The sequence below is a fragment of the Nitrosospira briensis genome (genome assembly GCF_900115125.1).
Classification (GTDB): Bacteria; Pseudomonadota; Gammaproteobacteria; order Burkholderiales; family Nitrosomonadaceae; genus Nitrosospira; species Nitrosospira briensis_A.
Genome location: NZ_FOVJ01000011.1, coordinates 1 through 54,264, shown reverse-complemented (window position 1 = coordinate 54,264; position 54,264 = coordinate 1). Strand labels below are relative to the sequence as shown.

Sequence of the window (54,264 nt, the reverse complement as noted above, 5' to 3'; positions counted from 1 at the left end):
ACCGCTGGTACCACCAATATTGTTCCTACCAGTACTTTACATACCCACAACCCCGTAAAGACTATCCCTGTAGATTCACCAAGTCAAGCAGTTTGTCAGAGCATAGGATGGAGCAATTTCCATGCCAAAAGATATACCTTACGGGGCTATTCGGTATTCCCGAAAATCGCATTTCTTTAACTCATTGACCTATTACTTATTCCGCAGGAAAAATTGCCAGATTGAGTCCGTCTTGCTGGAGACGTCATATCGATTTCCGACGGTTTGGAGTGATAGCTGGGACAGCCGCTTTGGAGAATTATCTGCCCTCGCCGTGCCGCTATTTCATCATGTCATTGATTGCAGTTCACCAATTTGTCTTGTTTGAATATACTGGTGGTCTTGATTGAGGATCAACTTTAATCGAACAAAGCGGTAAAATTTGGCAGGAAATGCCTTTACGAAAACCATCGCCCGCAAATCCGGTGCCCATAAGTCTACCTGCCGGGCCAATTTATCGTGGCCGTTTCGCTCCATCTCCGACTGGACCGCTGCACTTCGGCTCTCTTGTCGCTGCGGTAGGAAGCTATCTGGAGGCGAGATCGAACCATGGGGAATGGCTGGTCAGGATCGAGAATCTCGATCCCCTGCGTGAAGTGCCGGGCGCCTCAAGAGTAATCCTGAAAACGCTTGATGCGCTGGGAATGGAATGGGATGGCGAGGTAATCTACCAAAACCAGCGGTACAACGCGTATCAGACTCCGCTCGCCATACTTGAAAGGCAGAACCTGGTTTATCGCTGCACTTGCAGCCGTAAAGAAATCGCCGATTCCGCACACAGAGGAATAGATGGTGCCGTTTATCCCGGCACTTGCCGAGGGCGCTCCTCCTCCGAGGGGTATTCAGGAGCATGGCGGTTAAAAACCGATAACACGTTGATTGAATTTAACGATGCGTTTCAGGGTCCGGTTCGTCAGCACCTGGAAAATGATAGTGGCGATTTCGTGTTGCGCCGGGCCGACGGCATCTATGCGTATCAATTAGCAGTGGTGGTGGATGATGCCGAGCAAGGAGTGAGCCATGTGGTACGGGGAGAAGATCTGCTGAACTCCACACCTCGCCAGATATACCTTCAGCGGCTGCTGCATTACCCGACCCCATCCTATTTCCATCTTCCCGTGGTGGTGAACGCCCAGGGTGAGAAACTCAGCAAGCAGAACTACGCTGCACCTGTCAATGCTTCTGATGCGGTGCCTCAATTGACGAGCGCAATACGTTTTCTGGGTCAAGACCCACCTGCCGAATTGAGGGAAAGCGATATCACTTCATTCTGGAAGTGGGCAACAAAGAATTGGAAGCCCTGGATGATTCCTCGGACAAAGGTGATGAAAACGTCCTGACAGCGCGAGCTTCGTACGAAAATGCGGGCTCATCCGAAACATTCATGCTACGCTGCTCCCCCATTACTAATCCAGTTAAGATGAGGGCGGGAAGCGTCATATTGCCACCAGAAGCCTGACGAGCGAAGAAGCCTCTACTGAGATCTCTAAAGGGATACTTATGATCGGCGGGATGCCAGATTCAACCTGTATTACGAAGGAGAAAACGTGCCCTTTCTGCCATTTTACCTACCCAGACATAAGCAACTCAAAATCGTTATCGTGGGTGGCGGTTACGCGGGCGTCGCGGCATTGGTAACGCTGTTACGCCACATGCCGGAAGCCCGCATCACGATAGTCGATCCAAGATCACATCACCTCAAGATCACGCATTTACACGAAACCTTCCGGTATCCGCTGGATGACTTCCTGATATCGTTTTCTACCCTGAAAAATCGTTTTGGCTGTCGTCATATACGTGCCGAGCCGTCGCTGGACGACTACACGCTCTGGCAGTGCCAGAATGACAAGTTTCTAACCGTCAATGATGAAATTCTGGAATTTGACTATCTTCTAATGGCGTCAGGCTCACCCATAGCCCAAATTGCGAAGCAAAAAAATATTTTTGATCTTGAAGATTTCATGACCACCGCGGGTTCGGATCTGCTGAGCCGTGTCCTGGATGCCTGCAACAAAAGCGAGCGGGTGATCTCGGTAATAGGTGGGGGCGCCACCGGTATTCAATTTCTTTTTGAAATTGCTTATTTTCTCCGCCGTCAGAAAATTGATGCCAAATTGCGGTTGGTTCACGGAGAAGACCGCGTTCTTAAACAATTTCCCGAGGGTTTCTCGGCCTATGCCCAAACACGCATGGCTGATCTCGATATTGATTTCTACCCTAATACGCGTTATCGGAGCCAGGAAGCAGGTAATATCCTGTTGGAAGAAGGTGAAACGCACGCTCAGTTCAGCTTGCCTTCCGCGATCTCATTCCTGTTCCTGGGTAGAAAACCTGGCGCGCTACGTTCCGCCAATGCTTTCGGGCAGGTGATGGTAGAGCGGAAGCCTTTACAGAATATCTTTACCGCTGGCGACTGCTCTATTTATGATTCTTCCGGTTCCAATACCATGACAGCGCAATCCGCTGTGCGTAAGGGAATGTTGGCGGCGAGAAATATTTTGCGGCACTCGGGCGCAATCAAATTGCTTGAGCCCTACTTTCATCGCGATTTAGGCTATGTCGTCAGTCTTGGGCCTGCAGATGCAGTAGGCTGGCTTGCATTGGAAGGTAATGTAGTTGGAGGGATGCCTGCACTGCTGATCAAGGAACTGGTGGAGGCTCAATATGATTTATTGCTAACGGGAATTGATACTTATCTGGTTTGAATTTCCTGAGCAACGTTATGCTCGGGAGCGTCTTGCCAAGTAGTTCAAGTAGCAATCGCAGTCGGCATGTTTTTGAGGAAGATTTCAACGTCTTGGCAGAATGGATGAAACAATCATCCCCTGCCGAAACCATCTTTCAATTACGTATTCATAAAATTCCTGATTTCTCAGTGCAACGCATACAGCCGCCAATGCTTTTCCTTTCTCGGTCAGGAGGACGTGACCGAGATCAAGGCAATTTTTTGCTTCCCGCAGGAACTGTATTTTTGTCGGCTTGCGAAAATAAAACAAGCGAGTATGTTTACCGAATTTTCCTTTGACATATCCGGTTGCGTCAAACGATACCAGGCCAAGTGCCTCCAGGCGTCTTAAAGCTGCAAGGTCTATGCCGTGCTTTGCATAAACGGGGTGTTCCACGTCATAGATCAACGGCAGCGGTTCACCCTGAACCCATACAAACTGACAGAGAGATTCAAAAAGCGCAACGTCTTCCTCATCGGGAAGAACCTTGTCAATCTCCTTATCTGGCATATTTGGAGTGAAAATCAACTCGCATTCTTTCAGATTCAAATCCTGGTTATCTCGGAGCATACGTCCAGGCGCAGAGTTCACTCCTTATTTATATTTACGACCTCGACGCGAAAGCTCTTGATCCAGTTCTTCCAGAAAACTTATATTTTTCTTTCGCTGCTTCTCACCCCTATACCAGGAAAAGCAGGCAAGAACCCCAAGTACGATCAAGAGTCCATTCGATACATTTGGTCCACCGAAGAAAATGTCGGTAAGCCCGGAGAGAAATGCAAAAGCCCCCATATACCCTGTCCAGTTCAAGAACTTGTTTCCCCACGTAGGCTCCTCTCGTTGGTCGCGCCATGATTGAAGCTTCTCGCGAACCGAAACAAGTTCGTTGTCAGTCCAATTTGTTAAATCCATCCAAATGACCCCATCTCAACCAAAAGGAATATTACCCGGTACCGCTTGACGTTGATTATAATCTTATCAGGCATAAAAAAGCCGGGTTAACCCGGCTCTTTTTAATCCCGCGATTCGCAAGTACTTAAGTATCAGCTTTGCCGGCTCCAGCCGCAACCGCCTGTTCGGGACGATCCATTAACTCGACCAGCGCCATGGGCGCGTTATCCCCCTTTCGAAAGCCGAATTTAAGAATACGCAAGTAACCGCCATTTCGCGACTGATAACGGGGACCGAGCTCGGCAAACAACTTGCCGACCATATCGCGGTCGCGCAATCGATCAAAGGCTAACCGTCTATTCGCAAGCGAAGGCTTTTTGCCTAACGTTATCATTGGCTCAATTACACGACGCAACTCCTTTGCTTTCGGCAGCGTAGTTTTAATAACCTCGTGCCGCAATAGAGAATTCGTCATATTACGCAGCATTGCCAGCCGATGGCTGCTTGTGCGATTCAGTTTCCTTAATCCATTATGGTGCCGCATGACTTGTTTCCTTTTTACCTTTATCAAGATTGGAAGGCGGCCAGCTTTCCAGTTTCATGCCCAGAGTCAACCCACGTGAGGCCAGTACTTCCTTGATTTCGTTTAACGACTTCCTGCCCAGGTTCGGGGTTTTCAGCAGCTCGGTTTCAGTACGCTGAATCAAGTCACCAATATAGTAAATGTTCTCCGCCTTCAGGCAATTGGCAGAACGTACAGTAAGTTCAAGATCATCCACTGGCCGCAATAAAACCGGATCAATCTGAGGCAATTTCGGCTGTTCAACCGGTAAAGGCGTACCCTTGAGGTCAGCAAATACGGAAAGCTGCTCCACCAATACCTTCGCCGCATAACGAATCGCTTCCTCTGGATCGACGACTCCATTGGTTTCAATATCCATAATCAACTTGTCCAGGTCGGTACGCTGTTCAACCCGGGCGCTTTCCACCGCATAGCTTACACGCCTAACGGGACTGAAGGACGCATCCAGCAAAATGCTGCCGATGGTACGAGCCTCGTTTGCCAGTTGCCGCACTGTTCCAGGAACATAACCACGCCCCAGCTCTACCTTAATTTGCATATCCAGCTTACCGCCTGCGGTAAGGTGCGCCACTACGTGATCCGGATTGATGATCTCCACATCGTGGCCGGCTTCGATATCACTCGCGGTGACCGTCCCTTCGCCTTTCTTTTTGAGGATCAGAGTAGCCTCGGTACGGTTATGCAGTTTCAGAACAATGCCCTTGAGATTAAGCAGGATATCGACAACATCCTCCTGCACGCCGTCCAGAGCCGAATATTCATGCACCACCCCGCTAATCTGAACTTCAGTCGGGGCGAATCCGGGCATTGACGATAGCAGAATCCGACGCAACGCGTTTCCCAAAGTGTGCCCGTAGCCGCGTTCAAACGGTTCCATGGTAATCTTGGCGTGTAGCGGGGAAATATTCTGCACGTCGATAATGCGCGGCGTAAGAAAAGTGTTGCTTGGCATAGCCTGATCCTTTTGCGGAGAGCTTGGCAGTTGATTACTTGGAATACAGCTCAATGACTAATGATTCATTGATACTCGAGGGCAAATCGGACCTTTCCGGCTTAACCTTGAAGGTGCCTTTCATCGCTTTGACATCCACCTCTATCCACTCCGGAAATGTCCTCTGCTCGGCAGCTTCAACCGCGGCTTTTATCCGCAGGTGGTTTTTAGCTTTTTCGGTCACCTCTATTACATCCCCCGGCTTGACCTGATAGGAAGGAATATTGACTCTACGCCCATTTACCATGACTGCGTTATGACGTACGATCTGGCGCGCTTCTGAACGCGATGCGCCAAAACCCATACGATATGAAACGGTATCCAGGCGGCATTCCAGCAATTGAAGCAAATTCTCACCCGTCACGCCTCGCTGCCTGTCAGCCAACTCGTAGTTATTGCGGAACTGACGCTCCAATATCCCGTATATCCGGCGCAGCTTCTGCTTCTCGCGGAGCTGTACTCCATAATCGGATAGACGCGCGCTCTTTTGACCATGTTGACCGGGAGCATAATTGCGCCGCTCAATCGCGCACTTGTCGGTGAAACACTTTTCGCCTTTCAGGAACAACTTCTCTCCCTCGCGTCGACACTGGCGACATTTGGGGTCAAGATTTCTAGCCACTATCTACTCCTTAAATACGGCGTTTCTTCGGAGGACGGCAGCCGTTATGTGGAACTGGCGTCACATCCGAAATACTGGTGATTTTAAAACCCGCTGCGTTCAATGCACGCACTGCGGATTCACGCCCCGGACCGGGACCTTTGATACGCACCTCCAAATTCTTTACACCGCATTCCTGCGCAACCTTGCTGGCTTGCTCAGCCGCAACCTGGGCAGCAAAGGGAGTGCTCTTTCGCGATCCCTTGAAACCGGCGCCTCCGGAGGTCGCCCACGACAGGGCATTACCCTGACGGTCTGTAATGGTCACGATCGTGTTATTGAATGAGGCGTGAACATGCGCAATACCTTCCGCCACGTTCTTCTTGACTTTCTTGCGTACCCGTGTGGCTGCTTTTACCATATCGAATTATCCCTTTTTACTACCGCTCGGTTAGCTTGAATAACAGTTATCTTGCGGCCTTTCCGCTTGAGGCCCGAACGGCCTTGCGGGGACCTTTACGTGTCCTGGCATTTGTACGGGTTCGTTGACCCCGTACCGGCAGGCCGCGACGGTGGCGCAATCCACGGTAGCAACCAAGATCCATCAAACGTTTAATATTCATTGATACTTCACGCCGCAAATCGCCTTCAACCGCAAACTTCGCGACGTTATCCCGCAGCATGTCCATCTGAACATCAGTTACATCTTTGATCTTCGTCGATGGACCGATTCCAGACGCTGCACAAATTTCACGCGCGCGGGTGCGTCCGATGCCGTAAATCGATGTCAATGCAATTTCGGCATGCTGATGATTTGGGATATTTACTCCAGCGATACGGGCCATACAGTTTTCCCAGAAAATTTTTGAATTATAACATCGAAAGCAAGGCTTATCCGATTACCCCTGGCGCTGCTTGTGTCTCGGATCGGTACAAATTACCCGCACGACTCGATTGCGTCTGATAATTTTGCAATTACGGCAGATTTTTTTTACTGAGGCCAACACTTTCATGAATGCTCCTTTCCAACTATTTGGCGCGAAATGTAATCCGCGCTCTGCTTAAATCGTAAGGCGTCAAGTCCACGGTTACCTTATCGCCCGGTAGTATCCGAATATAATGCATCCGCATCTTACCCGAAATATGCCCCAGAACTACGTGCCCGTTTTCCAGCTTGACCCGGAACGTTGCGTTCGGCAACGTTTCCAGTATCTCGCCTTGCATCTGTATCGTCTCTTCCTTTGTCATCCTGTCCCTGGTTGCACTATCTCGCCGGCAATCCGCCACCGCCCTTGAAGTTGGTTTTCTTCAATAGGCTCTCGTATTGGTGAGACATGATATATGCCTGTACCTGCGCCATGAAGTCCATCGTCACTACGACAATAATAAGCAGGGAAGTTCCTCCAAAGTAAAAAGGCACATTCCATTTCAAAATCAGAAACTCCGGTAGCAAGCACACGAGCGTTACGTAAATTGCTCCCGCCAATGTAAGCCTTAACATGATCCGTTCGATATACCGTGCAGTCTGCTCGCCCGGACGGATCCCGGGGATGAATGCTCCGCTTTTTTTCAGATTTTCGGCGGTCTCCCTGGGGTTGAATACCAGCGCTGTATAGAAGAAGCAGAAAAATATGATCATTGCCGCATACATGATGACGTAGATCGGCTGACCCGGAGATAGCGCACCGCTGATATCCTTGAGCCAGCTCATTGATTCACCCGTGGCAAACCATCCGGCAAGCGTGGCCGGAAACAATATAATGCTGGAAGCAAAGATCGGCGGAATCACGCCAGACATATTCAGTTTCAGCGGCAAATGGGAACTTTGCCCGCCATAAACCTTCCGCCCAACCTGGCGCTTGGCATAATTTACCAATATCTTGCGCTGGCCACGTTCCACGAAGACCACAAAGGCCGTTACCGCCGTCGCCGCCACGAAGATTCCCAACGCCACCAGAAAATGCATCGCGCCTGTTCGAACCAGCTCGAGCGTTCCCCCTATTGCACTGGGGAGACCGGCCGCAATGCCGGCAAAAATGATCAGCGATATGCCATTGCCTATGCCACGTTCCGTAATCTGCTCCCCTAGCCACATGAGGAATATCGTTCCTGTAACGAGCGTTATAACGGTCGTCAACAGGAACATCGGTCCGGGTTCAATCACCAGTCCCGCCTGAGCCTGCAACGCGATCGAAATACCATAGCCTTGCACGAGCGCCAATCCCAGCGTGCCATATCGGGTGTACTGGGTAATCTTCCTGCGTCCAGATTCGCCTTCCTTTTTCAGCGCCTCCAGGGTCGGGAACGCAACGGTTCCCAGTTGCATGATGATCGAGGCGGAAATATAGGGCATGATCCCCAGAGCAAAAATCGAAAAGCGGGAAAGCGCGCCCCCGGAAAACATGTTGAACATGCCAAGAATGCCTCCCTGCTGCGACTCGAACAAGTCTTTAAGCACGACGGGGTCAATACCGGGCACCGGAACATGCGCGCCGATGCGATAGACAACCAACGCGAGCAGCAGAAACCATAACCGGCGTTTCAAGTCACCGAGTTTCCCGGAAAGTCCCCGCAAAGATTCGCTAGCGGCCAATATATGTCCTCTTGAGCTTATTCAACACTACCGCCAACAGCTTCAATTGCGGCTTTCGCGCCTTTTGTTACCGCGATTCCCTGCAATTTTACCGCCCGCTCGATCTTTCCCGAAAGTATTACCTTCGCCGCCATGGCTGACCCGGGAACAATGCCTGCCTGCTTCAATATAAGGATATCAATAGCGTCACCAGGCAGTCCCGCCAGAGCTGACAGCCGCACTTCGGCAATGTCTTTTCGAGTCAGGGAAATAAAGCCGCGCTTGGGCAAACGGCGCTGCAAGGGCATCTGGCCACCCTCGAAGCCAACCTTGTGAAAGCCACCCGAACGGGATTTTTGCCCCTTGTGACCTCGCCCTGCAGTCTTCCCGATCCCGGAGCCAATGCCTCGGCCCACGCGCCGCTTGGAGTGCTTGGCGCCAGCCGCAGGTTTAATGGAATTCAGCCGCATCTACGCCTCACTTTTAACGAGGTAATAAATATTGTTGATCATACCTCGCACCGCCGGAGTATCTTCCAGCTCCACGCTGCTGTTAATCCCGCGGAGTCCCAGACCACGCGCGGTTGCTCGATGTGACCTTTTCGTGCCGATCAGGCTCTTTATCAAGGTAACCTTGATTTTCTTTTCATTCATGGTCATTTAGCCAGCCCCATGATTTCTTCGACGCTCTTGCCACGCTTCGCTGCGATCTCCGACGGCGTATTCATTGTTTGCAAACCGTGCAAGGTCGCACGCACGACATTATATGGATTGGTGGAACCGATACATTTCGCAAGGATGTTGTGCACGCCCATCACCTCAAATATTGCCCGCATCGGACCGCCGGCAATAATACCAGTCCCCTCGGATGCAGGTTGCATATATACCGTCGCGGCGCCATGTTTTCCTATAACCGGGTGGTGTAGCGTGCCGTTCTTGAGATTTACCTTGATCATCTTGCGACGCGCTTCATCCATTGCTTTTTGTACCGCAACCGGCACTTCGCGGGACTTTCCCTTGCCCATGCCAACGCCACCGTCTCCGTTCCCGACCACTGTCAAGGCAGCGAAACCAAGAATGCGTCCCCCCTTGACTACTTTGGTAACGCGATTGATCGCTACCATTTTTTCCTTGAGCCCGTCACCTCGATCATCACCCTGGGGTACCTTCCCCTGCATCCGTCCCTGCATCTTAGCCATTATCTTTCCTCACTTAGAATTTGAGGCCGTGCTCACGGGCAGCTTCGGCCAACGCCTTCACGCGCCCATGATATTTAAAGCCTGAACGGTCAAATGCAACTATCTCTATACCCAGGCCTCGTGCCTTCTCCGCAACCCTTTTGCCTACAGCCGCCGCCGCATCTATGGTGCCTCCGTTTGGCAGATCTTTCCGCAACTCCGGTTCCAGGGTAGATGCGCTGGTCAAAACCCTGGCACCAGTGCCATCTATCAGTTGTGCATAAATATGAGAATTGCTGCGATGCACCGCCAAACGCACCACCTTTAACTCGACTATCTTCGCGCGAGTTCGACGAGCACGGCGCAGACGGGATTCTGTTGGATTTGGCATATCTACCCTAATTATTTTTTCTTGGTTTCTTTCATGACGATTACTTCGTCGGCGTAACGCACGCCCTTGCCTTTATAGGGCTCCGGCTTGCGATATGCGCGTATGTCCGCTGCCACCTGGCCAACTTGCTGCTTATCCATTCCCTTGATAATGACTTCCGTTTGAGTGGGCGTTTCCACCCTAACGCCCTCGGGCATTTTATGAGTGACGGGATGTGAAAATCCCAAGGTCAGGTTCAGAACATCACTTGCAGCCTGGGCGCGATAGCCCACGCCCACCAAGGTCAATTTTTTTTCGAAACCGCTGGTTACCCCTTTGACCATATTGGCCAGCAGCGCGCGGGTAGTCCCGGACATCGCGTTTGCCTGCTTGGAGTCGTTGGAAGCTTTCACCAGCAAAGTTTCGCCGTCGCGCTCAATAGCAATATCGGAAACAAGATTATGCCGCAACGTGCCCAACGGTCCTTTTACCGACACCTCCGAAGGTGACAGGATCACTTCGACGTTTGCCGGAACTGGCACAGGATTTTTACCCACTCGAGACATTTTCTATACCCTTAGGCCACTATGCACAACACTTCACCGCCAACGCCACTGGCGCGGGCTTTACGTTCGGTCATTACACCCTTTGATGTTGATACTATCGCCACGCCAAGACCGTTCATTACACTAGGGAGTTTGTCACTGGCTTTGTAAATTCGTAATCCAGGACGGCTTACACGTTCGATTTTCTCGATTACCGGACGTCCGGCGTAATATTTCAGGTTGATGTTGAGCACCGGTTTGCCGTCAGCTTCATGAACCGCAAAATCCTCGACGTACCCTTCATCCTTAAGTACTTGTGCGATGGCTGCTTTAAGCTTGGAGGCAGGCATTACAACAGATGCTTTCTCCGAACGCTGCGCATTACGAATTCGCGTCAACATATCAGCAATGGGGTCACTCATGCTCATCTAGGGGCACCTCTAGAAATCCGATTTCCGTAATAGCCATATACACAATCTCTGAATAATTTACATAGATCATCTCGGGCCTGCTCTTTTGAAATGACTGAGTCTCGCCGGACATCTTGTTTGCTCGCACCCGCAAAGTCCACTTCTCGCCTCTACCAGCTTGCCTTGATCATGCCGGGAATTTCTCCACTCATGGCGATATCGCGAAGCTTGCCGCGTCCCAGACCGAACTTGCTGTAAACGCCACGAGGACGGCCAGTCAATGAGCAGCGATTACGCAATCGAACCGGACTGGAGTTGCGCGGCAACATCTGTAGCTTTATTCTGGCAGAATGACGGTCCTCATCGCTCATATTGGCGTCATTAATAATGACCAATAGTTCAGCGCGCCGTGCAGCATACTTCTTCACCGTTTCGCGGCGCTTCAGGTCCCGGTTGATTACAGCGACTTTAGCCATGCTACTCTCAGTTTTTGAATGGAAATTTGAACGCCGCCAACAATGCCTTGGCTTCCGCGTCGGTTTTCGCGGTGGTAGTAATAGTGATATTCATTCCCCGTAGTGCGTCGATCTTGTCGTACTCTATTTCCGGAAAAATAATCTGCTCCTTTACGCCCATATTATAATTGCCGCGCCCGTCAAAGGCCCTGCCCGAAATGCCGCGAAAATCGCGAATACGCGGTATTGCCACGCTTACCAGCCGATCAAGAAACTCGTACATACGAATACGACGCAATGTCACCATACAGCCCACTGGATAGCCATCCCGAACCTTGAAAGTGGCGATGGATTTTCGTGCCCTGGTCACCACAGGTTTCTGACCCGCGATCTTTTGCATGTCATTTACGGCGTTGTCCATGATTTTCTTGTCAGCGACCGCCTCGCCCACCCCCATGTTAAGAGTAATTTTCTCAATGCGCGGCACTTCCATTACAGATTTGTAACCGAATTGCTCCATCAGCTTTTTTACTACGTCGCTGCGGTAATATTCTTGTAAACGAGCCATATATCTTTATCTTCCCTTTACCTTTTCAGGCATCAAGCAGTTCGCCGCTCGACTTGAAATAACGGACCTTGCCTTTCCCTTCAAGAGTTTTAAAACCTATCCGGTCTGCTTTTTGTGTTATAGGGTTATAAATCGCCACATTTGAAACCTGGATGGGATTTTCCATCTCGACGATTCCACCCGGCGCACCCTTATTCGGATTCGGCCGCTGGTGTTTCTTGACTTTGTTGGCTCCCTCGATCAACACCAGATCGGTGCTAACCATGCGCAACACGGTGCCGCGCTTACCCTTGTCCTTGCCGGTGATGATGATCACATCATCCCCCTTCTTTATTTTTCGCATATTTCGCTCCTTATCCCGTGCTTACAGAACTTCTGGCGCAAGCGAAACGATTTTCATGAAGCGCGCGTTACGTAATTCACGCGTAACCGGGCCAAAAATACGTGTGCCTATCGGCTCCAGCTTGGCGTTCAGCAGCACCGCAGCATTGCCGTCAAACTTGATCAGTGAGCCATCGGCTCGGCGCACTCCTTTTGCGGTACGGACCACAACGGCATTGTATACTTCGCCTTTTTTTACCCGTCCCCTGGGCGCAACATCCTTGATACTGACCTTTATGACATCACCAATACCGGCATAACGCCGTTTAGAGCCACCCAATACCTTGATGCACATGATTGAACGCGCGCCCGTATTATCCGCGACTTGCAGAATCGATTGCATTTGGATCATTATTTACTCACTCTCTCCAACTTTTCCAGCCCAAGCCAAGGCGTGGATAGTATTGGAACCCGTCCGGGTTGTGATGCCGCCAGAATACTAAAGGCTGCAAAAATTAAACATCTGAAAAATGAAGAGGCCGAATTATAAGGCAACCCTATCAGAAATGCAAGGCGGAACGGTAATTCCCAAACGTCCGTCTTGGAACTGATCAGCTAATCTGACTTTCCTTCTCCATTAACTTGACGACGCGCCAGGCTTTCGTTTTAGACAGAGGCCGGCATTCTTCAATTACCACCCTGTCGCCCGGATGAAATTCATTATTTTCGTCATGGACATGGTACTTTTTTGACCGAACCATAATCTTGCCGTACAGCGGGTGCTTGACCTTTCGCTCAACCAGAACGGTAATGGTTTTATCCATTTTGTCACTCACCACCTTTCCGCTAAGGGTACTCAACTTGGATTCGCTCATGACTGCTTTGCCTTCTGGCTGAGAATGGTTTTCACGCGGGCGATATCGCGGCGCACATTACGTAATTGAGTAGTATTGCCCAACTGCTGGGTTGTATGCTGCATGCGCAGGCCAAACTGCGCTCTCAAAAGTTCCAGTAGCTCCTGCTGCAGCTCCACAGGATTCCTGGTCTTCAAGTCTTTGACTTTCGATTTCATGATTAACCGCCTACTTGTCTTACAACAAACGTAGTCAGGATCGGCAGCTTAGCAGCCGCCAGGCGAAACGCTTGCCTTGCCAGCACTTCATCGACCCCGTCCATTTCGTACAGCATCTTGCCCGGCTGAATTTCCGCAACGAAGTATTCAGGATTTCCCTTGCCATTGCCCATCCGTACCTCTGCCGGCTTATGGGAAATCGGTTTATCCGGAAAAATACGAATCCAGATGCGGCCACCGCGCTTTATATGCCGCGTCATGGCACGCCGCGCGGCCTCGATCTGCCGGGCTGTTAACCGGCCGCGACCAATCGCCTTGAGCCCATACTCGCCAAAGCTGACCTTGGCGCCACGAGTGGCAACACCGGTATTGCGCCCTTTTTGCTGTTTGCGGTACTTGGTTCTAGCTGGTTGCTGCATCTTTAGCTCCTGGCTTTACTGTCTTTGTCGTTGCAGGTTTGAGGGAGGTGTCCTCGACCGCGCTGTCCGGCCTTCTGGCTTTCGCTTCAGTCCTGCTATCGGCTCTTCCAGGTGCTTTTCTGGCTGGACGCCGGCCTTCGGGCTCACCTGCGGGGGCTGGTACTTGCGTTGCTGATGCTGGCGCCCCTGTCTGCTCATTTCGACCTAGTACTTCACCCTTGAATACCCATACTTTAATTCCAATTACACCGTAGGTAGTCTTGGCTTCGGAAGTACCATAATCAAGGTCAGCACGCAAAGTGTGAAGTGGCACGCGGCCTTCCCGATACCACTCGGTACGCGCGATTTCAATGCCGTTCAGGCGGCCAGCACTCATGATTTTGATGCCCTGCGCACCGAGCCGCATTGCATTCTGCATTGCGCGCTTCATGGCGCGACGAAACATGATACGTTTTTCCAGCTGCTGCGCAATATTGTCCGCGATCAGTTGCGCATCAATTTCAGGTTTGCGGATTTCCTCGATGTTTACATGTACCGGGACGCCCATGAGCTTCTGCAACGCCCCACGCAGAACTTCTATGTCCTCGCCTTTCTTGCCGATCACCACGCCTGGACGGGAACTGTAAATGGTGATGCGCGCGTTCTTCGAGGGCCGCTCGATAACCACCCGGCCCACCGATGCGTGCGCCAGTTTCTTTTTCAGGTACTCCCGGACCTTTATGTCTTCGTTCAGCATTCCCGGGAAGTTTTTCCCATTGGCGTACCACTTTGACGACCAGTTTTTCAGTACTGAAAGCCTGAAACCTGTCGGATTTATTTTTTGTCCCATAATGTCCGGTATGTCCTTATTTTTTGTTGCCGGCTTTGTCGCCAACAGTAAGAAGAATATGACAGGTTGGCTTGACGATGCGATTGCCACGGCCTTTGGCACGCGCACTGGTACGCATCATTGACGGTCCACGATCGACATATATCGTCGACACCTTTAATTCGTCTATATCCGCTCCATCATTGTGCTCGGCATTGGCGATGGCCGATTCGAGCAGCTTCCGAATGATGACCGCGCCTTTTTTGGGGCTGAAGGCAAGCAGATTGAGCGCTCTGTCAACCGGCAATCCACGGATCTGATCCGCCACGAGCCGCCCCTTCTGCTCCGATAGCCTGACGCCGCGCAATACAGCAGTTGTTTCCATAATTAAGTATTCCTATTTCCTGGCGGTCGTAGCTTTCCGATCGCCTGAATGTCCCTTGAAAGTACGGGTATGCGAGAATTCTCCAAGCTTGTGCCCGACCATGTTCTCGGTAACATATACCGGAACGTGCTGCTTACCGTTATGCACCGCGATAGTCAAACCAATAAAATCCGGTAAAACTGTTGAGCGCCGCGACCAGGTTTTGATGGGACGCTTGTCATTGGTTGCACGCGCGGCCTCTACCTTGGCTATCAGGTGCAAGTCAACAAAGGGGCCTTTTTTTACGGAACGTGCCATGATGCATTATCCTTTATTTGAATAACGGCGCCGTACGATCATACCATCTGTACGTTTGTTGGCGCGCGTACGGAACCCCTTGGCGGGTGTTCCCCATGGGCTGACCGGATGGCGCCCGGCAGCGGTTTTACCTTCACCACCGCCATGAGGGTGATCTACGGGATTCATTACCACGCCGCGCACGGTGGGCCGGATACCGCGCCATCGCTGTGCGCCGGCCTTGCCAATCGACCGGAGATTATGCTCCTCGTTTCCGACCTCACCTAGCGTGGCACGGCAATTCACGTGTACTTTTCGGATCTCCCCCGAACGGAGGCGCAACTGAGCGTAATCGCCTTCGCGGGCGAGGAGCTGCACCGATGTCCCTGCCGAACGGGCCAGTTGCGCACCTTTACCAGGCATCATTTCCACACAGTGGATGGTGCTGCCAACCGGAATATTACGTAGCGGCAATGCGTTGCCGTTCTTGATGGGCGCATCCGCGCCGCTCATCAGTTGCATGCCAGCCGCGACACCCTTCGGCGCAATAATATAGCGGCGCTCGCCATCGCTATAGCAAAGCAGTGCCAGGTTGGCACTGCGATTTGGATCATATTCCAAACGCTCAATCCTGGCGGCTACTCCATCCTTGTTGCGCCGAAAATCCACAATTCGATAATGCTGCTTGTGGCCACCCCCCATATGACGAGTGGTAATGTGGCCCTTGTTGTTACGACCTGCGGTGTGGTTTTGCTTTTCCAACAGCCGAGCATAAGGTTCGCCCTTGTGCAACTGCGGATTGACAACTTTGACTACCGAGCGACGGCCGGGAGAAGTTGGTTTGACTTTAACCAGTGCCATTACTTGACTTCTCCTTGAGCAATTTCAGAAAAATTGATTTCCTGGCCGGCCTTGATGCTGACATACGCTTTCTTCCAATTGCTGCGACGCCCCATGAAACGGCCAAAGCGTTTTTCCTTTCCTTTGACGTTTGCTACTTGCACACCTTCGACCTCGATATTCTGGGCCTTCCACATCAACTCGACAGCCGCCTTGATTTCCGGCTTCGTCGCGTTTTGTGCCACGCGAAAGATTACGTGGTTATATTTTTCGGCTATGAAAGTAGCCTTCTCTGACACCTGAGGCGACAGAATTACTTGCATCAGGCGTTCCGGATTAAATGTTGGCGTACTCATGCAAGCATCTCCTCCATTTTGGTCAACGCACCACGTGTTATCAGTACGCTCGAAAAACGCATAAGACTGACCGGATCAGCATGGCCCGCTTCCACTATTTTCACACGCGGCAAGTTCCGCGATGATAAATAGAGATTCTCATCCATTTGGTCAGTAATAATCATGACCTCGTCCAATCCCATATTCTTCAATTTATCAGCCAGCACCTTGGTCTTGGGCGTATCCATAACAAAATTCTCTACCACCGACACGCGGTTTTCACGCGCAAGTTGAGACAGGATGGCACCGAGACCCGCTCGATACATTTTCCGATTGACCTTATGGCTGAAATTCTCCAAGGGACTATTGGGAAAGATTTTGCCTCCGCCACGCCACAAGGGACTGGAGGCCATCCCGGCGCGCGCGCGGCCGGTACCCTTCTGCCGCCAGGGCTTGCGGGTGGATTTCGCGACATCGGAACGTCCCTTTTGGGCTCGATTAGCGCTACGGGCATTGGCAAGATAAGCAGTCACGACCTGGTGTACCAGCGATTCATTATACTCGCGGCCAAACAGAACATCGGACGCCGCAACACTGGTTGCTGACTGGCCGTTATCATCGATGAGTTTAAGTTCCATTATCCACCCTACCTCTTACCGGATTTTGTGGCGCTTTTCGCGGCCGTCTTGATAGCTGGCTTTGCACCTATCCTGCTGATCTTCACGCTTGGATGCACCACCACGTCTCCACCTCTTGACCCGGGAATCGCACCCTTGATGAGTAACAGGCCGCGCTCTCCATCTACCCGGAGCACTTCAAGATTCTGGGTGGTGCGTTGCACGCTTCCAAGATGTCCCGTCATGCGTTTTCCCGGGAATACGCGACCCGGATCCTGCGCCATCCCTATCGAGCCCGGAACATTGTGGGAACGCGAATTACCATGACTGGCACGATTTGAGGAAAAACCATGACGTTTGATCACGCCGGCGTAACCTTTCCCAATGGAAATACCGGTTACATCAACTTTCTGCCCTGCCTGAAATATTTCAGATCCTATTACCGCACCTAGCTTGAGGTTATTGATTACCTCCCCCTTCACCCGAAATTCCTTGAGCACATGACCGGCTTCCACTGCAGCCTTAGCAAAGTGCCCTGCCGAAGGTTTGTTGACGCGAATGGGGCGACGTTTGCCGAAAGTGACCTGGACCGCGGAATACCCGTCTGTGGCGGGAGTTTTAATCTGGGTGACACGATTGTTAGACACGTCCAGCACCGTGACCGGCTGGCTGTCGCCATCGTCGGTGAAAATACGGGTCATGCCAACCTTGCGGCCGACGAGTCCTAAACTCATTTTAATTACCTTTTTAAAAAGGTGCCGATTACAATTGACCGGCGATGTAAATCCGATTGAATCAGGAGTCCAAGTTATTCGTAGTAGACGAATAACTGAAGATCGGTTTAAAAACTCACAACTTTATTTCCACATCCACGCCGGCTGGGAGGTCCAGCTTCATCAGGGCATCGACGGTCTTATCGGTGGGATCCATGATGTCCATAAGGCGCAGATGAGTGCGAATCTCGAACTGGTCGCGTGAAGTCTTGTTAACATGGGGAGACCGCAGTACGTCGAAGCGCTCAATGCGAGTCGGCAAAGGAACCGGACCTTTGACCACAGCGCCGGTACGTTTCGCAGTTTCAACGATCTCCATCGCTGATTTGTCTATCAACCGGTAATCAAACGCCTTCAGGCGAATACGAATTTTCTGGCTTTGCATAATCAAACCTCAGGTTGAGGATTCGGATTCCGAATTGACGATTCAATGCTGCCTGGTACGAATCTTAAATCCTATCCTTGATCCTGTTGTTACTCTATAATTTTTGCCACCACGCCTGCGCCAACGGTTCTGCCGCCCTCGCGAATGGCAAAACGCAGACCTTCTTCCATCGCGATCGGCGCAATGAGGTTTACCGTCACCGACACATTGTCGCCCGGCATCACCATCTCGGTACCCGCCGGCAGTTCAATCGCACCCGTCACGTCAGTGGTGCGGAAGTAGAACTGGGGACGGTAGCCCTGGAAAAAAGGTGTATGACGCCCGCCTTCTTCCTTGCTCAGAACGTATATCTCGGCGGCAAACTTGGTATGCGGGGTGATGCTGCCCGGCTTGGACAGGACCTGCCCGCGCTCGACTTCCTCGCGCTTGGTGCCGCGCAGCAATACGCCCACGTTGTCGCCAGCCTGTCCCTGGTCCAGCAGTTTCCTGAACATCTCCACGCCGGTACAGACAGTCTTGATGGTGGGCTTCAATCCGACTATCTCGATTTCCTCGCCTACTTTGACGATGCCCCGTTCCACCCGGCCCGTTACCACCGTGCCGCGCCCGGATATGGAGAAGACGTCTTCCACCGGCATCAGGAAGCTGCCGTCCACGGCGCGAACCGGCTCCGGTATGTAGCTGTCCAGCGCATCCGCCAGTTTGTAAATGGACGGCTCGCCTATGTCGCTCTGGTCGCCTTCCAGCGCCTTCAGCGCCGATCCGATGACGATCGGAGTGTCGTCCCCCGGAAAATTGTATTTGGAGAGCAGCTCGCGCACTTCCATTTCCACCAGTTCCAGCAGTTCGGCATCATCTACCATGTCCGCCTTGTTCATGTAGACGATGATGTAGGGCACGCCCACCTGCCGTGCAAGAAGGATGTGTTCGCGCGTCTGCGGCATCGGCCCGTCAGCAGACGATACCACCAGTATCGCCCCGTCCATTTGCGCCGCGCCCGTTATCATGTTCTTGACGTAGTCGGCGTGTCCCGGGCAGTCGACATGCGCGTAGTGCCGCTTCGTCGTCTCATATTCAACATGGGAGGTGTTGATCGTGATGCCCCGCGCCTTCTCTTCCGGCGCCGAGTCAATCTGCGCGTAACTCTTCGCCTCGCCTCCAAACTTCTTCGCCAATACCATCGTGATCGCCGCCGTCAATGTGGTCTTGCCATGATCCACATGACCTATCGTCCCAACGTTCACGTGAGGCTTCGTCCGCTCAAATTTACTCTTTGCCATGATGGTCCTTTACTTGATGACGGTTATTTCTTATTAATGATTGCTTCGGCTACATTTTTCGGGGCTTCCGCATATTGCTTGAATTCCATGGTATAAGTCGCACGCCCCTGCGTCGCGGACCTTAACGAAGTGGAATAGCCAAACATTTCCGCCAATGGAACTTCCGCGCGTATCACCTTGAGGCCGGGCAAATCATCCATGCCCTGAATCATGCCTCGGCGGGACGACAGATCGCCCACCACGTTACCCATGAAATCCGCCGGAGTTTCCACTTCCACTGACATCATCGGTTCCAATAGCACCGGGCTGGCCTTGCGCATACCATCCTTGAACGCGATGGAGGCAGCCATCTTGAAGGCATTCTCATTCGAATCGACGTCGTGGTAGGAACCGTCGAACAACGTGACTTTGACGTCCACTACGGGGAAGCCGGCCAGCACACCGTTCGGAAGGGTTTCCTGGAGACCTTTTTCCACAGCCGGGATGTATTCGCGCGGCACCGTTCCGCCCTTGATCGCATCAACGAACTCGAACCCTTTACCCGCCTCGTGTGGCTCCATTTTGAGCCAGACATGGCCATACTGACCACGGCCGCCGGACTGCTTGATGAACTTGCCTTCAATCTCGACCGGTTTCTTGATCGCCTCGCGATAAGCCACTTGTGGCGCACCGACGTTGGCATCCACGCCAAATTCCCGCTTCATGCGATCTACAATAATTTCGAGATGCAGTTCGCCCATACCGGATATGATGGTCTGCCCTGATTCCTCGTCGGTACGAACCCGGAAAGACGGATCTTCCTGCGCGAGACGATTCAATGCGATACCCATCTTTTCCTGATCAACCTTGGTCTTGGGCTCTACGGCAACATGAATCACCGGCTCGGGAAATATCATGCGCTCCAAGGTGATGACGTTACCTGGGTCGCATAATGTGTCGCCCGTAACTGCTTCCTTCAGTCCCACCGCCGCCGCTATGTCTCCAGCGCGAACTTCCTTGATTTCCTCGCGCTGATTGGCATGCATTTGCAACAATCTTCCAATCCGCTCTTTCCGCCCCTTGATCGGGTTATATACGGTATCGCCCGAGGTCACAACACCGGAATAAACACGGAAAAAAATCAGTTGGCCAACGTAGGGGTCAGTCGCGATCTTGAACGCCAGACCGGCGAACGGCTCCTCGTCTTTTGCATGCCGCTCCGCGTGTTCGCCATTTTCCTTCTCGCCATTGATCGCCTCAATGTCCACTGGCGAAGGCAAGTAATCCAGCACGGCGTCCAGCATTGCCTGCACTCCCTTATTCTTGAATGCAGAACCGCAGAGCATGGGCACGATCTCGTTGGCAATGGTACGGATACGCAACCCGCGCTTTATGTCGGTTGCGGACAATTCCCCTTCCTCAAGGTACTTGTTCATCAGCTCTTCATTTGCTTCGGCTGCGGTTTCAACCATTTTCTCGCGCCATACCTTGGCGTTTTCCAGCAAGCTGGCTGGAATATCACGCTCTTCAAACTTCGTTCCCTGGCTGACTTCATCCCAGTAGATAGCCTTCATTTTAATCAGGTCGACGACGCCCTCGAACTTGTCCTCGGCACCGATCGGCAACTGTACGGGCACCGGGTGCGCTTTCAGGCGAGACTGGATCTGCTCATAAACGCGCATGAAATTGGCGCCGGCACGATCCATTTTGTTTACGAAAGCCAGGCGCGGAACCTTGTATTTGTTGGCCTGCCGCCATACTGTTTCGGTTTGGGGCTGCACTCCGCCAACCGCGCAAAACACCGTACAGGCGCCGTCAAGAACACGCAGCGACCGCTCTACCTCAATAGTAAAGTCGACGTGACCCGGAGTATCAATAATATTGATTCGATGGTCGGGATAATTATGTTCCATCCCTTTCCAAAAGCACGTGGTAGCGGCAGAAGTGATGGTGATGCCACGCTCCTGCTCCTGCTCCATCCAATCCATTGTAGCCGCACCGTCATGTACCTCGCCAAGCTTGTGCGATACGCCGGTATAAAACAGGATGCGCTCAGTGGTCGTGGTCTTACCAGCATCGATATGCGCCATTACGCCGATGTTCCGGTAACGTTCTATGGGTGTTTTTCTTGACACAGTCCTCAGACCTTAAAAATTTTTACAATCGGGAGCTAAAAGCCTGGACGAACAGGAAAGCATTCCTTCGGGAACGGTTCAGCCATGAACCGGATTACCACCTCGTCCTTATGGCATATGGCAATTAGAACCGGTAATGGGCAAATGCCTTATTGGCTTCAGCCATACGATGAACTTCTTCGCGCTTCTTGACCGCGCCGCCACGACCTTCGGCGGCTTCCGCCAATTCGCCGGCCAGACGCGCGCCCATTGATTTTTCAGCCCGTTTTCGCGCCGCCTCACGCAACCAGCGCATTGCCAGCGCATTACGTCGAATCGATCGTACTTCTACTGGAACCTGATAGTTGGCTCCGCCGACACGGCGACTCTTTACTTCGACCATGGGACGCACATTAGATAGCGCCTGTGTGAATACTTCCACTGGGTCTTTGCCCGTTTTCTTCTGAATTTGATCCATCGCGCCGTAAATAATCCGCTCTGCCACCGATTTCTTACCTCGCGTCATCAATACATTGACGAACTTTGCCACCTCGGTATTATGGTACTTGGGGTCCGGCAAAATTTCACGTTTTGGAACTTCTCTCCGTCTTGGCATTTTCTGACCCTGGCGTAATTTTCAGCTTATTTATTCAGCTTAAGTGATAAAATTTTTGATTTGATTTATTCGGTTTGACAATATCAAACGTTCTTAAGCCGACTTCGGCTTTTTGGCACCATATTTTGAACGGCTCTGCTTACGATCTTTTACGCCTGCTGTATCGAGACTACCCCGCACGGTATGGTAGCGAACGCCTGGCAAATCTTTCACCCGACCGCCGCGAATCAGGACGACCGAGTGCTCCTGCAGATTGTGCCCCTCGCCCCCTATATAACTGGACACTTCAAAACCATTCGTCAAACGAACCCGCGCCACTTTTCGTAAAGCCGAGTTCGGTTTCTTTGGCGTGGTGGTATAGACTCGGGTACAAACTCCCCGTTTCTGGGGACTGTTTCCCAACGCCGGGACCTTGCTCTTTAAACGTCGCGCCGCGCGAGGCTTGCGTACTAACTGACTGATTGTCGGCATTTTTATTTCCTAAAAAACCCGGAGGTGACGATATACCCGCCGCGCTGCCAATTATGAAGATTCGATTTTTATCGCGCCAATAATCTGACCAAGGGCGGCTAAAAAACTGCGAATTCTATGGGGTTTATCCTTTGGTGTCAAGCTAAAGTCTTTTTGGAATTTGCGTGAAAAACCATTCCCCCGCAGATTCCGCGAACGTCGATAAGTCTTTCTTGCGCCGTCCGTCCAAAGCGGGACCGGGAAAAGCCCATGAAAAAAAGCTCTGACGGGACAATGCATCCCTGATGAAGTTACCGATCAAGCCTCAGCAATCAAAGTACTCGATTCGTTCCGCTTTATGAGCAGACGTACCGAGGGATCCGATTGTACACCCCGGTGGAGCCCGGTTAACAATTCGACACGGACGGAAAAGCGGGTTCTGTTCATGATTCCCGTCAGTTTCGAGGCCAGTGAAACCGTTCCCTTGCGCGTGGCACGTCAACTGGAGGCTGCGCGTACCTCCCGGCGTTTGGCGGTAAGTGCGTGATTGCCCAGCTTCTTCAATACTTCCCAAGCGGGTCCGGGAAACTTGTGCAGTTTTATCATCACATCTTCCAGCGCATCCAGGAACCAATCCACATCGGATTCCGTGATGTTCAACGGCGGAAGAATTTTCACGATAGGCATGGCGTGGCCCGCTACCTGGGTAAGAATGTGATGATCATCCAGAAGGGGGAGAACGATTGCCTGAGCAAAAAGGTTTTCATCCATCTTGTTGACCATAGCCCAAGCGGCTCTAAGAGACATCGATTCCGGCTGCCCAAACTCAATGGCAATCATCAACCCCCGCTGGCGCACCCCCTTCAGAAACTCGAAGCGCGGCACCATGGCCTCGATACCGTTGCGAAAGCGCGCTCCGAGTTCCATGGCGCGTTCCATGAGCTTTTCATCGTCCAGAACACTCAAGGAAGCCAACCCCGCAGCCATCGCCATGTTCCCCATACCAAAAGTGGAAGCATGAACAATTGCACGATGCATGCTATCGTAAACGCTGTCGTAAATTGCACGACGCGTAATGGTCGCGCCTACCGGAATATAGCCCCCGGAGAGCGCTTTCGAGAGACAGATGATGTCGGGCTGCAGGTCCTCGATCCACTGGCTCGCGAGAAAGCGTCCGGTTCGCCCCATACCTGATTGAACCTCATCGCAAATCATCAGTGTGCCGTATTTCCGGCATAGATGCTGCGCACCCAGGAGATATTCGCTGCTGGCAATGTTAACCCCCTTGCCCTGGATTGGCTCAAAGACAAAGGCAGCGACATCGCCCTGGACAAGACGCGCCTCCAGGCCCGCCAGATCACCCAGTTTCACTTCCGAGCTACCGGGGAGCATGGGTTCGAAGCCCCTTCGGAAACTTGCTTCTCCATTCAGGGATAACGCCCCCATGGTGAGACCGTGGAAAGCCTTGGCAAGGTGAGCGGTACACGGGCGCCCTGTGTATCCGCGGGCAAATTTTATAGCCGCTTCGATAGCTTCGGTTCCTGAATTACTGAAATATACGGTGTCGAGGCCAGGCGACATCCGCTTCACCAGTTCATGAGCCAGGGCGGCTGCGAGCGGCGGGGCGTCAAAACCAACCCATCCAGGAAAATCGGAGTCCAGCACCTGCTGCAAGGCCTGTCGAATCGCTGGGTGACGACGGCCGAAGTTGAATACACCCCAGTTGGTAAGAAAATCAAGATACCGGGTGCCAGCCTCATCCCAAAGGTAGGGCCCTTCGCCCTTCACCCATGTGCGGTTGAAGCCAAGCGTGCGCAGCACCTTCACGAAGACCGGGTTCACATGGTTTTCGTAAAGCTCGAAGTTTTTCCCACGAGTCTCGGCAATTATGGCGTTGATATCAATTGGCATAATTTATAGTTCTTCCATCAAGCGCCAACAGGATTGGCATTGCCTTGCATGAACGGCTGACCCGATTTCCCCTGATCCTTACACGGTGTATCCACTGCTTCTCATTTCTCCCGCATCTTCCTCGCCCAAGCCATGATTCTCGGCCGCGTTTAACAACTGCCTCTGTTTCTTGCGGGTATTATGAAAAGTCAGGCCTGTACCCGCGGGAATGAGCCGCCCGACGATGACGTTTTCCTTCAAACCTCGCAAATCGTCCTTTTTGCCCATGATTGCCGCTTCGGTCAGCACACGAGTGGTTTCCTGAAAGGAAGCCGCGGAAATGAACGAATCCGTCGACAGCGACGCCTTCGTGATACCCAGCAGCATGAATTCATAGGATGCCGGCTGCTTGTTCTCCAGCGCCACCTGTTCGTTCTCCGCCAGCATATCTGCGCGCTCAACCTGCTCGCCGGGAATAAAGCGCGTATCGCCGGCATCCACGATTTGCACACGGCGCAGCATCTGGCGAACGATCACCTCGATGTGCTTGTCGTTGATCTTGACGCCTTGCAGCCGGTACACATCCTGGACTTCGTCGGTGATGTAGCGTGCAAGCGCTTCCACCCCCAACAAACGGAGAATATCATGCGGATCCGCAGGCCCATCGACAATGCTTTCTCCCTTATTCACGACCTGGCCATCATGGGCCGTGACGTGTTTGTCCTTCGGAATAAGATACTCATGTGAAACGCCGTCCAGATCGGTAATGACGAGGCGTTGCTTGCCTTTAGTATCCTTGCCGAACGAGACGATGCCGGTTACCTCTGCCAGCACGCCGGCATCCTTGGGAGAGCGGGCCTCAAACAACTCTGCGACACGGGGCAAGCCACCCGTAATGTCGCGCGTTTTCGAGCTTTCCTGGGGAATACGTGCCAATACTTCGCCTACGCTTACCTGCTGCCCATCCCGCACGGTAATGACGGAGCCAATCTGGAAGGTGATGCTGACAGATAAATTACTACCTGCCAACCGCACTTCTTTGCCCTCTTCATCCAGAAGCTTCACCATCGGCCGCAAGCCCTTTGTTTGCACGACGCCGCGTCGCTTCGGGTCAATCACTACGAGCGTGGACAAGCCGGTGACTTCGTCTATCTGCTTGGCCACGGTGACGCCCTCTTCCACGTTCTCGAAGCGAATTTTGCCCGCATATTCGGTAATGATGGGACGAGTGTGGGGGTCCCACGCTGCCAATACCTGTCCCGCCTTTACCACTTCGCCGTCGCGGATCAGCAACGTTGCCCCGTAAGGCGCCTTATGGCGTTCACGTTCACGGCCGTTATCATCATGTACCACGACTTCGCCGCTGCGGGAAATTGCGATCAGCTCGTTGCGTGCATTGGTCACGTAACGCATGGTCGGTGAATATCGCACCGTGCCGTTAGATTTGCTCTCTACCTGGCTGACCACGGCTGTTCTGGATGCCGCGCCGCCGATGTGGAAGGTGCGCATAGTAAGCTGAGTACCCGGTTCGCCTATTGACTGAGCCGCAATCACACCCACGGCCTCGCCCACATTTACCGGCGTGCCCCGCCCCAGGTCACGCCCGTAGCATTTGGCGCATAAACCATAGCGAGTCTCACAGGTAAGCGGCGTACGCACCTTGACCTCATCAATACCCAGCGCTTCAATGGCGTCGACCGCACTCTCATCCAGTAACGCACCCGCCGGATAAATCACCTCCTGATGTTCGGGATCAATGATATCGTTAGCACATACTCGCCCAAGGATGCGTTCACGCAGCGCCTCAATCACTTCTCCGCCTTCCACCAACGCCTTCAACACGGCCCCGTTACTGGTTCCGCAGTCATCCTGCGTTACCACGAGATCCTGCGTCACATCAACCAGGCGACGAGTAAGATAGCCGGAATTTGCGGTCTTGAGCGCGGTATCGGCCAAGCCTTTACGTGCTCCGTGGGTGGAAATAAAATACTGCAGCACGTTCAATCCTTCACGGAAATTTGCCGTGATAGGCGTTTCGATAATTGAACCATCGGGCTTCGCCATCAAGCCGCGCATTCCGGCGAGCTGCCGAATCTGGGCGGCAGAACCCCGGGCGCCCGAGTCCGCCATCATGTAGATCGAATTAAATGATTCCTGCGTCAGGGGTTTGCCTTTCTTGTCATTTTGGACTTCCCCTGTTGCCGGGTCGATTATCGGCTCGACTCCCAACTGATCCATCATGGCCTTGGCAACCTGATCGCCCGCGCGGCCCCATATGTCCACTACCTTATTGTAGCGTTCGCCTTGAGTCACCAAGCCGGAGGTATACTGAACTTCGATCTCCTGCACTTCCCTCTCGGAAGAACTGATAATGTCATCTTTCTGCACGGGCGTGAGCATATCGTCCAGACAGATGGAAATACCCGCGCGAGTCGCGTAGCTGAAGCCGGCATACATCAGCTTGTCGGCGAAAATTACGGTCTCGCGAAGTCCGCAGCGCCGGAAACTGGCATTGATGAGCTTGGAAATCTCCTTTTTCTTCAGTACTTTGTTAATTAGCGGAAAAGGTAGCCCGGCAGGGAGAATTTCAGACAGGAGCGCTCGTCCCACGGTAGTTTCGTAACGCGTCACCTTCTCGAGACGCTCGCCTTCCGCATCCACATCATATTCCTTGATGCGAACCGTGATCCTGGCGTTCAGCTCAATGATACGACTCTCGTAAGCGCGCGATACTTCGCTCATGTTGGAAAAAATCATACCCTCGCCTCGAGCATTGATTCTTTCCCGGGTAGTGTAGTAAAGGCCCAGCACGATATCCTGCGACGGAACGATGATCGGTTCGCCGTTCGCCGGCGACAGAACATTATTGGTCGACATCATGAGCGTGCGGCACTCCATTTGCGCTTCCAGGGATAACGGCACATGAACAGCCATCTGATCACCGTCGAAGTCCGCATTGAACGCTGCACATACCAGCGGATGCAATTGAATTGCCTTCCCTTCTATCAGCACCGGCTCGAATGCCTGAATGCCCAGACGATGCAACGTCGGGGCCCGATTTAGCATTACCGGGTGCTCGCGAATAACATCTTCGAGAATGTCCCACACGACAGGGCTTTCGTTTTCCACCTCGCGCTTTGCCGCCTTGATGGTACTTGCGATACCCATGATTTCGAGCTTGTTGAAGATGAACGGCTTGAACAATTCCAGCGCCATCTTCTTCGGCAAGCCGCACTGGTGCAGTTTAAGCTGCGGACCGACCACGATGACAGACCGTCCGGAGTAATCGACGCGTTTGCCCAGCAGATTCTGGCGGAACCGTCCACCCTTGCCCTTGATCATGTCGGCGAGGGATTTTAGCGGCCGCTTGTTGGCGCCGGTCATTGCCTTGCCCCGGCGGCCATTATCCAATAATGAATCCACCGCTTCCTGCAGCATGCGCTTCTCATTGCGCACAATGATTTCTGGCGCTTTCAACTCGAGCAGGCGCTTCAGGCGATTATTGCGATTAATGACTCGTCGATATAAATCGTTCAGATCGGAAGTAGCGAAACGGCCGCCGTCCAGTGGCACCAGCGGGCGCAACTCAGGCGGCAGCACGGGCAGTACGGCCAAAACCATCCACTCCGGCTTAATACCGGATTTACTGAAGGCCTCCAGCACTTTCAGACGCTTGGATATCTTCTTCATCTTGGTTTCGGAACCGGTGGTACCCATCTCGCGACGGAGATTATCAATTTCCACGCGAATGTTCAGATTGCCCAACAAATCGCGTATCCCTTCCGCACCCATGCTGGCGCGAAAATCGTCCCCGTATTCTTCCGTTTTGGCGCGATAATCATCGTCGGTCAGCAACTGACACCGCTGGAGAGGCGTCATCCCGGGGTCGGTGACTACGTAAGCCTCGAAGTAGAGCACCCGCTCGATATCGCGCAGAGTCATATCCAGCACCATGCCCAGGCGTGATGGCAGCGATTTCAGAAACCAGATGTGAGCCACGGGCGAAGCCAGTTCGATATGCCCCATCCGCTCGCGGCGAACCTTCGACAGCGTAACTTCTACACCACATTTCTCGCAGATCACGCCGCGATGTTTCAAACGTTTATACTTTCCGCATAAGCATTCGTAGTCCTTCACGGGGCCAAAAATCTTGGCGCAGAACAACCCATCCCGTTCCGGCTTGAAGGTACGGTAATTGATGGTTTCCGGCTTCTTCACCTCACCATAGGACCAGGAACGTATTTTCTCTGGAGAAGCCAGACCGATCTTGATCGAATCGAACTCTTCTTTCTGCGTAACCTGTTTGAATAAATCAAGCAGTGCTTTCATTTGTCACTCCTGTTGATCAGGCGTCGATACAAAAAATTATCCGGTGAAACAGCAGGGAAATAAATGTTTTAAATCTCTGCACTTTTATATGAACACTAATGCCGGTCCAGATCGATATCCATCGCCAACGAACGAATTTCCTTGACCAGTACGTTAAATGATTCCGGCATGCCGGCGTCGATCTTGTGGTCGCCCTTGACGATACTCTCGTAAACCTTCGTACGCCCATTCACGTCATCGGACTTGACTGTCAGCATTTCCTGAAGGGTATAGGCCGCCCCATATGCTTCGAGTGCCCATACCTCCATTTCACCGAAGCGCTGACCCCCGAACTGGGCTTTGCCGCCAAGCGGTTGCTGGGTCACTAGACTGTAAGGTCCGGTGGAGCGGGCGTGCATCTTGTCGTCCACCAGGTGATGCAGTTTCAGCACATGCATATAGCCCACCGTCACAGGACGGTCGAATGACTCGCCAGTTCTGCCATCATAGAGCGTCACTTGACCGGATCGGGGAAGACCGGCAAGTTCCAGCATATCCTTGATCTCCTTTTCGGTGGCGCCGTCGAATACCGGCGTTGCGAAAGGCACGCCGTCCTTCAAATTTTCCGCCAGATCCATGATCTCTCCATCCGTCAGCGAAGCGATATCCTCGGGCTTTCCGCTGGTGTTATAAATCTTGTCGAGCAGATCCCGGATTTCGGCCGTGCGACTACCGGCGCTCAGCATATCGCCTATCTTCCTTCCCAATCCTTTCGCGGCCCAGCCAAGATGGGTTTCAAGAATTTGTCCCACATTCATCCGCGATGGGACGCCCAGCGGATTCAGCACCACATCGACTGGTGTGCCATCAGCCATATAAGGCATATCTTCCACCGGTACGATCTTGGAAATCACCCCCTTGTTGCCATGGCGGCCGGCCATTTTGTCCCCGGGTTGCAGACGTCGCTTCACTGCGACATAAACCTTGACCATTTTCTGTACCCCCGGCGGCAATTCATCACCTTGGGTAAGTTTCTTTTTCTTTTCTTCAAAAGCGGCGTCGAACGCCCTGCGCTTCTGCGCGAGACCCTCCTCGACCTGTTCGAGCTGGAGACTTGCCTCCTCGTCAGACATGCGGATATCAAACCAATGATGGGGATCGATGCTATCCAGATATTCCTTGGTAATCGGCGCGCCCTTGACAAGTTTTTTGGGTCCGCCCGTTGCGATCTTGCCCTTGAGCAAACGCTCGATACGCACAAAAGCATCGGCCTCCACAATCCGCATCTGATCAGCCAGATCTTTCTTGTACCGCTTCAGTTCGTCCTCGATGATCTGCTGGGCGCGTTTGTCACGCTCTATCCCTTCGCGGGTAAAAACCTGCACGTCGATGACAGTTCCCGAAATGCCGGATGGCACACGCAGCGACGTATCCTTTACATCGGAAGCTTTCTCGCCAAAAATGGCCCGCAACAGCTTTTCCTCGGGGGTCAACTGGGTCTCACCCTTGGGCGTGACTTTCCCTACCAGCACATCACCGGCTTCCACTTCCGCGCCGATATGAACGATCCCTGATGCATCAAGGCGTCCGAGCTGCACTTCGGAAAGGTTGGAAATATCCCCGGTTATTTCTTCCGTTCCCAATTTGGTATCACGGCTCACTACCGACAACTCTTCGATGTGAATCGACGTGAAACGGTCGTCAGCGACAATGCGCTCTGAGATAAGAATCGAGTCCTCGAAGTTGTAGCCATTCCAGGGCATGAACGCGACCAGCATGTTTTGCCCCAGCGCAAGCTCGCCCTTGTCGGTCGAAGCGCCATCAGCTACCACGTCGCCGCGTGCAATGACATCCCCCACTTTTACCAGCGGCCGCTGATTTATATTCGTATTCTGGTTGGAACGGGTGTATTTGGTCAGGTTGTAGATGTCTACGCCCACTTCGCCGGCACGCGTTTCGATGTCATGCACACGCACCACGATGCGGCTCGAATCCACGTAATCCACGACGCCACCCCGTACTGCCTTTACGGCGGTGCCGGAATCCACCGCCACCACCCGTTCGATGCCCGTACCGACAAGAGGCTTCTCGGCACGCAGACAAGGCACCGCCTGCCGCTGCATGTTGGAGCCCATCAGCGCGCGATTGGCATCGTCATGTTCCAGAAACGGAATCAATGAAGCGGCCACGGACACGATCTGCGCAGGGGCCACGTCCATGTACTCTATCCGGTCGGGTGTCGACAGGGTAAATTCGTTCCTGTGGCGGCATGAAACAATGTCGTTGGTAAATCCGCCGTCACGATCCAGTTCTGCATTCGCCTGGGCAATCACATACTGGCCTTCCTCAATTGCCGATAAGTAGTCGATTTCATTGGTTACGCTGCCGTTTTTAACCTTGCTGTAAGGCGTTTCCATGAAACCATATTCGTTGGTGCGGGCATACAGCGCCAACGAGTTGATCAGGCCGATATTCGGACCTTCCGGTGTTTCAATCGGACATACCCGGCCATAATGAGTGGGATGCACATCACGTACCTCAAACCCTGCCCGTTCACGCGTCAGCCCCCCCGGTCCCAGCGCAGACACGCGGCGCTTATGCGTAATTTCGGAAAGTGGGTTGGTCTGGTCCATGAATTGCGACAGCTGGCTGGAACCGAAGAATTCCCGCACCGCAGCCGATACCGGCTTTGCATTAATCAAATCATGGGGCATGAGATTATCTGACTCAGCCTGACTGAGCCGTTCCTTCACCGCCCTTTCGACCCGCACCAGGCCGGAACGAAACTGGTTTTCCGCCAGTTCACCGACTGAGCGCACCCGGCGATTACCAAGATGATCGATATCATCGATCTCGCCGCGCCCATTGCGCAACTCGACCAGAATCTTGATCACCGCAATGATGTCCTCATTTGACAAGGTCGTCGAACCATCCAGTTCGGTCTTGCCCACACGGCGATTGAATTTCATCCGCCCAACCACCGAAAGGTCATACCGTTCCGGCGCGTAGAACAAGCCGTTGAACAATGCCTTGACAGCTTCCTCGGTAGGCGGCTCACCCGGACGCATCATGCGATAGATTGCAACTTGCGCCGTCATCTGGTCCATCGTCTCGTCTATTCTCAAGGTTTGCGATATGTAAGCACCCTGATCGAGATCGTTCGTATAAATCGTGTGAATCTCTTCTATGTTCGACTCATGCAGTTTGGCGAGCAGAACTTCCGTGATCTCGTCGTTGGCAAGCGCCAGGACTTCGCCTGTTTCTTTATCTATTACGTTATGCCCCAACACCCGTCCCAACAGAAACTCTTCCGAAACCGCGAGCTTGTCTATGCCTGCCTGCTGCATTTCACGAACATGCTTGACCGTGATTCGCTTATCCTTCTGGACAATGACCTTGCCGCTCTTCGAGACGATGTCGAAGCGCGCAGTATCGCCACGCAAGCGCTCCGGTATCAATTCAAAAAGAATTCCTTTCTGGGACAGATGGAAAGTGTCGAAAGAAAAGAAGTTTTCCAGAATCTGCTCCGGCGTATAGCCTATTGCTTTCAGCAATACGGTGATCGGCATTTTACGGCGCCGGTCGACGCGGAAGTAGAGATAATCCTTCGGATCGAACTCGAAGTCGAGCCAGGAACCGCGGTAAGGAATAATGCGAGCCGAAAAAAGCAGTTTACCGGATGAGTGCGTTTTACCGCGGTCATGCTCGAAAAACACCCCTGGAGAGCGATGCAGTTGCGACACAATTACGCGCTCCGTCCCGTTAATAACGAACGAACCGGTGTTGGTCATGAGAGGAATTTCCCCCATGTAAACTTCCTGCTCCTTCACCTCCCTCACTGTCGGCTTGGACGCCTCCTTATCCATAATCGTCAGCCGCACTTTGGCTCGCAGCGGAGAGGCATAAGTCAGGCCGCGTTGCTGGCATTCCTTGACATCAAACGGCGGCATGCCGAGCACATAATTGACGAAATCGAGGCGAGCGTTCTTGGAATGGCTCTCGATCGGAAATATCGACATAAACGCTGCCTGCAATCCCTCGGTGGCCCGGTGATCGGGCTCGACTTGAGCTTGTAGAAACGCTGCGTAAGATTCGATTTGAGTAGCGAGAAGAAAGGGAATCGGCAAAACGCTTGCGCGCTTTGCGAAACTCTTACGTATACGTTTTTTCTCGGTAAACGAATAGCTCATGGAATCTCTCCGGGAGGTCAGAAGACAGATGGGTAGAAAATTGGAGCAGAGTACCTGATTTTAGCTACCGTGCTGAGTGTGCTGCCGCACAAAAAATGCGGAAATCCAGACGTTAAAAAAACCAGAACCTGACGGCGTCTTTCACGCCGCCAGCTGGTCTTGCTGCTTTACTTTTATTTAATTTCCGCGGTAGCACCGGCTTCAGCCAGTTGTTTCTGGATTGCTTCAGCGTCGGCTTTCGGGATACCTTCCTTGACTGGCTTGGGCGCAGCATCCACCAGATCCTTCGCTTCTTTCAGACCCAGCCCTGTAACGGCGCGAACCACCTTGATCACGTTAACCTTGCTCTCGCCGATAGCTGTCAGCATGACCGTGAATTCGGTTTGCTCCTCAGCCGCAGCAGCAGCACCGCCGGCTGCAGGCGCAGCAGCCGCGACGGTTGCGGCAGCAGCTGAAACACCAAATTTCTCTTCCATTTCCTTGATCAGCTGGGAAAGCTCCAGCACGGTCATATTTGCGATCGATTCTAAAATTTCTGCTTTGGCTATCGCCATGATTTTCTCCTGATAATTAATCTCATGATGGTTTACGGTCTCGCAGCAAAGCGAAAACCGGATTAAGCGGCTTCTTTCTGGTCCCGGACGGCTGCAAGGCCACGGACAAAACGGGTAGGTACTTCATTGAGTGTCCGTACAAAGGTGGCAACCGGCGCCTGCATGGTACCTAACAGCTTCGCAAGCAACTCGTCGCGACTGGGAAGGGAAGCCAAATTCGCGATGTCGTTGCTGGACATCACCAGATTAGCCATCGCTCCAGCCTTGATTACCAATTTGTCATTGGTCCTGGAAAACTCGTGCAGCACTTTTGCCGCCGCAACGGGGTCACTTCCAATACCATATGCCAAAGGTCCGACCATATGCTCGGAAAGACCTGAAAACGGCGTATCCGTTACAGCACGGCGTGCAAGCGAGTTTTTCAGCACCCGGAAATATATTCCCGACTGGCGCGCTTTAGCCCGCAATTGAGTCATATGTCCGACTCCGAGCCCCCGATACTCCGCAATGATGATGGCCTGGGCGTTCGCCACTTGAGCACTGACGTCAGCGACTACCGCTTTTTTCTCTTCTAAATTTAGACTCAAGGCACGTTCTCCATCAGTTAAAATACGATGCCGAGTTATGGTATCTTAGGCATCTGGCAAGCTGAACAAAGTCACCCTGCTCGAAACCTCTCACCGACTCGGTACCGCGAACCGGCGACCTTAAATCAGGAGTTAAATCTTTTCCTGTTTTTGGGCACGCCATCTGCGCTGGGTGCTTGGAGATGGTGGAAAAGCAAAGCGCGACTGGTAAAACATAGTCGCCGCACTCTTTTCCGTTTCTATTTTGCAAATTAAGTTATTCGGTAGTGACTTGCTCCGACTCGGCCAATAAGCCGGTTTACCGCTTATTGCCTTTGTCTGTCATTACCCAACAACCCCAGCGGTCTTTGATAACCCACCGAATCAGCGCGACGCGCCTATCCGATGGCCCAAAGTCTTACAAATTCTTTACAGGCATTCTGCCAAATCGGTAAATGCTACCGCATGCTGGTCTGATCAACCCTGACCCCTATCCCCATCGTGCTGGAGACTGATATCTTTCTCAGATAAATTCCTTTGGAGGTAGCAGGCTTGGATTTGTTGAGCGCGTCCAGCAGCGCCGTCAAATTTTGCGTCAATGCCTCTGCCGTGAAAGATGCGCGACCAATAGTGCACTGAACGATACCGCCTTTGTCGGCACGATATTGCACTTGCCCTGCTTTGGCATTCCTCACTGCACCCGCAACATCCGGCGTCACTGTCCCGACCTTGGGATTAGGCATCAGGCCCCGGGGGCCGAGTATTTGTCCCAATTGCCCCACCACGCGCATTGCATCCGGACTGGCGATGGCTACATCAAAATCAATATTCCCTGCTTTAATCTGTTCCGCCAGATCTTCAAACCCGACAATATCCGCGCCCGCGGCAAGCGCCTCCTTGGCCTTGTCACCCTGGGCAAATACCGCCACGCGCACGGTTTTACCGGTGCCTGCCGGCAAAACCACTGAACCGCGCACCGCCTGGTCGGATTTTTTTGCGTCAATGCCCAAATTCACAGCCACATCAATCGACTCATCGAATTTTGCAGTGGCCGTTTCCTTGATGATCCCGAGCGCATCCGGCAGCGAATAGGATTTGTTGCGATCCGCCTTTGCGGCAATCGCCTTGAAACGTTTAGATACGTGCGCCATGTTATATGCCCTCCACTTCCACGCCCATGCTATGGGCACTACCGGCTATCGTGCGAACCGCGGCGTCCATGTCGGCCGCTGTCAAATCGGGCATTTTTATCTGTGCGATTTCTTCTGCTTGCTTCCGTGTTAATCTTCCTATCTTATCTGTGTGCGGTTTGGGGCTACCCTTGCCTACCCCCGCCGCTTTCTTTATCAGCACGGTCGCCGGGGTGGTTTTCATTATGAAGGTGAAACTCTTGTCGGCGTAAGCAGTAATAACAACCGGCACCGGTAGTCCAACTTCCATTTTCTGCGTCGCGGCATTAAATGCCTTGCAAAACTCCATGATATTCAGTCCACGCTGACCAAGGGCGGGACCTATCGGCGGGCTAGGATTGGCCTTGCCTGCCGGCACTTGCAACTTGATATAGCCGGTTATTTTCTTTGCCACAATAATTCTCCTCTCGGGTACAAGTGAACGCTACCGCGCTCTCCCCAGGTTAACAACAAACACGGCGCCACCCCATACTGATGGTGACCGCCCTATTTTCCTATCAAGCTTTTTCGACCTGGCTGAAATCCAGTTCCACCGGAGTAGGGCGGCCAAAAATGGAAACCGATACCCTGATCTTGCTCTTATCATAATTGACATCTTCCACATTGCCGTGGAAATCCGTAAAGGGGCCTTCCTTGACGCGCACTGCCTCACCCGTTTCAAAAAGAACCTTGGGCTTGGGTTTCTCCACCCCCTCCTGAATCTGATGGAGGATATTCTGTACTTCCTTCTCGCTGATTGGCGTCGGTTTCATGGCCGACCCGCCAATAAAGCCGGTAACCTTGGCGGTATTTTTGACCAGATGCCATGTCTCGTCCGTCATATCCATCTCGACCAGCACATAACCAGGAAAGAATTTTCTTTCGCTGAGGTTTTTCTGGCCCGCTTTCATCTCAACAACTTCTTCTACCGGAACCAGTATCTGTCCAAACTTGTCCTGCATTCCGGCGCGATTGATTCTCTCCTTCAATGCGCGTTGCACACTCTTCTCAAATCCGGAGTAGGCATGAACCACATACCATCTTTTATCCATTACCCCTCCTGGCCCATCAAATATTTCACCGCCATCAACAAGCCCGCATCAACCATCCACAAAAACAAGGCCATCACGAGAACAAAGGCAAAGACGATGCCGGTGGTCTGCATCGTCTCCTTACGGTTCGGCCATACTACTTTGCGGGTTTCTTCCGATGCCTCCTTGCTGAAAGCATAAAATTGCTTGCCTTGAGTGGTAAACCAAACCACTACGCCCGCCAGGACAAAACCTCCGAGTACTGAAATAACGCGAATTACCATGGCGCTATCGCGCAGGTAATAGAAACCGGCGATACCCGCGGTCAACAGCAGAAGCGCGAATCCCAACTTGATCTTGTCCACTACTCTATCTCACTCTGCTTATCGGTAAACGAAACGACCGGAAGCCATGCAACCCCAGCCCGTAATTCAATATCGGTGGTATTAAGAAACGTTGCTTTCTTGAAAAACATGCAGCAATCTATGATTTGAGTGATAGTTCTTGGGTTGGCAGGCCAGGAGGGCATCGAACCCCCAACCTTCGGTTTTGGAGACCGACGCTCTGCCAATTGAGCTACTGGCCTGTATTTCTATATATGGACACACGCTTCAACGCCTGGAATGGATATCTGACGCGGTTACTCTATAACCTTTGCCACCACGCCTGCGCCAACGGTTCTGCCGCCCTCGCGAATGGCAAAACGCAGACCTTCTTCCATCGCGATCGGCGCAATGAGGTTTACCGTCACCGACACATTGTCGCCCGGCATCACCATCTCGGTACCCGCCGGCAGTTCAATCGCACCCGTCACGTCAGTGGTGCGGAAGTAGAACTGGGGACGGTAGCCCTGGAAAAAAGGTGTATGACGCCCGCCTTCTTCCTTGCTCAGAACGTATATCTCGGCGGCAAACTTGGTATGCGGGGTGATGCTGCCCGGCTTGGACAGGACCTGCCCGCGCTCGACTTCCTCGCGCTTGGTGCCGCGCAGCAATACGCCCACGTTGTCGCCAGCCTGTCCCTGGTCCAGCAGTTTCCTGAACATCTCCACGCCGGTACAGACAGTCTTGATGGTGGGCTTCAATCCGACTATCTCGATTTCCTCGCCTACTTTGACGATGCCCCGTTCCACCCGGCCCGTTACCACCGTGCCGCGCCCGGATATGGAGAAGACGTCTTCCACCGGCATCAGGAAGCTGCCGTCCACGGCGCGAACCGGCTCCGGTATGTAGCTGTCCAGCGCATCCGCCAGTTTGTAAATGGACGGCTCGCCTATGTCGCTCTGGTCGCCTTCCAGCGCCTTCAGCGCCGATCCGATGACGATCGGAGTGTCGTCCCCCGGAAAATTGTATTTGGAGAGCAGCTCGCGCACTTCCATTTCCACCAGTTCCAGCAGTTCGGCATCATCTACCATGTCCGCCTTGTTCATGTAGACGATGATGTAGGGCACGCCCACCTGCCGTGCAAGAAGGATGTGTTCGCGCGTCTGCGGCATCGGCCCGTCAGCAGACGATACCACCAGTATCGCCCCGTCCATTTGCGCCGCGCCCGTTATCATGTTCTTGACGTAGTCGGCGTGTCCCGGGCAGTCGACATGCGCGTAGTGCCGCTTCGTCGTCTCATATTCAACATGGGAGGTGTTGATCGTGATGCCCCGCGCCTTCTCTTCCGGCGCCGAGTCAATCTGCGCGTAACTCTTCGCCTCGCCTCCAAACTTCTTCGCCAATACCATCGTGATCGCCGCCGTCAATGTGGTCTTGCCATGATCCACATGACCTATCGTCCCAACGTTCACGTGAGGCTTCGTCCGCTCAAATTTACTCTTTGCCATGATGGTCCCTTTTTTAAAGCACTTTTTCTATATTAACGCCTATGGAGCCCATGGCCAGGATTGAACTGGCGACCTCTCCCTTACCAAGGGAGTGCTCTGCCACTGAGCTACATGGGCAAGCGTGTTTTCTGCCTGAAACCTGCCCGAACCAAAAAAACAAAAAATCTTGCAACACCGGGTTGCCAACACTTTAACTTTTTCCGCCCTGTATCTGGAGCGGGTGAAGGGAATCGAACCCTCGTCGTAAGCTTGGAAGGCTTCTGCTCTACCATTGAGCTACACCCGCATCTCGCGACCACGCTGGACCAAAGCAATCAGCCCACTGACCAGAGAAAAGGCATCGCGCACCACCACGCACCCCCGCTACCTGAAAGCCAGACTCATCATCAAGCCCCTGGAAGCAAGCACCTTGCGAGTTTTGGCCCCGCAGAGCCCTGCAAATATACGGTCACCCTGATTTGGTGGAGGGGGAAGGATTCGAACCTTCGAAGGCAGAGCCGTCAGATTTACAGTCTGATCCCTTTGACCGCTCGGGAACCCCTCCGAACGAAACTGCTAATTGTGAATGTTTCAGGCAGATAAGTCAACGTGCATTTCAGGGTTTTTCGCTAACCAGGCGCGAATCCCCCGAGGTGGCAAAACAGGCGCTTATTTATCTTATATTCACCTTGTAACCAAAGAGAAAGAGGTTCCCGAATTGACAGGGGTATTTATCCGGAGATCAATGCGTTGACCCTTGACGCAAGCCTAATAGCTCAACATCAAAAATCAAGGTCGCATTCGGCGGAATTACATTCCCCGCCCCATGCGCACCATAGCCCATATCCGGAGGAATAATCAAAGTGCGTTGCCCCCCGACTTTCATCCCTGCAACACCCCGGTCCCAACCCTTGATTACCCGGCCTGCGCCAAGCAGAAATGAAAAAGGGGCTCCGCGATCGCGGGAGCTATCGAATTTCGCGCCCTTTTTATCCGGAGCGCTCGCATCATAAAGCCAGCCGGTATAATGAACTTCAACGGCCTTGCCTACGGTTGCCTCTTCCCCGGTTCCTACTTTGGTATCGTTCTTGATGAGTTCAGTCACGCTCGACGCTCCTTGCCTGGTTTCGGAAAATGCTGATTGGGGCAATAAAACGATGCCCAACAATATCAATACGCTTAAATTGATCAGTGCGTTTACTCTAGACATGATTACCTCGAAAATTAATGAAAATCCGACTCGCCTGCATATTTTCATATTATACCCGCGTCAACCTGTATCGCCGCCCGATAAAGCAGTCACTAAAAGGATCACCCGGTTCTGACCACCCCTTATATAACGCTCCATCAAGTCTATATCCATGCAAGAGCGCGTCAACGAAGAGATACGTCAGGATCAGCAAAAGCCTTCGCAGGAACCTTTATTGCGCCTGCATGATTCGGCTGTCGTGCGGTACCTGTACCTGGCGGCAGGGTTTGCCGCCCTGATACTGGCCGTGGCGGGTATCGTACTGCCGGTGCTGCCCACGACTCCTTTCCTGCTCCTGGCTGCGGCTTGCTTCGCGCGCAGCTCGAAACGCTTCCATGACAAGCTTCTCGCCAACCGCATTGCCGGTCCCATAATTCGCGAGTGGACCGAGCACCGCAGCATTCCCCGCAAGGTAAAGCGCTGGGTATACCTGCTGACGGCATTGTCATTCGGCAGTTCAATACTGATGATGCCATCTTTTTGGCATCAACTGGCCCTCGGTGTGCTGGGCATCACCCTGGTTGCATTTATCTGGCGCATACCGGTAAGAGATTCTCATACCAGCCCGTAACCTACGTCCCAGCACAGACTCAACCTTCCGGTCGATGCTCAGCCTGGTTACCCACCCGTCAGCTGGACATTGATCTTATTCTGACCTGGCCTGTGGCTCAGCCACAAAAATCTCGACGCGACGATTTTTTGCCCGGTTTGCGGGAGTATCGTTCGACACAAGCGGCTCTCGGGAACCGCGACCGTCAGCACTTATTCGATTCGAAGAAACACCCCGGTTTACCAGATACTCACGTGTGCTCATCGCACGATTGAACGATAAGGGATTATTGACTGCATCGCTACCCGTGCTGTCGGTATGTCCGATAATAGAAACCTGCGTCACGGGATTATTGCTCAGGCTCGCTGCGAAACTGTCCAATATCGATCTGAAATCGGGTTTGATCTCCGCGCGTCCGGTATCAAATGAAATATCGCTTGGAATATCAAGCTTCAGGCGGTTATCAGGCGTTTTTACAACTTCGACTCCTGTGCCGGCGGTAGCTTGTTCCATCTCTCGCTTCTGCTCTTCCATTCTTCTGGACCATATATTACCGGCGATAGCACCGGCGCCGGCGCCGGCGGCGGCGCCGATTGCCGCGCCTTTGCCTTTACCCGCTATCGCGCCAATTATCGCGCCCGCACTTGCGCCGATTCCTGCACCTATCGCCGTATCTCTGGTCCTGGTACTCTGCGTTTCAGGCGAACTGGCACAGCCGCCCAACATCAACGTTATAGCGGTAAAAATAACAGGCAATTGATTACGCATGATCTCTCCAGATTTGTTGGGGATAGTGTTTACGGATTATAGACAGCACCATGTTCTTGAGACACCTATGATAACTCTAAACAGATGAGGTAAAGGAGACAATGCGAAAATCGGGCTGCCGCTCCCAAGCATCGAATCAAGCCGCGAGAAGTAGCAGTGCCGCAATTCTACCGTCCGAAAATCCGTTCTCGTCCACCCTGATCCTCTCATAAGGACAGTGATCATCATCCTCTCGGATGATGAGTGGAATGAAGCCGCTTCAATCTCTCACGGGCAACATGCGTATAAATTTGCGTGGTGGAAATATCCGCATGGCCTAGCAGCAGTTGCACCACACGAAGATCTGCGCCGTGGTTGAGCAAGTGCGTTGCGAAAGCGTGGCGCAAAGTATGCGGCGACAATGGCTTGATGATGCCGGCCTGGCGCGCGTAGCGTTTTATCAGGTACCAGAAAGCCTGGCGTGTCATGCACGAACCCCGGGCTGTAATGAACAGCGCATTGCTCGATCTTCCGTCTAGCAAGCCTGATCGGATTTCGGTAACGTATCGGCTCACCCACTCCAGCGCGTCCTCGCCCAAGGGCACCAGACGTTCTTTTCCACCCTTGCCTGTCACCCGTATGACGCCCATGCCAAGACTGACCTGTGCGATTTGAAGACTGATCAGCTCCGATACGCGCAGTCCGCTGGCATACAGCACTTCGAGCATTGTGCGATCGCGCACCCCCAATGGAAGTTTTACATCGGGCGCGTCAAGCAGGGCTTCCACATCCGTCTCAGTCAGGCTTGCGGGGAGGTTTCGGGGAAGTTTCGGCGTCTCGATATTCAGGCTCGGGTCAACCTGAATTTTTCCCTGCCGCAACAAAAACCGATAAAACCGCTTCAAGCTCGATAGTTCACGACTGGTGGTAGCGGCCTTGACTCTAGCGGAAACCTTATCGGCAAGAAACGCGAGCAGATCGGAATGGCTGGCGTCCAGGAAACTATTTTTTTCATCCCGCTTTTTTGCGAGCCACTCGCCAAACTGCTGCAGATCGCTACGGTAGCTCTGCAGAGTGTTACGGGACAGACCATCTTCCAGCCATAACGCGTCGGAAAACTCATCGAGAACCGCCCCGTTGACTTCAAACGCCCTCATGTTGCAACAGCCAGCGCTTTATGTCGAGCGGCATCCCATCACTTGCATTCATAAATCCGCCAAGTCCACCGCCCTTAGCGATAACGCGATGACAGGGAATGATAATCGGAAGCCGGTTGGCGCCGCACGCCTGCCCAACGGCGCGCGGCGCAGAATGCAGTTGCGTAGCGATATCGCCATAACTCCGGGTCCCTCCACTAGGAATGTCCTGAATCGCACGCCATACCCGCCGCTGATGGATAGTGCCTCCGATATGCAATGACAGGTCGAAAACGTAACCTGGATCAGTGAGGTACGCCTGCAACTGATTACAGACTTCCCGAGCCAGTGGAGTTTTCGGATCGAGTAGCGGTGTATCGAGGGGCAGATACTCGATATCCGTCAGCCAGTCTTCCTCGATGCGGAGTCCGAGAACGGCAAACGGGGTGGCAAGCTTCGCCTGATAGTCATGTTCGCGCTTTGCTTTCAAAATCATCTTCGTTCATAAACAAGAAATACGTTTTTCAACCATTAAACCCGTTAAGTCCCCATAATAAATGCCGAAGGCATCCATAATACCAGTACCCTTGGGTATGACAATAAGCGCAACGACAGCGCGAACCAAAAATAAAAGACCGGACGAAAACGCGAAGCGTGGTGGAAATATTCTTATCCACTTTGACTTTATGCAAACAGTCCGGCGATAATCGATCATTATTTGGCTTGAACAAGTTTGCGGGCAAGATATTGAATAAGGAGCAAGTGGTGAAATTTAGCATAAAAAGCGTAAACCCGGAGAAGCAGCGCGGTGCCTGCGTGGCGGTGGGCATATTTGAGGAGCATAAGCTGACCCCAGCGGCGGAAGCCATCGACAAGATCGCCGATGGGTATATAAGCGGCATCTTGCGCAAGGGGGATATGCGGGGCAAGCCCGGCTCTACGCTTATGCTGCACAATGTGCCCAATACGGTGTGTGACCGTGTACTGCTGGTGGGACTCGGCAAGGAGACGGAGCTCGGCGATAAAGCGTACCGTGACGCGGTACGCGCCACTTTCAAGACGCTACATGAAACTGGCGCCGCTGATGTGACGCTGTTCTTGAATGAAGTGGCAGTAAAAAGCCGCGACGTTGCCTGGAAAGTTTTACAAACTGCAATTGTCGCGATAGAGAGCACCTATCGCTTCGACCGGCTTAAAAGCAAGGTCGAGGACACCAAACCACATCTGGGCAAAGTCACGCTGGGCGTGATGGGTTCGGACAGCCGCGCGGAACTTGCCGCTGGTGAAGAAGCCCTGCAACAAGGGCTCGCCATCGCTGAAGGGATGAATCTAGCCAAGGATCTGGGTAACCTTGCACCCAATATCTGCACCCCAACCTATCTGGCGGAGCAGGCGACCAGTATCGCCAAAACTTACAAGCTCACAGCTACCGTCCTGGAGCAGAAGGACATGGAGAAGCTTGGCATGGGCGCATTGTTGGCGGTCGCCCGCGGCAGCCGCCAACCCGCCAAGCTGATCGCTCTGGAATACTGGGGCCGGGGAAAAAAGGAAAAGCCCATTGTGCTCGTGGGCAAAGGCGTTACTTTTGACACCGGGGGCATCTCGCTGAAACCTGCGGCGGAAATGGATGAAATGAAGTACGACATGTGCGGCGCAGCCAGTGTGCTCGGCACTATTACGGCAATTGCAAAAATGGGGCTTTCTGTGAACGTTATCGGCATCATCCCCACTACGGAGAATATGCCGGGTGGCAATGCCACCAAGCCCGGGGATGTCGTTACCAGCATGTCGGGACAGACCGTGGAAATTCTCAATACCGATGCTGAAGGAAGGCTGATCCTGTGCGATGCGCTGACCTATACCGAGCGCTATGAGCCTGAGGCAGTAATAGATATCGCCACCCTTACCGGCGCGTGTGTCATTGCGCTCGGCCATGTTGCATCAGGTCTGCTCAGTAATGACGAAGAACTGGCTGAGGAGCTGCTCAGTGCCTCGGAGCGTACGGGTGACCACGCCTGGCGTCTGCCGTTATGGGACGAATATCAGGAGCAGCTGAAAAGTAACTTTGCGGATATGGGTAATATTGGCGGACGGGCTGGCGGCACCATTACGGCAGCGTGCTTCCTGTCGCGCTTCACCGGCAAATATCGATGGGCGCACCTGGATGTGGCGGGTACCGCGTGGAAATCGGGCAAGGAGAAAGGCGCAACGGGCCGCCCGGTACCACTGCTGACGCAATTTCTGATCGGACGGGCGGGACAGAAAAGCACTTGACGGAAATAGCCGGCATGACAGAAATCGATTTCTACTCCGGCGGCGACAAGCTTCACACTGCTTGCCGCCTTGTCGCCAAGGCGGTGCGCAAAGGCCTCAAGGTAATGATTTATACGTCTGATGTTTCAACTGTCGAGCGACTCGACAAACTGTTGTGGACTTTTTCATCAACTGATTTTATTCCCCATTGCCGTGCCGACGACAAACTGGCTGATGTAACGCCGGTCATCCTCTCCCACGATGCCACTAAACTTACCCATGATGACGTGCTGTTCAACCTGGACGCTGAAAGCCCGTCTTTCTTCAGCCGTTTCCGCCGCTTGATCGAAATCACGGGGACTACGCCGGAAGATACGCAGGCCGCACGCAAGCGCTACCGCTTCTACCAGGACCGCGGATACGAAATCCGCCATCACAAGCTGGGAATGGTATAGCCGGCACAGGCTCGAAAAATTCGATATCCGGCGCTCTTCATGAGCCTGGAATTTTTACCTACCTCCATCTCATTTATTCCATGAATTGGGGCCTTTCATGACAAACAGCAGCAATGAAGCGCCACAGGAACCCGAGTATGACGAGATCCTGCGCAAGCTGGATGCATTGCTGCGCAAGCACCAGGACAGATCGCCTGCCTCGGCGCAGGCCGAAGCAGACAGCGGGTCAAATTCTCTTCCAGGCTCCTTTCCGGGAGCTGCATTAGACCGCGCGCCGCTCGACACGCCATCAAGCGCACCTGATAACATACCAACGCTCACTGAAATAGTGCACGTAACGCCTGCGATGCTGTCGCCACAGTCTGACGTTACGCTTCTACTGGAGCAGGTTCTGGATTCCGCGCTCAGGGATACAGGGGCCGAGTTGGAAGCCGGAGCGCGCAAAAAATTGGTTCAAGCGCTGGAGTCACGTTTGTTTGGTCTCTGAGAGCTTTTTATTCTGCCCAGATTCCATCACCTGACCGAACGCGCTCCTGGAAAAAAGAACAACCGGCAAACGCTATGATCCGGGCAGAAAATACCATGGATCTCATCATTTTCAGCCTGGGCCCGAATCAAGCGCAAGCCAACAATGCCGTGCCTCGGACGTCTGGGGATACCAGTTTTCGCCGGTATGACTTTTGTACTGCTGTTTGCTCATTGAATCAATAGAAATTCGTGTCCCCGCTGCGATAAAAGCCCTGCCTTTCGCTCCCCTGCCTTCCGCTATAATGGCGGGCGCTCCATATGACCACTATTCATGGAACTAGAGAAAAGCTTTAACCCCCGCACGATTGAAGGCCGCTGGTATTCGCGATGGGAATCCGGCGGCTATTTCAAGCCCATGCCCGGCAAGACCGCGGCGGACAACACCCATGCTTACTGCATTATGCTGCCACCGCCCAATGTGACAGGCACGCTGCATATGGGGCATGCTTTTCAGCATACTTTGATGGATGCGCTCACGCGCTATCATCGCATGCGCGGCGACAACACACTCTGGCAACCGGGTACGGATCACGCCGGGATTGCAACACAGATTGTGGTAGAGCGGCAATTGGATCAACAGGACATCGACCGGCGCAGCCTGGGGCGGGAAGCATTCCTTGAACGTGTGTGGCAATGGAAGGCGGAATCGGGCTCCACTATCAGCCGGCAGATGAGGCGATTAGGCGCTTCCTGCGACTGGTCGCGCGAACGTTTCACCATGGATGCGGGGCTATCGCAAGCCGTTACTGAAGTTTTCGTGCGGCTCTACCGCGATGGCCTCATCTATCGCGGTAAGCGCCTGGTGAACTGGGACCCGGTACTGCAGACCGCGGTATCCGATCTGGAAGTGATATCTGTGGAGGAAGAAGGCTCTCTCTGGCATATTCTCTACCCGCTTGAGAAGACTACCGGGGCAGACCCGGATGGAATGGGGTCAGAAGGATTGATTGTGGCCACCACCCGGCCTGAAACCATGTTGGGCGATATGGCGATCGCTGTGCATCCAGATGATCCGCGCTACCGGCACCTGATCGGACGCCATGTCCGCCTACCCCTATGCGAACGAAGCATCCCGGTAATTGCCGACGACTACGCCGATCCGGCATTCGGCACGGGCTGTGTGAAAATCACACCTGCGCATGATTTCAATGACTATCAGGTAGGGCAGCGGCACAAACTCGTTCCGCTCAACATACTCTCGCTGGATGGCAAGATAAACGACCTGGCCCCTGTAGAGTATCAGGGGCTGGATCGTTTCGAGGCCCGCAAGAAAATAATCTCCGATCTGCAAAATCAAGGTCTGCTGGTTGACACCAAGCCCCACAAGCTGATGGTTCCGCGCGGAGACCGCACCCATACGGTCATCGAGCCCATGCTGACAGACCAATGGTATGTCGCGATGGATGGGCTGGCGAAACGTGGGCTGGAAGTCGTGGCGAGCGGCGAAGTGAAATTCATTCCGGAAAACTGGAGCCATGTTTACAACCAATGGCTCGAAAATATCCAGGACTGGTGCATCTCGCGCCAATTGTGGTGGGGACACAGGATTCCGGCCTGGTATGACGAGGACAACAACATTTTTGTCGCACATAGTCAGGAGGAGGCGCAACGGCTGGCCGGCGAGCGCAAGCTCGTGCAGGACGAGGATGTCCTCGATACATGGTTTTCATCCGCGTTGTGGCCATTCTCCACGCTTGGCTGGCCTGAAGAAACACCGGAACTTCCCACTTTTTTGCCCACATCAGTTCTGATCACCGGATTCGATATCATTTTCTTCTGGGTAGCGCGAATGGTGATGATGTCGCTGTACTTCACCGGGAAGATACCGTTCAGGGAAGTCTATATAACCGGGCTGATACGGGATGCAGAGGGTCACAAGATGAGTAAATCCAAGGGTAATGTGCTCGACCCCCTTGATCTCATCGATGGCATTACTTTGCAGGATCTTATTTCCAAGCGCACCACCGGCCTTATGAACCCCCGGCAGACGGGGTCTATCGAGAAAATAACGCGAAGGCATTTTCCGGACGGAATTCCCGCATTTGGCGCGGATGCACTGCGCTTCACTTTCGCCAGTCTCGCCTCCCACGGTCGCGATATCAAATTCGATATGCAGCGTTGCGAAGGCTATCGAAATTTCTGTAACAAGCTGTGGAACGCCTCGCGCTATGTATTGATGAACTGCGAGGGAAAAGACACGGGTTTGATAGACTCGATGCCAGCAAAATATTCCGATGCGGACGAGTGGATTATCAGCCGCTTGCAGGTGGCGGAAACCGCAGTAGCGCAGGCGTATCACGATTACCGCTTCGATATTGCGGCTCGCGAAATATATGAATTCGTCTGGGACGAGTACTGTGACTGGTACCTGGAGTTTGCCAAGGTGCAGTTGAACAACGGCAATGATGCAGTACAGCGGGCCACCCGCCGCACTCTGGCAAGAGTACTTGAGACGACACTACGGCTTGCCCATCCCATTATCCCGTTCATTACCGAAGAATTGTGGCAAAGCGTCGCGCCGCTTGCCGGCAGGCAGGGGGCGAGCATCATGTTGCAGCCGTATCCCCAGGCTGATCCGGGGAAGATCAATGAAGATGCAACCCGGCGTATCGTTGCGCTAAAGGAAGTAATCGATGCCTGCCGGGCGCTGCGGGGCGAAATGAATCTATCCCCGGCATTAAGGGTGCCGCTGCTTGTTGTCGGGGACGAGCAAGCGCTCACTGACTTTTCGCCCTACCTGATGGCACTGGCTAAACTGTCGGGCGTGGAAATCCTGCAAAACGGCTTGCCGCCCGTGGAGGCGCCCGTCGCAGTCATCGGCGAATACAGCTTGATGCTGAAAATCGAAGTAAATGTGGATGACGAACGCGCCCGGCTGACCAAGGAAATTGCCCAGGTCAAAGGAGAAATGACTAAGGCGGAAAGCAAGCTTGCGAATGAAAACTTTGTTGGACGCGCCCCCGCCAAGGTGGTGGAACAGGAAAAAGAAAGGCTTGCCAATTTTTGCACCGTGCTGGGTAAACTGAGAGCGCAGTTGTTAAAACTGGATAACCCGAAAAGTCGCTGAACAAAACCGATCGAGAGATTTACAACAACCTGACCTGCTCCTCAGCCACCGTCACATCCGCCACAGCCGCAACCGCCGCCCTCTCCGCCCTCGTTTGCCTGATCGCCATCCGTCGCGTAGTCATTGTCGAGGGAATGCCAGAATCCGTCGGGAATGAGCAATCTTGCGTCGATTTCGAACAAGAACGGCAGCCGCTCCGGTTTCTTGGGGTCGATCCCTTCCCATTTGCAGGCAAGCCCCCATGTTGTCTTCATCTCTGCATTAGCTCCATTGGGTGACACCGCCGCTGTAGATGCCCCGTTAGCCGGCACATGATGCAGGAAGCGATTCAGCCCCTTGTTGCAGAAGTCGGCATATTCGCGCGTGAACAGAATGAACTCGTGCCAAGCCGCGTCCACCACCTGAGAGGGCATCGACACCCTGCCACCTGCCGCGACATTACATAATATGAAGTATTGCCGCAGCCCTAGCATGACCAGGGACAATTGCTCCTCCGCCAGGTGAGGATAGCGCTTCCTCACCCGCTCCCTGACAGGAGCGGGAAATTCATACGCCCGGAGGAATCTCGTCCGCTGCGCCTCCTGTCGCGAGCGGAGGTACCAGTAAACAGAGAAAACCAAGGCAACCAGCAGAAGCCACGAGTCCCATATCAGGGACAGGAGAAAGCCGCCGCCAACGATCAGCCAGAGCAGGTCGTAGAATGCCAGTTCCTGTTTCGGGCTGTCCAGTGGTGGCACTGCCAAAACGTCCCTGTTCGTGCATGAATTTTCCTGAGTATCCATGATCCACCTCCTGTCGTGAATGTGATGATCGGCGCAGGTAAGTCTCAGCCAATCTGAGTTTGTGGGGACAGAATCAAGTATTCGCCGGGTGGAAATCGTTGGTAAGCATAAGATTGTGTAGCTTCCTTACGCAGGTTTATGCAGGAGGGAGATCACAAATACCGGGGGTGCTGTAAGTAGCAAGGATCGGGAGAGGTCGGGCTTTGTCCGGGGCAGAGCTAGCTGTAGAGCTGGTCTGGAGAAAGGTTTCTCAAAGCCCGAACTGTACTGTGCGCGCCAGTGTCCTAATAGGAAGATCGCTTGTCATGGAGGGGGAGGAAGCGTTGCAAAAAAGGCGGGGAATAGTGGCGGTCACCTTCGTGTTTCCCGGCATCGAGGTAATCGTCAGCCGGCCGCCTGCCTCTTCCACGCGGGCTTTCATGTTGTGCAGACCTGCTCCGCGTGAGTGCCCGGCGGTCATGCAATTCGGATCGAAGCCGATGCCATTGTCCCATACGATGAGGCGCACCGACTTCCGGTCCCCTGCCAGGCGCACTGCGGCCCTGCTGGCCTGGGAATGCCGCTTGACGTTGGACAGGCATTCCTGGGCGAGACGATAGAAGACAAAGCTGGTGTCACCAGGCAATCCGCCGACTAGGCCCCGGTTGCGGAAGCGGATGGAGGTTGTCTCATTTTCCATGTCCTGCGCAAGCTGCCGCAGCGCTGCCGGCAGTCCGAGGTCCTTGAGGATCATCGGGTGCAGCCCGCGACCGGTTTCCCGGACCTCGCCCAGGATATTGGCCAGTTCCGCGCTAATGCGCTTGAACGGATTTTCCGCGACGGCGAATTGGGCGGGTATTTCCAGCAGCCTGATTCCCATTGCTTCAACCTGATATCTAAGGGAAAGCAGCTGCTGGCAGATGCTGTCGTGCAGTTCGATTGCAACCCGATTGCGCTCTTCTTCCTGTCCCGCCTGGCGCTCCCTGATGTTCAGCATCAGGCCGGAAAAAATGATAACCCCTATTCCCAGAAAGGCGATGCTCCCTATCCAGCGCATCGTGTCGCGATTGTTGCCGGTCACCTGCGTGTCCACTCCTGCCAGCACATATTCCACATCCTCGAGATAGATGCCGGTGCAGAGGAGCCATCCCCATTTTGGCAGCGGCGTGACATAGGTGAGCTTGAGCGCGGGTTTTCCGGTGGACGGCTTTTCGATGACGTATCTGACAAAGCCGCCGCCCTCGCGTCCGTGCGCGATGAGGTGCTGGACATGAGGAAATCCGTTGATGTCGCGATAATCGAGCCGGTTCGTTCCGACCCGCTCGGGAGTGCGCGGGTGCACGAGCAGGATCCCCTGCAGGTCGTACACGAAAAAATAACCGTCTTCCCCATAATCCATGCGGGAGAGAATGGCTTTGGCTTCCGCTTTTGCTGCCTCGTCCATGCGGCCTGAATCATAAAGAGGGGCAATGGCATGCTGCGCCAGCATCAGGTAGCTCCTGAGCTCGCCTTCCTTACTTGCAAGGTACGTCGGCTCGATCACTTCGCGCTGCGCCCTGGCCAGCTCGACCGACTGGTGATTGACCATGACGGCGATCATGCACAGTACCAGTACAAGTGGCGCCAGGGCCAGCAGGAAGATTTTTTTGCGCAGCTTCACGCCCGCTCCGTCAGCGCAGGCGAAGGATCAGGCATCTGAGAGCAAGGATGAGGAGTACTGCAAGGATAAAATGCCACGCCTGTCTTTGATGGCAAAGTTCATTCCGAGGGGTACTCGGGGCATCGCTGCCGGTACTCCACGCCGAGAATGACCAGCAGATTGGGATTGCTCGTTTCCGCTTCAGGAAGAACCGCCTTCAGCTTCTGCCAGATATTATGCCGATGGGTGTGCACGGTGGCCTCGACTATACCCATTCTGGATGCAATCCTCGCGGTATCGTATTCCCGGTGGCCGGTGAGCCACAACACTCGCCGTTCGCTCAGGCTAAGCAGCAGTTCGGGTCGGAAGTTCTCTGGAATAACGCCTTTCCTGGCAGCGGCGACCATATGAATCGCTTTAAAGATATGACCAGGGTCAGCGGTCTTTACCAGGTATCCATTCGCTCCTGCCGCTACTGCCTGGCGGACATACTGGTCCTCTTCATGCAGCGTTAATATGAGTATGGCGAGCCGTGGATAAGGGGCTCGAAGCTGGGAAGTCAATTCGATGCCGTCCGTATCCGGCATGCTGATATCCAGCAGCACAAGGTCGATATCCGTTTTCTCCAAATGGTCCACTGCTTCCTTTGCGCTCCCGGCTTCAGCCACCACCTTGAAGCAGATCTGGGTTTCGAGCAGCGCCCTTATGCCGTAACGGAATACGGGGTGATCATCCACAATCAGTATCTTTATGGGGAGGTTGAGCATGATGAGGGTATCAGTCGTTGTAAAAAGGGCCGGGGAATGGTGGCCGTCACCTTCGTGCTTCCCCGTATCGAGGTAATGGTAAGTCGGCCGCCTGCCTCTTCCACGCGGGCTTTCATGTTGCGCAGACCCGCTCCGCGTGTACGATCGCTGGTCATGCAATTTGGATCGAAGCCGATGCCATTGTCCCATACGGTAAGCCGCACGGCCTGCCCGTGCCCTGCCAACCGCAATATCGCCCTGCTGGCCTGGGAATGCCGCTTGATGTTGGACAAGCATTCCTGGGCGAGACGATAGAGGGCAAGGCTGGGGTCATCGGGAAGCCCTCCGACCGGACCACGGCTGCAGAAGCGGATGGAGGTTGTCTCATTTGCCATATCGCTGGCGAGCTGCCGCAGCGCTGCCGGCAGCCCAAGGTCCTTCAGAATCATCGGGTGCAGCCCACGCGCGATTTCCCGCGTCTCCCGCAGGACATCTTTCAAATCTCTCTCCAGGTACCGAAACGTGGCTTGCGCCGCGATATAGGGGGGCGGCACGCCCGCGAGCTGAACGAGGCCGGTTGCGGTGTGTAGCTTCGCTGCGACCAGCCGCTGACAGATGCCTTCATGCAGTTCGCTTGCAACCCGGCTGCGCTCTTCTTCTTGTCCCGCCCGCCGCTCCCTGATGTTCAGCATCAGGCCGCAGACGATGATGGCCGCCATGCCGAGGGATGCAGACACCCCTATCCACAGGAGGGTGTCGTAGTTGTTGACTGCCACCTGTTCGTTCACCTTCGCAAGTACGCTCTGGACATCATCCAGGTAAATACCCGTGCCCAGCACCCATCCCCAGTTGGGGAGAAGAACGGCATAGGTAAGCTTGGCGGCGGGTTTGCTGGTGGAAGGTTTTTCTGTCGCATACTGGACAAATCCTCCGCCCTCGCGTGCCTTCCTGATCACCATCTCGGCGATGGGGTGGCCATTGATGTCGCGGTAATCCAGGCGGTTTATTCCGATCAGCTCCGGGCGGGAGTGCACGAGCAAGGTTCCCTGCAGGTCGTACACGAAAAAATAGCCGTCATTTCCATAATCCAGCCGATGCAGGATGGCCTTTGCCTCCGACAATGTAGCTTCGTCCGTGCGGCCTGATCCATAAAGCGGGGCAATGGCATGCTGCGCCAGCATCAGGTAGCTCCTGAGCTCGTCCTGCTTGCTGGCGAGATACGCTGGTTCGATCACGTCGCGCTGCGCTCTGGCCAGTTCGGCCGACTGGTGATTGACCATGAGGGCGACCGTGCAGAGCACCAGTACAAGCGGCACCAGGGCCAGCAAGATAAGTTTTCGCCGGAGCTTCATGGTTCCATTATGCGCGAAGCAGACGCGTGCGAATCCATCGCGCTGCGTAGGTGGGCTGCATACATTTACGCTTTTCTTTCTTTTTTCGTTATCTGTTTTGCCCGGAAAGCGGTTTCCCTCTCATTGGCAGCACCAGCTGGCGCCGGCAAGCGTCTACGCAATTCTGCGTAGCTGGCTTACTTATTCCTGCGCTTTTCCGGATATTCGTTCCGGCGTGTAATACCTCAATCCGAGTCATGGATACTTTTTGTCCAAACTGACGACCAGGCCTGGGGAGGCACTCTCAATTCTAAAGGAGAACGATATGTATCAGCCACAAAAGAGAAGCGCAACCCATGCCACTTGAGCCTGTGGGAGCGGAGGATGTGGCGGGGGATGCGGTGGCGGTTAATAGCATTTAGGTTCATGGAAATACAACTACTTAGATCAACTTAAATAAGGGGAAAAGCAATGATCTCAAGAAACTGGACTGCCTTTGTTTGCATGCTTGCATTGGTTTTTAGCTCCGGGTGTTCAGTCTTCATGGCGGCGAAGCAGCCCGACAAGAAGAATGTTGGTTTATTCCAGATAGGTACTCCTCGGGTCATGCTTCTGGGAGAGTTTGGCGCCCCTGCCATGAGTGAGATAAGAAACGGGAGGAAATACGAAATTTTCAAGTTCGTCCAAGGTTACAGCACTGGTGCAAAAGCTGGCAGAGCGCTTTTCCATGGAGCAGCCGATGTGATGACCCTGGGCTTATGGGAGGTGGTTGGCACCCCAACGGAAGCTGTCTTTAGCGGCGACGAAATGGCATTCGAGGTTTCGTATGACCAGAATGATCGGATCGATCAGGTGACGACAATAAAGAAATAACTGATGTCTTTAATAGACATCCATCATTCAGCTTTGAAGTTTTTCTTTTATTAAAAAAGTAATGTTCCTGGGGCATTTCCGAAAAAATTTGAATTCAGCCTTTAACTATCCTACATCGAAAAATCATGCGAAATAAATCGTTTTTTGCTCCCATTCTCATTGCAGCTGCTTTGATCCTCACTGGTTGTGCTACGCCCCAGCGGCCTCTTTCTCTTTCTGAAAACACATTAGTCTCAAAAACCCATCGGGTTGGTGTCGCCATGACGCCACTGCCAAAAGTGGACATGCAACTCACGGGAGCTAGCTGTTTGCTATGTATCGCTGCCGCGGCCATGGCCAATTCCTCGCTTATCGATTACACACGGACGTTGCCGCATGAGGATCTACCGAAAATCGAGGACGACCTGGCTGAATTACTACGAAAAAAGGGTTCCAATGTAATCGTGATCCCTGAGGACCTGGATATCGAAAAGCTGCCCGATTACAGCGGCAGAGACACGGACATCGCCGAGAAAGACTTTTCGCCACTGAAGCAAAAATACGGCATCGACAAAATTGTTCTGATCCAGATCACAGACTTGGGGATGCTTCGGCCTTATTCCACCTATTTTCCAACCAGCGAGCCAAAGGCAATATTGAAGGGAGTAGGCTCCATGGTCAGCCTGAACAACAACGCTTACGAATGGTACATGCCCGTGGATCTGGCGAAGGGTTCAGAGGGTTTTGCCCCATTTTCACGGACGGATGGTTAAGCCTAAAGCATGCCGTTGACGCATTTCCAGCTGCCTTCTTTTTCTTGGGTTGTGGAATCGC

62 protein-coding genes and 4 tRNA genes are annotated in these 54,264 nt (G+C 53.3%); 9 read left to right on the top strand and 57 right to left on the bottom strand.

The features are described from left to right. Nucleotides 1-464: 464 nt before the first annotated feature. Together gluQRS and BMZ14_RS14180 are read left to right on the top strand one after the other, a co-directional pair. On the top strand, nt 465-1,379 hold the full coding sequence (gene gluQRS, locus BMZ14_RS14185; RefSeq protein WP_256208670.1) for a tRNA glutamyl-Q(34) synthetase GluQRS: 915 nt from the start codon (nt 465-467) through the stop codon (nt 1,377-1,379). 207 nt (nt 1,380-1,586) lie between these two features. Then, on the top strand, nt 1,587-2,744 hold the full coding sequence (locus BMZ14_RS14180) for an NAD(P)/FAD-dependent oxidoreductase (protein WP_074798719.1): 1,158 nt from the start codon (nt 1,587-1,589) through the stop codon (nt 2,742-2,744). An 84-nt stretch (nt 2,745-2,828) separates the two neighbouring features. Here the strand turns inward: BMZ14_RS14180 and BMZ14_RS14175 are convergent, their stop codons facing one another. The 50 genes from BMZ14_RS14175 to BMZ14_RS13930 all read right to left on the bottom strand — a co-directional run bounded on the left by BMZ14_RS14175 (nt 2,829) and on the right by BMZ14_RS13930 (nt 39,326). After that, nucleotides 2,829-3,275: a DUF2806 domain-containing protein gene (locus BMZ14_RS14175; RefSeq protein WP_074798729.1), complete on the bottom strand. Its 447-nt coding sequence runs from the start codon at nt 3,273-3,275 to the stop codon at nt 2,829-2,831. An 84-nt stretch (nt 3,276-3,359) separates the two neighbouring features. Further along, on the bottom strand, nt 3,360-3,677 hold the full coding sequence (locus BMZ14_RS14170; protein WP_074798718.1) for a hypothetical protein: 318 nt from the start codon (nt 3,675-3,677) through the stop codon (nt 3,360-3,362). Nucleotides 3,678-3,801: 124 nt separating this feature from the next. Further along, nucleotides 3,802-4,200, bottom strand: a complete 399-nt coding sequence (gene rplQ, locus BMZ14_RS14165; RefSeq protein ID WP_074798716.1) for a 50S ribosomal protein L17 — start codon at nt 4,198-4,200, stop codon at nt 3,802-3,804. Further along, nucleotides 4,187-5,191: a DNA-directed RNA polymerase subunit alpha gene (locus tag BMZ14_RS14160; RefSeq protein ID WP_074798714.1), complete on the bottom strand. Its 1,005-nt coding sequence runs from the start codon at nt 5,189-5,191 to the stop codon at nt 4,187-4,189. The genes rplQ and BMZ14_RS14160 overlap by 14 nt, the downstream gene beginning before the upstream one ends. Before the next feature lie 34 nt (nt 5,192-5,225). After that, on the bottom strand, nt 5,226-5,852 hold the full coding sequence (gene rpsD, locus BMZ14_RS14155) for a 30S ribosomal protein S4 (RefSeq protein WP_074798712.1): 627 nt from the start codon (nt 5,850-5,852) through the stop codon (nt 5,226-5,228). Between the two features lie 10 nt (nt 5,853-5,862). Next, nucleotides 5,863-6,252, bottom strand: a complete 390-nt coding sequence (gene rpsK / locus BMZ14_RS14150; protein WP_004181016.1) for a 30S ribosomal protein S11 — start codon at nt 6,250-6,252, stop codon at nt 5,863-5,865. A 46-nt stretch (nt 6,253-6,298) separates the two neighbouring features. Then, nucleotides 6,299-6,676 (bottom strand): 30S ribosomal protein S13, encoded by a 378-nt coding sequence (rpsM, locus tag BMZ14_RS14145; protein WP_074798710.1) that lies wholly within the window; start codon nt 6,674-6,676, stop codon nt 6,299-6,301. A 54-nt stretch (nt 6,677-6,730) separates the two neighbouring features. Further along, the gene (gene rpmJ / locus BMZ14_RS14140) at nt 6,731-6,844 is read right to left on the bottom strand and encodes a 50S ribosomal protein L36 (RefSeq protein WP_074633734.1); all 114 of its coding nucleotides are present in this window, start codon (nt 6,842-6,844) and stop codon (nt 6,731-6,733) included. Nucleotides 6,845-6,860: 16 nt separating this feature from the next. Continuing rightward, nucleotides 6,861-7,079, bottom strand: coding sequence for a translation initiation factor IF-1 (gene infA, locus BMZ14_RS14135; RefSeq protein ID WP_074798708.1), 219 nt, complete (start codon nt 7,077-7,079; stop codon nt 6,861-6,863). A gap of 16 nt (nt 7,080-7,095) precedes the next feature. Beyond that, a complete protein-coding gene (secY, locus tag BMZ14_RS14130; protein WP_074798707.1) occupies nt 7,096-8,424 on the bottom strand; it encodes a preprotein translocase subunit SecY in 1,329 nt (442 codons plus the stop codon). A gap of 17 nt (nt 8,425-8,441) precedes the next feature. Next, complete coding sequence (gene rplO, locus BMZ14_RS14125) at nt 8,442-8,873, bottom strand: 50S ribosomal protein L15 (RefSeq protein WP_074798705.1); 432 nt, start codon at nt 8,871-8,873, stop codon at nt 8,442-8,444. After that, the gene (gene rpmD / locus BMZ14_RS14120) at nt 8,874-9,056 is read right to left on the bottom strand and encodes a 50S ribosomal protein L30 (RefSeq protein WP_074798703.1); all 183 of its coding nucleotides are present in this window, start codon (nt 9,054-9,056) and stop codon (nt 8,874-8,876) included. A 2-nt stretch (nt 9,057-9,058) separates the two neighbouring features. Next, a complete protein-coding gene (gene rpsE / locus BMZ14_RS14115; RefSeq protein WP_305728842.1) occupies nt 9,059-9,601 on the bottom strand; it encodes a 30S ribosomal protein S5 in 543 nt (180 codons plus the stop codon). A 13-nt stretch (nt 9,602-9,614) separates the two neighbouring features. Further along, nucleotides 9,615-9,971, bottom strand: a complete 357-nt coding sequence (gene rplR, locus BMZ14_RS14110) for a 50S ribosomal protein L18 (protein WP_074798701.1) — start codon at nt 9,969-9,971, stop codon at nt 9,615-9,617. Nucleotides 9,972-9,982: 11 nt separating this feature from the next. Beyond that, entirely contained in the window at nt 9,983-10,516 is a 534-nt protein-coding gene (rplF, locus tag BMZ14_RS14105) for a 50S ribosomal protein L6 (protein ID WP_074798699.1), read from the bottom strand. 11 nt (nt 10,517-10,527) lie between these two features. Continuing rightward, a complete protein-coding gene (gene rpsH, locus BMZ14_RS14100; protein ID WP_074798697.1) occupies nt 10,528-10,923 on the bottom strand; it encodes a 30S ribosomal protein S8 in 396 nt (131 codons plus the stop codon). Nucleotides 10,924-11,075: 152 nt separating this feature from the next. Next, nucleotides 11,076-11,381 (bottom strand): 30S ribosomal protein S14, encoded by a 306-nt coding sequence (gene rpsN, locus BMZ14_RS14095; protein ID WP_074798696.1) that lies wholly within the window; start codon nt 11,379-11,381, stop codon nt 11,076-11,078. Between the two features lie 7 nt (nt 11,382-11,388). Next, the gene (rplE, locus tag BMZ14_RS14090) at nt 11,389-11,928 is read right to left on the bottom strand and encodes a 50S ribosomal protein L5 (protein WP_074798694.1); all 540 of its coding nucleotides are present in this window, start codon (nt 11,926-11,928) and stop codon (nt 11,389-11,391) included. 25 nt (nt 11,929-11,953) lie between these two features. Then, entirely contained in the window at nt 11,954-12,271 is a 318-nt protein-coding gene (gene rplX / locus BMZ14_RS14085; RefSeq protein WP_074798692.1) for a 50S ribosomal protein L24, read from the bottom strand. Nucleotides 12,272-12,292: 21 nt separating this feature from the next. Further along, nucleotides 12,293-12,661, bottom strand: coding sequence for a 50S ribosomal protein L14 (gene rplN, locus BMZ14_RS14080; protein ID WP_074798690.1), 369 nt, complete (start codon nt 12,659-12,661; stop codon nt 12,293-12,295). A gap of 199 nt (nt 12,662-12,860) precedes the next feature. Further along, nucleotides 12,861-13,124, bottom strand: coding sequence for a 30S ribosomal protein S17 (gene rpsQ, locus BMZ14_RS14075; RefSeq protein ID WP_074798689.1), 264 nt, complete (start codon nt 13,122-13,124; stop codon nt 12,861-12,863). Next, nucleotides 13,121-13,321 (bottom strand): 50S ribosomal protein L29, encoded by a 201-nt coding sequence (gene rpmC / locus BMZ14_RS14070; protein ID WP_074798687.1) that lies wholly within the window; start codon nt 13,319-13,321, stop codon nt 13,121-13,123. Before rpmC ends, rpsQ begins: the two co-directional genes overlap by 4 nt. 2 nt (nt 13,322-13,323) lie before the next feature. Next, nucleotides 13,324-13,740: a 50S ribosomal protein L16 gene (gene rplP, locus BMZ14_RS14065; protein WP_074798686.1), complete on the bottom strand. Its 417-nt coding sequence runs from the start codon at nt 13,738-13,740 to the stop codon at nt 13,324-13,326. Then, nucleotides 13,724-14,569, bottom strand: coding sequence for a 30S ribosomal protein S3 (rpsC, locus tag BMZ14_RS14060; protein ID WP_074798684.1), 846 nt, complete (start codon nt 14,567-14,569; stop codon nt 13,724-13,726). The genes rplP and rpsC overlap by 17 nt, the downstream gene beginning before the upstream one ends. A 16-nt stretch (nt 14,570-14,585) precedes the next feature. Next, complete coding sequence (gene rplV, locus BMZ14_RS14055) at nt 14,586-14,933, bottom strand: 50S ribosomal protein L22 (protein ID WP_074798682.1); 348 nt, start codon at nt 14,931-14,933, stop codon at nt 14,586-14,588. 12 nt (nt 14,934-14,945) lie between these two features. After that, nucleotides 14,946-15,230 carry a 30S ribosomal protein S19 gene (gene rpsS / locus BMZ14_RS14050; RefSeq protein ID WP_074798680.1) on the bottom strand — a complete coding sequence of 95 codons (285 nt, stop codon included), beginning with the start codon at nt 15,228-15,230 and terminating at the stop codon, nt 14,946-14,948. Between the two features lie 6 nt (nt 15,231-15,236). Further along, nucleotides 15,237-16,070 carry a 50S ribosomal protein L2 gene (rplB, locus tag BMZ14_RS14045; RefSeq protein ID WP_074798678.1) on the bottom strand — a complete coding sequence of 278 codons (834 nt, stop codon included), beginning with the start codon at nt 16,068-16,070 and terminating at the stop codon, nt 15,237-15,239. Then, nucleotides 16,070-16,405 (bottom strand): 50S ribosomal protein L23, encoded by a 336-nt coding sequence (gene rplW, locus BMZ14_RS14040; RefSeq protein ID WP_074798675.1) that lies wholly within the window; start codon nt 16,403-16,405, stop codon nt 16,070-16,072. The genes rplB and rplW overlap by 1 nt, the downstream gene beginning before the upstream one ends. Further along, complete coding sequence (gene rplD, locus BMZ14_RS14035) at nt 16,402-17,022, bottom strand: 50S ribosomal protein L4 (protein WP_074798673.1); 621 nt, start codon at nt 17,020-17,022, stop codon at nt 16,402-16,404. Before rplD ends, rplW begins: the two co-directional genes overlap by 4 nt. 8 nt (nt 17,023-17,030) lie before the next feature. Beyond that, nucleotides 17,031-17,735, bottom strand: coding sequence for a 50S ribosomal protein L3 (rplC, locus tag BMZ14_RS14030; protein ID WP_074798671.1), 705 nt, complete (start codon nt 17,733-17,735; stop codon nt 17,031-17,033). A gap of 115 nt (nt 17,736-17,850) precedes the next feature. Further along, a complete protein-coding gene (rpsJ, locus tag BMZ14_RS14025; RefSeq protein ID WP_004180980.1) occupies nt 17,851-18,159 on the bottom strand; it encodes a 30S ribosomal protein S10 in 309 nt (102 codons plus the stop codon). A gap of 89 nt (nt 18,160-18,248) precedes the next feature. Further along, the gene (gene tuf / locus BMZ14_RS14020) at nt 18,249-19,439 is read right to left on the bottom strand and encodes an elongation factor Tu (protein WP_074798668.1); all 1,191 of its coding nucleotides are present in this window, start codon (nt 19,437-19,439) and stop codon (nt 18,249-18,251) included. Nucleotides 19,440-19,462: 23 nt separating this feature from the next. Then, nucleotides 19,463-21,553, bottom strand: coding sequence for an elongation factor G (fusA, locus tag BMZ14_RS14015; protein ID WP_074798666.1), 2,091 nt, complete (start codon nt 21,551-21,553; stop codon nt 19,463-19,465). Between the two features lie 124 nt (nt 21,554-21,677). Continuing rightward, nucleotides 21,678-22,148, bottom strand: a complete 471-nt coding sequence (gene rpsG, locus BMZ14_RS14010; protein ID WP_074798664.1) for a 30S ribosomal protein S7 — start codon at nt 22,146-22,148, stop codon at nt 21,678-21,680. Between the two features lie 93 nt (nt 22,149-22,241). After that, on the bottom strand, nt 22,242-22,619 hold the full coding sequence (rpsL, locus tag BMZ14_RS14005; RefSeq protein WP_074798662.1) for a 30S ribosomal protein S12: 378 nt from the start codon (nt 22,617-22,619) through the stop codon (nt 22,242-22,244). Between the two features lie 477 nt (nt 22,620-23,096). Continuing rightward, on the bottom strand, nt 23,097-24,509 hold the full coding sequence (locus tag BMZ14_RS14000; RefSeq protein WP_074798660.1) for an aspartate aminotransferase family protein: 1,413 nt from the start codon (nt 24,507-24,509) through the stop codon (nt 23,097-23,099). Between the two features lie 78 nt (nt 24,510-24,587). Then, a complete protein-coding gene (gene rpoC, locus BMZ14_RS13995) occupies nt 24,588-28,817 on the bottom strand; it encodes a DNA-directed RNA polymerase subunit beta' (RefSeq protein WP_074798658.1) in 4,230 nt (1,409 codons plus the stop codon). Nucleotides 28,818-28,912: 95 nt separating this feature from the next. Next, entirely contained in the window at nt 28,913-32,986 is a 4,074-nt protein-coding gene (gene rpoB / locus BMZ14_RS13990; protein WP_074798656.1) for a DNA-directed RNA polymerase subunit beta, read from the bottom strand. A 173-nt stretch (nt 32,987-33,159) separates the two neighbouring features. Further along, on the bottom strand, nt 33,160-33,540 hold the full coding sequence (rplL, locus tag BMZ14_RS13985; RefSeq protein WP_074798654.1) for a 50S ribosomal protein L7/L12: 381 nt from the start codon (nt 33,538-33,540) through the stop codon (nt 33,160-33,162). Nucleotides 33,541-33,602: 62 nt separating this feature from the next. Beyond that, nucleotides 33,603-34,127 carry a 50S ribosomal protein L10 gene (gene rplJ, locus BMZ14_RS13980; RefSeq protein WP_074798652.1) on the bottom strand — a complete coding sequence of 175 codons (525 nt, stop codon included), beginning with the start codon at nt 34,125-34,127 and terminating at the stop codon, nt 33,603-33,605. A gap of 437 nt (nt 34,128-34,564) precedes the next feature. After that, complete coding sequence (rplA, locus tag BMZ14_RS13975; protein WP_074798650.1) at nt 34,565-35,257, bottom strand: 50S ribosomal protein L1; 693 nt, start codon at nt 35,255-35,257, stop codon at nt 34,565-34,567. A gap of 1 nt (nt 35,258) precedes the next feature. Continuing rightward, complete coding sequence (gene rplK / locus BMZ14_RS13970; RefSeq protein ID WP_074798648.1) at nt 35,259-35,690, bottom strand: 50S ribosomal protein L11; 432 nt, start codon at nt 35,688-35,690, stop codon at nt 35,259-35,261. 103 nt (nt 35,691-35,793) lie between these two features. Continuing rightward, nucleotides 35,794-36,327 carry a transcription termination/antitermination protein NusG gene (gene nusG, locus BMZ14_RS13965; RefSeq protein WP_074798646.1) on the bottom strand — a complete coding sequence of 178 codons (534 nt, stop codon included), beginning with the start codon at nt 36,325-36,327 and terminating at the stop codon, nt 35,794-35,796. Continuing rightward, nucleotides 36,327-36,671, bottom strand: coding sequence for a preprotein translocase subunit SecE (gene secE / locus BMZ14_RS13960; RefSeq protein ID WP_074798644.1), 345 nt, complete (start codon nt 36,669-36,671; stop codon nt 36,327-36,329). Before secE ends, nusG begins: the two co-directional genes overlap by 1 nt. A 145-nt stretch (nt 36,672-36,816) precedes the next feature. Next, a tRNA-Trp gene (locus tag BMZ14_RS13955) sits at nt 36,817-36,892 on the bottom strand. A gap of 54 nt (nt 36,893-36,946) precedes the next feature. Next, nucleotides 36,947-38,137: an elongation factor Tu gene (gene tuf, locus BMZ14_RS13950; protein WP_074798642.1), complete on the bottom strand. Its 1,191-nt coding sequence runs from the start codon at nt 38,135-38,137 to the stop codon at nt 36,947-36,949. Nucleotides 38,138-38,179: 42 nt separating this feature from the next. Then, nucleotides 38,180-38,254: transfer RNA gene (locus BMZ14_RS13945), tRNA-Thr, on the bottom strand. 95 nt (nt 38,255-38,349) lie between these two features. Beyond that, a tRNA-Gly gene (locus BMZ14_RS13940) sits at nt 38,350-38,423 on the bottom strand. A gap of 173 nt (nt 38,424-38,596) precedes the next feature. Then, nucleotides 38,597-38,681: transfer RNA gene (locus BMZ14_RS13935), tRNA-Tyr, on the bottom strand. 177 nt (nt 38,682-38,858) lie between these two features. After that, nucleotides 38,859-39,326, bottom strand: a complete 468-nt coding sequence (locus BMZ14_RS13930; protein WP_074798725.1) for an FKBP-type peptidyl-prolyl cis-trans isomerase — start codon at nt 39,324-39,326, stop codon at nt 38,859-38,861. A 151-nt stretch (nt 39,327-39,477) separates the two neighbouring features. On the opposite strand from BMZ14_RS13930, the gene BMZ14_RS13925 reads away from it, so the two are divergent. Then, a complete protein-coding gene (locus BMZ14_RS13925; RefSeq protein WP_074798640.1) occupies nt 39,478-39,936 on the top strand; it encodes a YbaN family protein in 459 nt (152 codons plus the stop codon). 75 nt (nt 39,937-40,011) lie between these two features. Here the strand turns inward: BMZ14_RS13925 and BMZ14_RS13920 are convergent, their stop codons facing one another. The 3 genes from BMZ14_RS13920 to BMZ14_RS13910 all read right to left on the bottom strand — a co-directional run bounded on the left by BMZ14_RS13920 (nt 40,012) and on the right by BMZ14_RS13910 (nt 42,294). Continuing rightward, on the bottom strand, nt 40,012-40,683 hold the full coding sequence (locus BMZ14_RS13920; RefSeq protein WP_074798638.1) for a YiaD family glycine zipper/OmpA-like lipoprotein: 672 nt from the start codon (nt 40,681-40,683) through the stop codon (nt 40,012-40,014). Between the two features lie 224 nt (nt 40,684-40,907). Further along, nucleotides 40,908-41,819 (bottom strand): site-specific tyrosine recombinase XerD, encoded by a 912-nt coding sequence (xerD, locus tag BMZ14_RS13915; RefSeq protein ID WP_074798635.1) that lies wholly within the window; start codon nt 41,817-41,819, stop codon nt 40,908-40,910. Continuing rightward, the gene (locus BMZ14_RS13910) at nt 41,806-42,294 is read right to left on the bottom strand and encodes a methylated-DNA--[protein]-cysteine S-methyltransferase (protein ID WP_074798633.1); all 489 of its coding nucleotides are present in this window, start codon (nt 42,292-42,294) and stop codon (nt 41,806-41,808) included. Before BMZ14_RS13910 ends, xerD begins: the two co-directional genes overlap by 14 nt. A 269-nt stretch (nt 42,295-42,563) precedes the next feature. Here BMZ14_RS13910 and BMZ14_RS13905 point away from each other — a divergent pair, with 269 nt between their 5' ends. The 4 genes from BMZ14_RS13905 (at nt 42,564) to BMZ14_RS13890 (ending at nt 48,101) form a co-directional block, all read left to right on the top strand. Continuing rightward, a complete protein-coding gene (locus tag BMZ14_RS13905; RefSeq protein WP_074798723.1) occupies nt 42,564-44,072 on the top strand; it encodes a leucyl aminopeptidase in 1,509 nt (502 codons plus the stop codon). Nucleotides 44,073-44,086: 14 nt separating this feature from the next. Beyond that, complete coding sequence (locus tag BMZ14_RS13900) at nt 44,087-44,506, top strand: DNA polymerase III subunit chi (RefSeq protein ID WP_074798631.1); 420 nt, start codon at nt 44,087-44,089, stop codon at nt 44,504-44,506. Between the two features lie 97 nt (nt 44,507-44,603). After that, a complete protein-coding gene (locus BMZ14_RS13895; RefSeq protein ID WP_074798629.1) occupies nt 44,604-44,993 on the top strand; it encodes a hypothetical protein in 390 nt (129 codons plus the stop codon). A gap of 312 nt (nt 44,994-45,305) precedes the next feature. Then, complete coding sequence (locus tag BMZ14_RS13890) at nt 45,306-48,101, top strand: valine--tRNA ligase (protein WP_074798626.1); 2,796 nt, start codon at nt 45,306-45,308, stop codon at nt 48,099-48,101. A 41-nt stretch (nt 48,102-48,142) separates the two neighbouring features. On the opposite strand, the gene BMZ14_RS13885 is transcribed toward BMZ14_RS13890, so the two are convergent. The 4 genes from BMZ14_RS13885 to BMZ14_RS13870 form a co-directional block, all read right to left on the bottom strand. Continuing rightward, on the bottom strand, nt 48,143-48,883 hold the full coding sequence (locus BMZ14_RS13885; protein WP_074798624.1) for a glycine-rich domain-containing protein: 741 nt from the start codon (nt 48,881-48,883) through the stop codon (nt 48,143-48,145). A gap of 250 nt (nt 48,884-49,133) precedes the next feature. After that, nucleotides 49,134-50,522 (bottom strand): cache domain-containing protein, encoded by a 1,389-nt coding sequence (locus BMZ14_RS13880; protein ID WP_074798622.1) that lies wholly within the window; start codon nt 50,520-50,522, stop codon nt 49,134-49,136. A 98-nt stretch (nt 50,523-50,620) separates the two neighbouring features. Then, nucleotides 50,621-51,268 (bottom strand): response regulator transcription factor, encoded by a 648-nt coding sequence (locus BMZ14_RS13875; protein WP_074798620.1) that lies wholly within the window; start codon nt 51,266-51,268, stop codon nt 50,621-50,623. Continuing rightward, a complete protein-coding gene (locus BMZ14_RS13870; RefSeq protein ID WP_074798618.1) occupies nt 51,250-52,599 on the bottom strand; it encodes a cache domain-containing protein in 1,350 nt (449 codons plus the stop codon). The genes BMZ14_RS13875 and BMZ14_RS13870 overlap by 19 nt, the downstream gene beginning before the upstream one ends. Before the next feature lie 450 nt (nt 52,600-53,049). On the opposite strand from BMZ14_RS13870, the gene BMZ14_RS13860 reads away from it, so the two are divergent. Then, on the top strand, nt 53,050-53,451 hold the full coding sequence (locus BMZ14_RS13860; RefSeq protein WP_143072011.1) for a hypothetical protein: 402 nt from the start codon (nt 53,050-53,052) through the stop codon (nt 53,449-53,451). Between the two features lie 125 nt (nt 53,452-53,576). Then, on the top strand, nt 53,577-54,203 hold the full coding sequence (locus BMZ14_RS13855; RefSeq protein ID WP_074798614.1) for a hypothetical protein: 627 nt from the start codon (nt 53,577-53,579) through the stop codon (nt 54,201-54,203). The last annotated feature ends 61 nt before the right edge of the window (nt 54,204-54,264 follow it).

Bases quoted from the DNA above. Each gene is read 5' to 3' on its own strand.
- BMZ14_RS14175 (WP_074798729.1), bottom strand. From the start codon at position 3,275: ATGCCAGATAAGGAGATTGACAAGGTTCTTCCCGATGAGGAAGACGTT.
- BMZ14_RS13885 (WP_074798624.1), bottom strand. From the start codon at position 48,883: ATGGATACTCAGGAAAATTCATGCACGAACAGGGACGTTTTGGCAGTG.
- xerD (WP_074798635.1), bottom strand. From the start codon at position 41,819: ATGAGGGCGTTTGAAGTCAACGGGGCGGTTCTCGATGAGTTTTCCGAC.
- rpoB (WP_074798656.1), bottom strand. From the start codon at position 32,986: ATGAGCTATTCGTTTACCGAGAAAAAACGTATACGTAAGAGTTTCGCA.
- rplO (WP_074798705.1), bottom strand. From the start codon at position 8,873: ATGCGGCTGAATTCCATTAAACCTGCGGCTGGCGCCAAGCACTCCAAG.
- rplV (WP_074798682.1), bottom strand. From the start codon at position 14,933: ATGGAAACAACTGCTGTATTGCGCGGCGTCAGGCTATCGGAGCAGAAG.
- rplA (WP_074798650.1), bottom strand. From the start codon at position 35,257: ATGGCGCACGTATCTAAACGTTTCAAGGCGATTGCCGCAAAGGCGGAT.
- BMZ14_RS13860 (WP_143072011.1), top strand. From the start codon at position 53,050: ATGATCTCAAGAAACTGGACTGCCTTTGTTTGCATGCTTGCATTGGTT.
- rplC (WP_074798671.1), bottom strand. From the start codon at position 17,735: ATGAGTTTAGGACTCGTCGGCCGCAAGGTTGGCATGACCCGTATTTTC.
- BMZ14_RS13895 (WP_074798629.1), top strand. From the start codon at position 44,604: ATGACAAACAGCAGCAATGAAGCGCCACAGGAACCCGAGTATGACGAG.
- tuf (WP_074798668.1), bottom strand. From the start codon at position 19,439: ATGGCAAAGAGTAAATTTGAGCGGACGAAGCCTCACGTGAACGTTGGG.
- rpsJ (WP_004180980.1), bottom strand. From the start codon at position 18,159: ATGCAAAGCCAGAAAATTCGTATTCGCCTGAAGGCGTTTGATTACCGG.
- BMZ14_RS13890 (WP_074798626.1), top strand. From the start codon at position 45,306: ATGGAACTAGAGAAAAGCTTTAACCCCCGCACGATTGAAGGCCGCTGG.
- rplL (WP_074798654.1), bottom strand. From the start codon at position 33,540: ATGGCGATAGCCAAAGCAGAAATTTTAGAATCGATCGCAAATATGACC.
- rplR (WP_074798701.1), bottom strand. From the start codon at position 9,971: ATGCCAAATCCAACAGAATCCCGTCTGCGCCGTGCTCGTCGAACTCGC.
- rplW (WP_074798675.1), bottom strand. From the start codon at position 16,405: ATGAGTACGCCAACATTTAATCCGGAACGCCTGATGCAAGTAATTCTG.
- nusG (WP_074798646.1), bottom strand. From the start codon at position 36,327: ATGGATAAAAGATGGTATGTGGTTCATGCCTACTCCGGATTTGAGAAG.
- rpsK (WP_004181016.1), bottom strand. From the start codon at position 6,252: ATGGTAAAAGCAGCCACACGGGTACGCAAGAAAGTCAAGAAGAACGTG.
- rplB (WP_074798678.1), bottom strand. From the start codon at position 16,070: ATGGCACTGGTTAAAGTCAAACCAACTTCTCCCGGCCGTCGCTCGGTA.
- BMZ14_RS14160 (WP_074798714.1), bottom strand. From the start codon at position 5,191: ATGCCAAGCAACACTTTTCTTACGCCGCGCATTATCGACGTGCAGAAT.
- BMZ14_RS13875 (WP_074798620.1), bottom strand. From the start codon at position 51,268: ATGCTCAACCTCCCCATAAAGATACTGATTGTGGATGATCACCCCGTA.
- rplD (WP_074798673.1), bottom strand. From the start codon at position 17,022: ATGGAACTTAAACTCATCGATGATAACGGCCAGTCAGCAACCAGTGTT.
- tuf (WP_074798642.1), bottom strand. From the start codon at position 38,137: ATGGCAAAGAGTAAATTTGAGCGGACGAAGCCTCACGTGAACGTTGGG.
- rpsN (WP_074798696.1), bottom strand. From the start codon at position 11,381: ATGGCTAAAGTCGCTGTAATCAACCGGGACCTGAAGCGCCGCGAAACG.
- BMZ14_RS13910 (WP_074798633.1), bottom strand. From the start codon at position 42,294: ATGATTTTGAAAGCAAAGCGCGAACATGACTATCAGGCGAAGCTTGCC.
- rpsS (WP_074798680.1), bottom strand. From the start codon at position 15,230: ATGGCACGTTCCGTAAAAAAAGGCCCCTTTGTTGACTTGCACCTGATA.
- BMZ14_RS13920 (WP_074798638.1), bottom strand. From the start codon at position 40,683: ATGCGTAATCAATTGCCTGTTATTTTTACCGCTATAACGTTGATGTTG.
- rpoC (WP_074798658.1), bottom strand. From the start codon at position 28,817: ATGAAAGCACTGCTTGATTTATTCAAACAGGTTACGCAGAAAGAAGAG.
- rplP (WP_074798686.1), bottom strand. From the start codon at position 13,740: ATGCAGCAACCAGCTAGAACCAAGTACCGCAAACAGCAAAAAGGGCGC.
- BMZ14_RS13870 (WP_074798618.1), bottom strand. From the start codon at position 52,599: ATGAAGCTCCGGCGAAAACTTATCTTGCTGGCCCTGGTGCCGCTTGTA.
- BMZ14_RS13925 (WP_074798640.1), top strand. From the start codon at position 39,478: ATGCAAGAGCGCGTCAACGAAGAGATACGTCAGGATCAGCAAAAGCCT.
- rplE (WP_074798694.1), bottom strand. From the start codon at position 11,928: ATGGCTCGTTTACAAGAATATTACCGCAGCGACGTAGTAAAAAAGCTG.
- BMZ14_RS13900 (WP_074798631.1), top strand. From the start codon at position 44,087: ATGACAGAAATCGATTTCTACTCCGGCGGCGACAAGCTTCACACTGCT.
- rpsC (WP_074798684.1), bottom strand. From the start codon at position 14,569: ATGGGACAAAAAATAAATCCGACAGGTTTCAGGCTTTCAGTACTGAAA.
- rpsM (WP_074798710.1), bottom strand. From the start codon at position 6,676: ATGGCCCGTATCGCTGGAGTAAATATCCCAAATCATCAGCATGCCGAA.
- rpmJ (WP_074633734.1), bottom strand. From the start codon at position 6,844: ATGAAAGTGTTGGCCTCAGTAAAAAAAATCTGCCGTAATTGCAAAATT.
- rpsG (WP_074798664.1), bottom strand. From the start codon at position 22,148: ATGCCAAGACGGAGAGAAGTTCCAAAACGTGAAATTTTGCCGGACCCC.
- BMZ14_RS14000 (WP_074798660.1), bottom strand. From the start codon at position 24,509: ATGCCAATTGATATCAACGCCATAATTGCCGAGACTCGTGGGAAAAAC.
- rplN (WP_074798690.1), bottom strand. From the start codon at position 12,661: ATGATCCAAATGCAATCGATTCTGCAAGTCGCGGATAATACGGGCGCG.
- rplF (WP_074798699.1), bottom strand. From the start codon at position 10,516: ATGTCTCGAGTGGGTAAAAATCCTGTGCCAGTTCCGGCAAACGTCGAA.
- infA (WP_074798708.1), bottom strand. From the start codon at position 7,079: ATGACAAAGGAAGAGACGATACAGATGCAAGGCGAGATACTGGAAACG.
- rpsH (WP_074798697.1), bottom strand. From the start codon at position 10,923: ATGAGCATGAGTGACCCCATTGCTGATATGTTGACGCGAATTCGTAAT.
- BMZ14_RS14170 (WP_074798718.1), bottom strand. From the start codon at position 3,677: ATGGATTTAACAAATTGGACTGACAACGAACTTGTTTCGGTTCGCGAG.
- rpmC (WP_074798687.1), bottom strand. From the start codon at position 13,321: ATGAAATCGAAAGTCAAAGACTTGAAGACCAGGAATCCTGTGGAGCTG.
- rplX (WP_074798692.1), bottom strand. From the start codon at position 12,271: ATGCGAAAAATAAAGAAGGGGGATGATGTGATCATCATCACCGGCAAG.
- rpsQ (WP_074798689.1), bottom strand. From the start codon at position 13,124: ATGAGCGAATCCAAGTTGAGTACCCTTAGCGGAAAGGTGGTGAGTGAC.
- BMZ14_RS13930 (WP_074798725.1), bottom strand. From the start codon at position 39,326: ATGTCTAGAGTAAACGCACTGATCAATTTAAGCGTATTGATATTGTTG.
- rpsL (WP_074798662.1), bottom strand. From the start codon at position 22,619: ATGCCGACAATCAGTCAGTTAGTACGCAAGCCTCGCGCGGCGCGACGT.
- rpsE (WP_305728842.1), bottom strand. From the start codon at position 9,601: ATGGCTAAGATGCAGGGACGGATGCAGGGGAAGGTACCCCAGGGTGAT.
- rpmD (WP_074798703.1), bottom strand. From the start codon at position 9,056: ATGAATGAAAAGAAAATCAAGGTTACCTTGATAAAGAGCCTGATCGGC.
- rplQ (WP_074798716.1), bottom strand. From the start codon at position 4,200: ATGCGGCACCATAATGGATTAAGGAAACTGAATCGCACAAGCAGCCAT.
- BMZ14_RS13855 (WP_074798614.1), top strand. From the start codon at position 53,577: ATGCGAAATAAATCGTTTTTTGCTCCCATTCTCATTGCAGCTGCTTTG.